The 56,827-nt window shown below is 50.6% G+C and carries 57 protein-coding genes and 2 pseudogenes (1 of these 59 cut by a window edge); 40 read left to right on the top strand and 19 right to left on the bottom strand.

Annotated elements, in window-relative coordinates:
- From urtB to D6029_RS07915, 6 genes are all read left to right on the top strand, one after another.
- Positions 1-652: the 3' portion of an urea ABC transporter permease subunit UrtB gene (gene urtB, locus D6029_RS07945; protein ID WP_120064257.1), read on the top strand. The gene continues 839 nt to the left of window position 1, outside the view; only the last 652 of its 1,491 coding nucleotides appear in the window; the start codon falls outside the window, past its left edge; its stop codon occupies positions 650-652.
- Positions 652-1,725 (top strand): urea ABC transporter permease subunit UrtC, encoded by a 1,074-nt coding sequence (gene urtC / locus D6029_RS07940; RefSeq protein ID WP_120064256.1) that lies wholly within the window; start codon positions 652-654, stop codon positions 1,723-1,725. Before urtB ends, urtC begins: the two co-directional genes overlap by 1 nt.
- Positions 1,725-2,522: an urea ABC transporter ATP-binding protein UrtD gene (urtD, locus tag D6029_RS07935; RefSeq protein WP_120064270.1), complete on the top strand. Its 798-nt coding sequence runs from the start codon at positions 1,725-1,727 to the stop codon at positions 2,520-2,522. Before urtC ends, urtD begins: the two co-directional genes overlap by 1 nt.
- Before the next feature lie 106 nt (positions 2,523-2,628).
- A complete protein-coding gene (urtE, locus tag D6029_RS07930) occupies positions 2,629-3,327 on the top strand; it encodes an urea ABC transporter ATP-binding subunit UrtE (protein WP_120064255.1) in 699 nt (232 codons plus the stop codon).
- 118 nt (positions 3,328-3,445) lie between these two features.
- Positions 3,446-4,249: a hypothetical protein gene (locus tag D6029_RS07925; RefSeq protein WP_120064254.1), complete on the top strand. Its 804-nt coding sequence runs from the start codon at positions 3,446-3,448 to the stop codon at positions 4,247-4,249.
- A gap of 489 nt (positions 4,250-4,738) precedes the next feature.
- Positions 4,739-5,908, top strand: coding sequence for a GNAT family N-acetyltransferase (locus D6029_RS07915; protein ID WP_208642674.1), 1,170 nt, complete (start codon positions 4,739-4,741; stop codon positions 5,906-5,908).
- Between the two features lie 77 nt (positions 5,909-5,985).
- Here the strand turns inward: D6029_RS07915 and D6029_RS07910 are convergent, their stop codons facing one another.
- Positions 5,986-7,185 carry an MFS transporter gene (locus D6029_RS07910; protein WP_120064251.1) on the bottom strand — a complete coding sequence of 400 codons (1,200 nt, stop codon included), beginning with the start codon at positions 7,183-7,185 and terminating at the stop codon, positions 5,986-5,988.
- A gap of 186 nt (positions 7,186-7,371) precedes the next feature.
- Here D6029_RS07910 and eamA point away from each other — a divergent pair, with 186 nt between their 5' ends.
- Positions 7,372-8,265 (top strand): O-acetylserine/cysteine exporter, encoded by an 894-nt coding sequence (eamA, locus tag D6029_RS07905; protein WP_120064250.1) that lies wholly within the window; start codon positions 7,372-7,374, stop codon positions 8,263-8,265.
- Positions 8,266-8,301: 36 nt separating this feature from the next.
- On the opposite strand, the gene marB is transcribed toward eamA, so the two are convergent.
- The 3 genes from marB to marR are packed head-to-tail and all read right to left on the bottom strand — an operon-like array spanning position 8,302 to position 9,392.
- Positions 8,302-8,511, bottom strand: a complete 210-nt coding sequence (gene marB, locus D6029_RS07900) for a multiple antibiotic resistance regulatory protein MarB (RefSeq protein WP_120064249.1) — start codon at positions 8,509-8,511, stop codon at positions 8,302-8,304.
- Positions 8,512-8,562: 51 nt separating this feature from the next.
- Positions 8,563-8,937, bottom strand: coding sequence for an MDR efflux pump AcrAB transcriptional activator MarA (gene marA / locus D6029_RS07895; RefSeq protein WP_120064248.1), 375 nt, complete (start codon positions 8,935-8,937; stop codon positions 8,563-8,565).
- A 20-nt stretch (positions 8,938-8,957) separates the two neighbouring features.
- The gene (marR, locus tag D6029_RS07890) at positions 8,958-9,392 is read right to left on the bottom strand and encodes a multiple antibiotic resistance transcriptional regulator MarR (protein WP_120064247.1); all 435 of its coding nucleotides are present in this window, start codon (positions 9,390-9,392) and stop codon (positions 8,958-8,960) included.
- Positions 9,393-9,592: 200 nt separating this feature from the next.
- Between marR and D6029_RS07885 the strand changes: the two are divergent.
- Positions 9,593-9,685: pseudogene (locus D6029_RS07885) on the top strand (stress protection protein MarC); the annotation flags it as partial.
- 204 nt (positions 9,686-9,889) lie between these two features.
- Positions 9,890-10,198, top strand: a complete 309-nt coding sequence (locus D6029_RS07880) for a hypothetical protein (RefSeq protein WP_120064246.1) — start codon at positions 9,890-9,892, stop codon at positions 10,196-10,198.
- On the opposite strand, the gene D6029_RS07875 is transcribed toward D6029_RS07880, so the two are convergent.
- Complete coding sequence (locus D6029_RS07875; RefSeq protein WP_120064245.1) at positions 10,168-11,106, bottom strand: DUF2971 domain-containing protein; 939 nt, start codon at positions 11,104-11,106, stop codon at positions 10,168-10,170. The genes D6029_RS07880 and D6029_RS07875 overlap by 31 nt on opposite strands.
- Positions 11,107-11,479: 373 nt before the next feature.
- Between D6029_RS07875 and D6029_RS07870 the strand changes: the two genes are divergently transcribed.
- The 5 genes from D6029_RS07870 to D6029_RS07850 all read left to right on the top strand — a co-directional run bounded on the left by D6029_RS07870 (position 11,480) and on the right by D6029_RS07850 (position 13,908).
- Positions 11,480-11,680, top strand: a complete 201-nt coding sequence (locus tag D6029_RS07870; protein ID WP_120064244.1) for a hypothetical protein — start codon at positions 11,480-11,482, stop codon at positions 11,678-11,680.
- Positions 11,681-11,943: 263 nt separating this feature from the next.
- The gene (locus tag D6029_RS07865) at positions 11,944-12,426 is read left to right on the top strand and encodes an Hcp family type VI secretion system effector (RefSeq protein WP_120064243.1); all 483 of its coding nucleotides are present in this window, start codon (positions 11,944-11,946) and stop codon (positions 12,424-12,426) included.
- Complete coding sequence (locus D6029_RS07860; RefSeq protein ID WP_120064242.1) at positions 12,423-12,902, top strand: DUF2778 domain-containing protein; 480 nt, start codon at positions 12,423-12,425, stop codon at positions 12,900-12,902. The genes D6029_RS07865 and D6029_RS07860 overlap by 4 nt, the downstream gene beginning before the upstream one ends.
- Entirely contained in the window at positions 12,902-13,156 is a 255-nt protein-coding gene (locus tag D6029_RS07855; RefSeq protein ID WP_120064241.1) for a hypothetical protein, read from the top strand. The genes D6029_RS07860 and D6029_RS07855 overlap by 1 nt, the downstream gene beginning before the upstream one ends.
- Before the next feature lie 80 nt (positions 13,157-13,236).
- Positions 13,237-13,908: a MarC family NAAT transporter gene (locus D6029_RS07850; RefSeq protein WP_120064240.1), complete on the top strand. Its 672-nt coding sequence runs from the start codon at positions 13,237-13,239 to the stop codon at positions 13,906-13,908.
- Positions 13,909-13,950: 42 nt separating this feature from the next.
- Here the strand turns inward: D6029_RS07850 and D6029_RS07845 are convergent, their stop codons facing one another.
- Entirely contained in the window at positions 13,951-15,144 is a 1,194-nt protein-coding gene (locus tag D6029_RS07845; protein WP_120064239.1) for a sugar transporter, read from the bottom strand.
- Positions 15,145-15,310: 166 nt separating this feature from the next.
- Between D6029_RS07845 and D6029_RS07840 the strand changes: the two genes are divergently transcribed.
- Complete coding sequence (locus D6029_RS07840; protein ID WP_120064238.1) at positions 15,311-16,120, top strand: PhzF family phenazine biosynthesis protein; 810 nt, start codon at positions 15,311-15,313, stop codon at positions 16,118-16,120.
- On the opposite strand, the gene ptrR is transcribed toward D6029_RS07840, so the two are convergent.
- Positions 16,117-16,977, bottom strand: a complete 861-nt coding sequence (gene ptrR / locus D6029_RS07835) for a putrescine utilization regulator PtrR (protein ID WP_120064237.1) — start codon at positions 16,975-16,977, stop codon at positions 16,117-16,119. The genes D6029_RS07840 and ptrR overlap by 4 nt on opposite strands.
- A 101-nt stretch (positions 16,978-17,078) precedes the next feature.
- Between ptrR and sad the strand changes: the two genes are divergently transcribed.
- The 6 genes from sad (at position 17,079) to D6029_RS07805 (ending at position 24,826) form a co-directional block, all read left to right on the top strand.
- Positions 17,079-18,455 carry a succinate-semialdehyde dehydrogenase gene (gene sad / locus D6029_RS07830; RefSeq protein ID WP_120064236.1) on the top strand — a complete coding sequence of 459 codons (1,377 nt, stop codon included), beginning with the start codon at positions 17,079-17,081 and terminating at the stop codon, positions 18,453-18,455.
- A 48-nt stretch (positions 18,456-18,503) separates the two neighbouring features.
- Positions 18,504-19,430 carry a glutaminase B gene (gene glsB / locus D6029_RS07825; RefSeq protein WP_120064235.1) on the top strand — a complete coding sequence of 309 codons (927 nt, stop codon included), beginning with the start codon at positions 18,504-18,506 and terminating at the stop codon, positions 19,428-19,430.
- 134 nt (positions 19,431-19,564) lie between these two features.
- A complete protein-coding gene (locus tag D6029_RS07820; protein ID WP_120064269.1) occupies positions 19,565-21,010 on the top strand; it encodes a GGDEF domain-containing protein in 1,446 nt (481 codons plus the stop codon).
- Positions 21,011-21,175: 165 nt separating this feature from the next.
- The gene (locus tag D6029_RS07815) at positions 21,176-22,105 is read left to right on the top strand and encodes a VirK/YbjX family protein (protein WP_120064234.1); all 930 of its coding nucleotides are present in this window, start codon (positions 21,176-21,178) and stop codon (positions 22,103-22,105) included.
- A 223-nt stretch (positions 22,106-22,328) separates the two neighbouring features.
- A complete protein-coding gene (locus tag D6029_RS07810; RefSeq protein ID WP_120064233.1) occupies positions 22,329-23,780 on the top strand; it encodes a tagaturonate reductase in 1,452 nt (483 codons plus the stop codon).
- A gap of 110 nt (positions 23,781-23,890) precedes the next feature.
- A complete protein-coding gene (locus D6029_RS07805) occupies positions 23,891-24,826 on the top strand; it encodes a zinc-dependent alcohol dehydrogenase family protein (protein ID WP_120064232.1) in 936 nt (311 codons plus the stop codon).
- Positions 24,827-24,850: 24 nt separating this feature from the next.
- Here D6029_RS07805 and dsbG read toward each other — a convergent pair whose 3' ends face one another.
- Positions 24,851-25,615 carry a thiol:disulfide interchange protein DsbG gene (gene dsbG / locus D6029_RS07800; protein WP_120064231.1) on the bottom strand — a complete coding sequence of 255 codons (765 nt, stop codon included), beginning with the start codon at positions 25,613-25,615 and terminating at the stop codon, positions 24,851-24,853.
- Positions 25,616-25,750: 135 nt separating this feature from the next.
- Between dsbG and D6029_RS07795 the strand changes: the two genes are divergently transcribed.
- Positions 25,751-26,038, top strand: a complete 288-nt coding sequence (locus tag D6029_RS07795; RefSeq protein ID WP_120064230.1) for a VF530 family protein — start codon at positions 25,751-25,753, stop codon at positions 26,036-26,038.
- A gap of 20 nt (positions 26,039-26,058) precedes the next feature.
- Entirely contained in the window at positions 26,059-26,847 is a 789-nt protein-coding gene (locus tag D6029_RS07790; protein ID WP_120064229.1) for a phosphotransferase family protein, read from the top strand.
- On the opposite strand, the gene D6029_RS07785 is transcribed toward D6029_RS07790, so the two are convergent.
- Positions 26,844-28,037, bottom strand: coding sequence for an NAD(P)/FAD-dependent oxidoreductase (locus D6029_RS07785; RefSeq protein ID WP_120064228.1), 1,194 nt, complete (start codon positions 28,035-28,037; stop codon positions 26,844-26,846). The genes D6029_RS07790 and D6029_RS07785 overlap by 4 nt on opposite strands.
- Before the next feature lie 224 nt (positions 28,038-28,261).
- Here D6029_RS07785 and D6029_RS07780 point away from each other — a divergent pair, with 224 nt between their 5' ends.
- Positions 28,262-28,771 carry an RrF2 family transcriptional regulator gene (locus D6029_RS07780; protein WP_120064227.1) on the top strand — a complete coding sequence of 170 codons (510 nt, stop codon included), beginning with the start codon at positions 28,262-28,264 and terminating at the stop codon, positions 28,769-28,771.
- Between the two features lie 3 nt (positions 28,772-28,774).
- Here D6029_RS07780 and D6029_RS07775 read toward each other — a convergent pair whose 3' ends face one another.
- The 3 genes from D6029_RS07775 to D6029_RS07765 all read right to left on the bottom strand — a co-directional run bounded on the left by D6029_RS07775 (position 28,775) and on the right by D6029_RS07765 (position 31,641).
- Positions 28,775-29,770, bottom strand: a complete 996-nt coding sequence (locus D6029_RS07775; RefSeq protein ID WP_120064226.1) for a FecCD family ABC transporter permease — start codon at positions 29,768-29,770, stop codon at positions 28,775-28,777.
- Positions 29,770-30,726 carry an ABC transporter substrate-binding protein gene (locus D6029_RS07770; RefSeq protein WP_418230251.1) on the bottom strand — a complete coding sequence of 319 codons (957 nt, stop codon included), beginning with the start codon at positions 30,724-30,726 and terminating at the stop codon, positions 29,770-29,772. The genes D6029_RS07775 and D6029_RS07770 overlap by 1 nt, the downstream gene beginning before the upstream one ends.
- A gap of 117 nt (positions 30,727-30,843) precedes the next feature.
- Positions 30,844-31,641, bottom strand: a complete 798-nt coding sequence (locus D6029_RS07765; protein ID WP_120064224.1) for an ABC transporter ATP-binding protein — start codon at positions 31,639-31,641, stop codon at positions 30,844-30,846.
- 145 nt (positions 31,642-31,786) lie between these two features.
- Here D6029_RS07765 and D6029_RS07760 point away from each other — a divergent pair, with 145 nt between their 5' ends.
- The 3 genes from D6029_RS07760 to D6029_RS07750 are packed head-to-tail and all read left to right on the top strand — an operon-like array spanning position 31,787 to position 34,582.
- Entirely contained in the window at positions 31,787-32,842 is a 1,056-nt protein-coding gene (locus tag D6029_RS07760) for an ABC transporter substrate-binding protein (protein WP_120064223.1), read from the top strand.
- Positions 32,829-33,833, top strand: a complete 1,005-nt coding sequence (locus tag D6029_RS07755) for a FecCD family ABC transporter permease (RefSeq protein ID WP_120064222.1) — start codon at positions 32,829-32,831, stop codon at positions 33,831-33,833. Before D6029_RS07760 ends, D6029_RS07755 begins: the two co-directional genes overlap by 14 nt.
- A complete protein-coding gene (locus tag D6029_RS07750; RefSeq protein WP_120064221.1) occupies positions 33,830-34,582 on the top strand; it encodes an ABC transporter ATP-binding protein in 753 nt (250 codons plus the stop codon). Before D6029_RS07755 ends, D6029_RS07750 begins: the two co-directional genes overlap by 4 nt.
- Here the strand turns inward: D6029_RS07750 and D6029_RS07745 are convergent.
- Positions 34,566-35,291: a substrate-binding domain-containing protein gene (locus D6029_RS07745; RefSeq protein ID WP_120064220.1), complete on the bottom strand. Its 726-nt coding sequence runs from the start codon at positions 35,289-35,291 to the stop codon at positions 34,566-34,568. The genes D6029_RS07750 and D6029_RS07745 overlap by 17 nt on opposite strands.
- A 142-nt stretch (positions 35,292-35,433) precedes the next feature.
- On the opposite strand from D6029_RS07745, the gene D6029_RS07740 reads away from it, so the two are divergent.
- The 3 genes from D6029_RS07740 (at position 35,434) to D6029_RS07730 (ending at position 37,856) form a co-directional block, all read left to right on the top strand.
- Complete coding sequence (locus D6029_RS07740; protein WP_120064219.1) at positions 35,434-35,709, top strand: hypothetical protein; 276 nt, start codon at positions 35,434-35,436, stop codon at positions 35,707-35,709.
- Between the two features lie 177 nt (positions 35,710-35,886).
- Entirely contained in the window at positions 35,887-36,477 is a 591-nt protein-coding gene (locus D6029_RS07735) for a lipid-binding SYLF domain-containing protein (RefSeq protein ID WP_120064218.1), read from the top strand.
- A 212-nt stretch (positions 36,478-36,689) separates the two neighbouring features.
- Entirely contained in the window at positions 36,690-37,856 is a 1,167-nt protein-coding gene (locus D6029_RS07730; RefSeq protein WP_120064217.1) for a methyl-accepting chemotaxis protein, read from the top strand.
- 40 nt (positions 37,857-37,896) lie between these two features.
- Here the strand turns inward: D6029_RS07730 and D6029_RS07725 are convergent, their stop codons facing one another.
- Positions 37,897-38,448 (bottom strand): ATP-binding cassette domain-containing protein, encoded by a 552-nt coding sequence (locus tag D6029_RS07725; RefSeq protein ID WP_244212385.1) that lies wholly within the window; start codon positions 38,446-38,448, stop codon positions 37,897-37,899.
- A gap of 217 nt (positions 38,449-38,665) precedes the next feature.
- On the opposite strand from D6029_RS07725, the gene D6029_RS07720 reads away from it, so the two are divergent.
- From D6029_RS07720 to D6029_RS07710, 3 genes are read left to right on the top strand one after another with little or no spacing between them, the layout of a single operon-like run.
- Positions 38,666-39,133: an NUDIX hydrolase gene (locus tag D6029_RS07720; protein ID WP_120064216.1), complete on the top strand. Its 468-nt coding sequence runs from the start codon at positions 38,666-38,668 to the stop codon at positions 39,131-39,133.
- Positions 39,117-39,479, top strand: coding sequence for a VOC family protein (locus tag D6029_RS07715; protein ID WP_120064215.1), 363 nt, complete (start codon positions 39,117-39,119; stop codon positions 39,477-39,479). Before D6029_RS07720 ends, D6029_RS07715 begins: the two co-directional genes overlap by 17 nt.
- A 6-nt stretch (positions 39,480-39,485) precedes the next feature.
- On the top strand, positions 39,486-40,208 hold the full coding sequence (locus D6029_RS07710; RefSeq protein WP_120064214.1) for a GNAT family N-acetyltransferase: 723 nt from the start codon (positions 39,486-39,488) through the stop codon (positions 40,206-40,208).
- A gap of 139 nt (positions 40,209-40,347) precedes the next feature.
- Here D6029_RS07710 and D6029_RS07705 read toward each other — a convergent pair whose 3' ends face one another.
- On the bottom strand, positions 40,348-41,253 hold the full coding sequence (locus D6029_RS07705) for a LysR family transcriptional regulator (RefSeq protein ID WP_244212384.1): 906 nt from the start codon (positions 41,251-41,253) through the stop codon (positions 40,348-40,350).
- A 136-nt stretch (positions 41,254-41,389) separates the two neighbouring features.
- Between D6029_RS07705 and D6029_RS07700 the strand changes: the two genes are divergently transcribed.
- On the top strand, positions 41,390-42,241 hold the full coding sequence (locus tag D6029_RS07700) for an MBL fold metallo-hydrolase (RefSeq protein ID WP_120064213.1): 852 nt from the start codon (positions 41,390-41,392) through the stop codon (positions 42,239-42,241).
- Positions 42,242-42,541: 300 nt separating this feature from the next.
- Positions 42,542-42,877, top strand: a complete 336-nt coding sequence (locus D6029_RS07695; RefSeq protein WP_120064212.1) for a hypothetical protein — start codon at positions 42,542-42,544, stop codon at positions 42,875-42,877.
- A gap of 10 nt (positions 42,878-42,887) precedes the next feature.
- On the opposite strand, the gene D6029_RS07690 is transcribed toward D6029_RS07695, so the two are convergent.
- Positions 42,888-43,391: a peptidase M14 gene (locus D6029_RS07690; protein ID WP_120064211.1), complete on the bottom strand. Its 504-nt coding sequence runs from the start codon at positions 43,389-43,391 to the stop codon at positions 42,888-42,890.
- Between the two features lie 457 nt (positions 43,392-43,848).
- Here D6029_RS07690 and D6029_RS07685 point away from each other — a divergent pair, with 457 nt between their 5' ends.
- The 3 genes and pseudogenes from D6029_RS07685 to D6029_RS22655 all read left to right on the top strand — a co-directional run.
- Positions 43,849-44,397, top strand: a complete 549-nt coding sequence (locus tag D6029_RS07685; RefSeq protein WP_120064210.1) for a GNAT family N-acetyltransferase — start codon at positions 43,849-43,851, stop codon at positions 44,395-44,397.
- An 87-nt stretch (positions 44,398-44,484) separates the two neighbouring features.
- On the top strand, positions 44,485-44,955 hold the full coding sequence (locus D6029_RS07680) for a GNAT family N-acetyltransferase (protein WP_120064209.1): 471 nt from the start codon (positions 44,485-44,487) through the stop codon (positions 44,953-44,955).
- Positions 44,956-45,001: 46 nt separating this feature from the next.
- Positions 45,002-45,136, top strand: a pseudogene (locus D6029_RS22655) (DUF4440 domain-containing protein); the annotation flags it as partial.
- Between the two features lie 12 nt (positions 45,137-45,148).
- On the opposite strand, the gene D6029_RS07670 reads toward D6029_RS22655, so the two are convergent.
- Both D6029_RS07670 and D6029_RS07665 read right to left on the bottom strand, forming a co-directional pair.
- A complete protein-coding gene (locus tag D6029_RS07670) occupies positions 45,149-45,622 on the bottom strand; it encodes a DMT family transporter (protein WP_120064266.1) in 474 nt (157 codons plus the stop codon).
- Between the two features lie 9 nt (positions 45,623-45,631).
- Positions 45,632-46,066: a DMT family transporter gene (locus D6029_RS07665; protein ID WP_120064208.1), complete on the bottom strand. Its 435-nt coding sequence runs from the start codon at positions 46,064-46,066 to the stop codon at positions 45,632-45,634.
- Between the two features lie 95 nt (positions 46,067-46,161).
- On the opposite strand from D6029_RS07665, the gene D6029_RS07660 reads away from it, so the two are divergent.
- Positions 46,162-47,097 (top strand): LysR family transcriptional regulator, encoded by a 936-nt coding sequence (locus tag D6029_RS07660; protein WP_120064207.1) that lies wholly within the window; start codon positions 46,162-46,164, stop codon positions 47,095-47,097.
- A gap of 11 nt (positions 47,098-47,108) precedes the next feature.
- Here the strand turns inward: D6029_RS07660 and D6029_RS07655 are convergent, their stop codons facing one another.
- Entirely contained in the window at positions 47,109-47,900 is a 792-nt protein-coding gene (locus tag D6029_RS07655; RefSeq protein ID WP_120064206.1) for an MBL fold metallo-hydrolase, read from the bottom strand.
- 313 nt (positions 47,901-48,213) lie between these two features.
- Between D6029_RS07655 and D6029_RS07650 the strand changes: the two genes are divergently transcribed.
- Positions 48,214-56,790 (top strand): glycoside hydrolase family 94 protein, encoded by an 8,577-nt coding sequence (locus D6029_RS07650; protein ID WP_120064205.1) that lies wholly within the window; start codon positions 48,214-48,216, stop codon positions 56,788-56,790.
- The last annotated feature ends 37 nt before the right edge of the window (positions 56,791-56,827 follow it).

Raw genomic sequence — 56,827 nt, 5'->3', positions numbered from 1 at the left:
CATGGCGCTGGAGCGCACGGTGATTCGCCATTTATATGGTCGCCCGCTCGAAACACTGCTCGCAACCTGGGGTATCAGCCTGATGCTGATTCAAATTGTGCGCATGGTGTTTGGCGCACAGAACATGGAAGTGGCGAATCCGGCGTGGCTTTCAGGTGGCGTTCAAGTGTTGCCAAACCTGATTCTGCCGTGGAACCGCCTGGTGGTGATTGGTTTTGTGATGTTGGTTTTGCTGTTTACCTGGCTGCTGCTGAACAAAACGCGATTAGGCATGAATGTGCGAGCTGTGACGCAAAACCGTGCGATGGCGGCCTGTTGCGGCGTGCCAACCGGGCGCGTGGATATGCTGGCGTTTGGCCTGGGTTCGGGCATCGCGGGTTTGGGTGGCGTGGCGCTTTCGCAACTGGGTAACGTCGGGCCGGAACTGGGGCAAGGCTACATCATCGATTCATTCTTAGTGGTGGTGCTCGGTGGCGTCGGACAACTGGCAGGCACCGTTGCTGCGGCATTTGGGCTGGGGATTTTCAACAAAATACTCGAGCCGCAAATTGGCGCGGTACTGGGCAAAATCCTCATCCTCGTGCTGATTATTTTGTTTATCCAAAAACGCCCGCAAGGCCTGTTCGCCCTGAAAGGGAGGGTTATTGACTGATGAGCCAGCCGCTGACGTTAACGTTAACCCGTAAAGCGCCGCGCATTTCTATGGCGCTGGGTTCGCTGCTTGTGGTGTTGATGCTGACACTGCCATTTTTGACGCTTTTGCCCGCCAGCCATCCGCTGAGCCTTTCCACTTACACGCTCACGCTGGTCGGCAAAATCCTGTGTTACGCGACGGTTGCCGTGGCGCTGGATTTGGTGTGGGGCTATGCGGGTTTGCTGTCGCTCGGCCATGGGATTTTCTTCGCCCTCGGCGGTTACGCGATGGGCATGTATCTGATGCGCCAGGCCGCTGGTGACGGGCTTCCTGCGTTTATGTCGTTTCTTTCCTGGGATGAACTGCCGTGGTTCTGGTGGGGAACGCAGCACTTTGCCTGGGCGCTGGCGCTGATTGTGCTGGTGCCGGGGTTACTGGCGCTGGTGTTTGGCTTCTTTGCCTTCCGCTCAAAAATCAAAGGCGTGTACTTTTCGATTATGACCCAGGCGCTGACCTACGCGGGTATGTTGCTGTTTTTCCGCAATGAAACGGGGTTTGGCGGCAACAACGGCTTCACCGGATTTACCACCATTTTAGGGATGCCAATTACCGCAACCGGCACGCGCATCGCGCTGTTTATCGCCACGGTTTTACTGCTGCTGGCGAGTCTGGGAATCGGTTTTGCATTAGCACGTAGCAAATTTGGCCGCGTGCTAACGGCGGTGCGTGATGCGGAAAACCGCCTGGTGTTCTGCGGCTATGACCCGAAAGGTTTCAAACTGCTGGTGTGGACGCTTTCCGCCGTGTTGTGCGGGCTGGCGGGGGCGTTGTATGTGCCACAAGTCGGCATTATTAACCCCGGCGAAATGTCGCCGACTAACTCCATCGAAGCCGCCATTTGGGTAGCACTCGGCGGGCGTGGGACGCTGATCGGCCCGATCCTCGGCGCGGGTTTAGTCAACGGCGCGAAAAGCTATTTCACCATGGCGGTGCCGGAATACTGGCAACTGTTCCTCGGCCTGATTTTCATCGTCGTGACGCTATTTTTACCGCGCGGCGTGATTGGCCTGCTGCGTAAGGGAGAGAAATGATGCAACCTGGTGAACCGCTATTTACCCGTCAGCACGAAGCCGACCGTTTTCGCGACCAGACCGACCCGGTGCTGATGCTGGAAAATATCAACGTCAGTTTTGATGGTTTCAAAGCGCTGACAGATTTGTCGCTCAATATCGGTGTGGGCGAGCTGCGCTGCGTGATTGGCCCAAACGGTGCCGGGAAAACCACGCTAATGGACGTGATTACCGGCAAAACTAAACCGCAAAGCGGTAGGGCGTTTTATGATCAATCCACGGATTTAATGCGCTTAGAGCCGGCGGATATCGCTAAATGCGGCATTGGTCGCAAGTTCCAGAAACCAACGGTGTTTGAAGCGCTGACAGTATTTGAAAACCTGGAAATTGCGCAGAAAGCGGATAAATCGGTGTGGGCGAGTTTGCGGGCGAAGCTTAATTCCGAACAGCGCGACCGTATTGACGAAATGCTCACGACTTTGCGCTTAGGCGCGGAGCGCAACCGTAAGGCCGGGCTGCTGTCCCACGGGCAAAAGCAGTTTCTGGAAATCGGCATGTTGCTGGTGCAGGAACCGCATTTGCTGTTGCTCGATGAACCCGCCGCAGGCATGACCGACGCCGAAACCGAATACACCGCCGAGCTGTTTCGTGGGCTGGCGGGCAAGCATTCGTTGATGGTGGTGGAGCACGATATGGGCTTTGTGGAAACCATCGCCGACCATGTGACGGTACTGCATCAGGGGCAAGTGCTGGCGGAAGGGTCGCTGCGTGAAGTGCAGGCCAACGAGCAGGTGATTGAAGTGTATTTGGGGCGATAAAAGGATGGGGGATATTACGCCCTCACCCTAACCCTCTCCCCCTGGAGAGGGGATCGTATGGTTTTCTCCTTCTCCCTCAGGGAGAAGGTTGGGATGAGGGTGGTTTATGCTACAAGTCAACGAGTTAAACCAATATTACGGCGGCAGCCATATTCTGCGCGGCGTCTCGTTTGAAGCCAAAATCGGCGAAGTCACCTGCTTGCTCGGGCGTAATGGCGTAGGCAAAAGCACACTGCTGAAATGCTTGATGGGGCTGATTCCGGCGAAATCTGGTTCCATAAACTGGCAGCAAAACAACATTACGGCGCGTAAACCGCATCAACGTGTACAGGCAGGGATTGCCTATGTGCCGCAAGGGCGCGAGATTTTCCCGCGTCTGACGGTAGAAGAAAACTTGCTGATGGGGCTTTCGCGCTTTGCCGGGCGCGATGCTAAACAGGTGCCAGAAGAAATTTATCAGCTCTTTCCGGTACTAAAAGAGATGAAGCAGCGGCGTGGCGGTGACCTTTCCGGCGGGCAACAGCAACAACTGGCGATTGGCCGCGCGTTGGCCTGCAAGCCGCAGCTATTAATTCTCGATGAACCGACCGAAGGCATTCAGCCCTCAGTGATTAAGGAGATCGGTCAGGTTATTAGCAGCCTCGCCGCCAAAGGAGATATGGCGATTTTGCTGGTTGAACAGTTTTATGATTTCGCGGCGGAACTTGCCGATAATTATTTAGTGATGTCGCGCGGCTCAATTATTCAGCGTGGCGCGGGGGGAGATATGGAAACGGATGGGGTCAGGGGGCTGGTGGCGATTTAGACACATTCTCTTAAGATAATTAATCCCGGAAGTTAATTTTAATGAAGGATAAATGTTCTCTCTGAATTAATATCGTCCCGATATTTTATTGGGATTAATATTAACAGGGAGAAATATTTTGAAGGAATTCATTCACGAAATAAATGGTAAGGGGTATACCTTTACAACCGAAGCGAATAAAACTTATCTGACATTCAAAGCAAAGAGTCGCCCCGCAGCAGAGAACCATGTCGAAACTTGTACCATTCCCGGCTGTAAGATCATTACCCGAAGCAATGGCGATATTCTGTTTGCGCTAACCCTAAAGAAAGGGACTGACGAGAAGTTTGAAATTCTTACTGCACAAGAGCTTTATGACAATTATGCCTGGCAGTGGTTTGAACCCCTGGCTGATAACTATCATGAGTTGATTTATTTGAACGATGCTCCTGAAACTTATCCGGCTTATAGGCATTTTAGCTGGCAGGATATCGTAGATTTTTCTTCAATTGATCGTTTGTCAGCTTCGTATTACCAATACATGCCTGGAGACTGGAAATCTAGTGCAGAAGGTGGTGATGGATACTTAATGGTTATGATCAATGGGGTTCCATATTGGACAGATGCAGTTGGGCAGATTCCTTTTGCGGTAGATACCTATAGGTCAAATCGAGACATTAAATATGTTGTTCGCACAGGGATAAAGTGGGCTGGGGGATCGGTAAGCAGCGTCTCTGATGTCAGCAATTGTTATGATAATTTTTTTGTGCTGAGAGGGGCTTTATTTGCAAGTAAAAAATACAGTTACTATTTCTCAACTTCCGCTGGAAACTACTCTAACACGCAAGTCAATGAAGTAATTAATGATATCGATAGCAATAGTATTTCACAACCCATTACAGAATCTGAATTGATGACTTATGGGGAGTGGAATGAAAAATAAAAGATTGCTATTTCTTATTAAAATTAGCGCTGCTACGTTTGCTGTGTTTATTATGATAGTTATTCACGACTGTGGGCGCTATTTTTATACTCAAAATTACAAGTCAGTAAGCCATGGGGTGACACTTGGGTTTGTTGCTTTCTATATTTTATATATTATGACGCCATCCTTATTTATTATGAGTGTTGTCACAAAGTGGTTGTTTCTGGTTATATATTTTGCTGTTTCAATTTTACTCATTTTTTTATGGTATGCCGGGAATCCATTGAGAGTATCTCTAATGTTGCTGTCTTACACTGTAGCCTCCATATGTTTGTTTTTTACGACCCGTTATCTGGACAAAAAAACCATCAAGGTTGTAAAACACAAGTAGCCCTGAATCATGGCCTACCAAATCACAAAAATTATGGTCCTTTTTGTTATGCCATAACTTGTTTATATTCAGGTAACTTATCGTTATTGCGCCCGTGGAGGCCTGAATTGACTGGCATGACAAATGAATATCAGCAACCTGTGGGCAACTCTCTTTGCGAATGGAAAACATGCCCTCGCCCGGAGCGGATTACGCTGGAAGGGCGCTATTGCCGCCTTGAGCCTTTATCTCGTATTCACACCGCTGATTTATGGGCGGCGTGGAGTACCGCGAAAGATGACCGAGGGTGGACGTATCTGAGCGTTGGCCCGTTCCGTGAGCAGCAGCAATTCGCGGAGTTTATCGAAGGCGCGACGCAGAGCAACGACCCGCTGCATTATGCGGTTGTCGATTCCCAAAGTGGCAGCGCAGTTGGCACACTGTCGCTGATGCGCATCGACCCGGCGAACGGCGTGGTGGAGGTCGGTTTTGTGATGTATACGCCGCTGTTACAGCGCACCGTACAGGCCTCCGAAGCCCATTTTCTGCTGATGAAATATGCTTTTGAGCTGGGATATCGCCGTTACGAGTGGAAGTGCGACAGTCTAAACGGCCCGTCGCGCCATGCGGCAATACGCCTTGGTTTCCGTTATGAAGGGCTGTTCCGCCAGGCGGTGGTGTATAAACAGCGCACGCGCGATACCGCGTGGTTCTCAATTATTGATAGCGAATGGCCAGAGATTAAACAGGCATTTGAAATATGGCTCTCGGATGAGAATATGCCGGGCGGCGTGCAGACTCAGGGATTAGCGCAGATCCGAGCAAGTCTAAAAATCCCTCGACCAACAGCGAGTAGAACGGTGGTAAACGTCAGGCCACTAGATGCCAGCGATCATGCTGCATGGCTGCCGTTATGGCAGGGTTATTTAACGTTCTACAATTCGCAACTGAGCGAAGAAATCAGCGAGCTCACCTGGCAACGAATGCTGGATGCGTCTGAGCCAATGTTTGCCCTGGGCGCGTTCGATGAGCAGGGGAAAATGCTCGGGTTCAGCCACATAATTTACCACCGTGGCACCTGGTCGGCAGAGGATCATTGTTATCTGGAGGATCTGTTTACCGCGCCAGAATCACGCGGAAAAGGCGTGGGGCGGGCGCTGATTGAAGGTGTTTACCAGCATGCGCAGGCGAAAGGCTGCGGGCGCGTGTACTGGCATACTCATGAAACCAATGCGGCGGGCCAGGCGTTATACGACAAAATGGCGGATAAGCCTGGGTTTATTCAGTACCGGAAATTTCTGAAGTAGTTCTATCGGATGACGCTTCGTTTATCCGACCTACGATTCGGTTTGTAGTCTGGATAAACGCTAGCGTCATGCACCATTTAATTCAAAGCCAACTGCGATTTCACCGCCATCCCTTTCACAACCATCCAGTACGCCAGCATAATCGCCACCATCAGTGCGACAAATAATATTGATGGTGGGAACCATGTCAGCATCAGGCCGGTGAATAGCGGGTTACACGCACCACCTAACCAGCCGAGCTGCTGGGCAGAAAAGTAGCTCGCTTTCAGTCCCGCCGGGGCGATGTTATCCACCAGCATGTATTCGCCCGGTGCGAAGATAAGTTCTCCGATGGTGAACACCGCCGCAGAAATCCCCCACAGCAGCAGGTTATCGCCCGAAACCATAAAGCCCGCCAGCCCTGCCATAAAGAATAACGTGCCGTAGGCCATCAGCTTTTTGATATTGTCCGGGCGAATGCTTTTGCCGACCATATACTGAAAAACCACTACCACAAACGCATTCACGGGCAACACGACGCCGACGACTTTTTGCGCCAGATCCGAGTCTGAAACTGCGATCGCATATTGGGATAAACAAGCGGCAAAAGACCCAAACACCAGCGATCCGAGGAAAGACGAGAAGGTGAAATACATCAACGCCTTATCTTTAAGCATTTGAACCGGCGAGAGTCTGACGCTACTTTCCTGCGTTTCGCTCACCGGCACGCTGTGCACGTAACGGCTAATCACAATAAACGGAATGATCGCGGTTAAGCCGGATAACCAGAACGGTAAGTTGGTGCTGTAAAGCACCGCCAGCGTGCCAATCGGTGGGCCGACCGTCCAGCCGATATTGGCGAAGGTGTAATTGAGCGAGAAGATTTTCGGTTTCTGGTGAATTTCCAGCACATCGGAAAAATAGCCTTTCAACACCGTGGCAAAGACCGAGTAAGCGCAGTTTATCAACGAGTAAAACACCACGACCAACACGGCACTATTCACCAGCGGAATGGCAACGAACCCGCCGAGGAAAATAATGATCGACAGCAGCATGTACATCTTTTTGTCGAATTTATCGGCCAGTATCCCAAACCACAGGCTAAACACGACTCCCGCTGTCAGGGCGATAGTCAGCGCCATACCGATTTCTTGTAGCGGCATGGCGTACTGCTCGGAGAGATAAATAGTCATGAACGGCAGTGTTAAACCGCGCCCGACTGTGAGAAGCAGAGAAGAGAGCAGTAAAACGCTGATGGAAAGTTGCTTGCCAGAAAAACGTCTTGTCAGGGAAACCATTTTATCGTTTTTTTAGAATGAATTTGTTTGGGGGGATCAGATTTATCATGAAGGATCAACAAAGTATAGGTTGTGCTTATGTTAATTTTTTCTCTGTACTGACAGAGAAAAGTGCGATCTGTATCTATTTATTATGTGGATGAATACGTAGATTTTAACAAAATCGCAATAACACAGGGGCAGGGTATGACGCGCAAAGATGGGCTGCTGGCAATGCTGGTGGTTGTGGTGTGGGGACTGAATTTTGTGGTGATTAAGATGGGGCTGCACAATATGCCGCCGCTGTTGTTGGCCGGACTGCGTTTTTTGCTGGTGGCCTTCCCCGCATTGCTGTTTGTCGCGCGCCCTAAAATTCCCTTTCGTCTGCTGGCCGCGTACGCACTGACGATTAGCTTCGGGCAGTTTGCGTTTCTCTTTAGTGCGATTAAATTCGGGATGCCCGCCGGACTTGCGTCGCTGGTTCTCCAGGCGCAGGCATTTTTCACCATTATTCTCGGTGCATGCGTGTTTGGTGAACGCCTACAAGGCAAGCAACTGGCGGGGATATCGCTTGCGGTTATCGGTGTGCTGGTGTTGATTGAAGGGAGTCTCGGCGGGCAGCAGGTCGCTTTACTGGGTTTTATGCTCACACTGGCGGCGGCTTTTAGCTGGGCTTGTGGCAACATCTTCAATAAAAAGATCATGCAGTTGGAAGCACGCCCGCCGATTATGTCGCTGGTGGTCTGGAGCGCATTGATTCCGGTCATTCCATTTTTTGTCGCCAGTTTCCTGCTTGATGGCCCGGCGCTGATGTGGCAAAGCCTGATAACCATTGATATGACAACGGTGCTTTCGCTGGTTTACCTGGCGTTTGTGGCAACGATTGTGGGTTACGGGATTTGGGGGAGCTTGCTGGGGCGCTACGAAACCTGGCGTGTCGCTCCGTTATCATTACTGGTGCCGGTCGTCGGAATGGGCAGTGCGGCATGGTTGTTGGATGAAACGCTGTCGATGACACAATTGATCGGTGCCGCGCTGATTATGGGCGGGCTGTATATCAACGTGTTTGGCTTGCGAGTGAGACGGGCGGCGGTGAATTAAAAGGGGCGGGCAAAATAGAGGCCCGCCCAATCCGAATTACAGTGTGTTTTCCTGGTAGTACGGCGTACCCAGGAATTCTGACTTATCGCCAATGGTGTTGCTGTTCTGTGCGCGGCTATCAGACGGTGGAATGATCATGCTGCCGTGATTCGCCTGAGTGGTGCTGAAATTGCCTGATTGCTCCGCCATAACGTTTGCGGAAGCCAGAATCAGTAGCAGGCTCGCTGCGGAGATAAAACGTTTCATAAATCCTCGGTGTCTGGTTAACCAGACGGTTGCATAGCGTTTTTAACTGTTTTAATGATTTAGCGGGTGAATGTACTTTCCTTCGCCACCTGAACATGCAACGCGGAATCTGTGAGGTGGCACAGAGAAGTAATTCTTGAACGTGCGGGTGAGTGTCTGTTGCGACTCAAACCCATAGCGCTCCGCCAAATAAAGAATCGGCTCGTTACTTTCTTTCAACTTGAGCGCGATTTCGGTCAGTTTTCGATTACGGATGTATTGGCCTAATGAATGCCCGGTCTCTTTTTTAAACATCCTTTGCAGGTGCCACTTCGAGTAGCCAGAACGCTGCGAAACCTTCTCAAGGGAGAGCGGGGTTTCCAGGTTCTCTTCAATCCAGTCCAAAATGCTTTGTATTGTTATTGAATCATTGTTCCGTCTGGACATCGTTTCACCTCATTCCAGGTTTACGGTAATACCTTTGCTAACAAGTGATAAAGCGTGTCGGCTTCGTCGGCTGTCAGGTTTTTAATCAGTTCTTGGTGCATGCTTTTCCCCAAGAGGCTGCGGCATTTCTCGCAAAGTTTGGCTCCATCAGGAGTCAGTCTTATCAGCACACCCCGTTTGTCGTTGGGATTCGGTAAGCGCGCGACCCATCCTTTGCAAATCAGGCGGTCTAACATGCGGGTTAACGCACCGAGGTCCACAGAAAGCGATTTCTTCAACTCCATGGGGGTAATGCATTCTTCGCGATAGATAGTGCAGAGCACTTTAAATTGTGACGAAGTGACATCCAGTGGGGAAAGATGTTCGTTAAGCAGGCGTTCCTTGTACTGGTTAACCATATAGATCAGTTGCCCGAGAGGGATCATTTCGTTAAACAGATCGTTTTTGTCTTTCACTATGGTTGCCCAGGCAAGTATATTTAATCACGGCAGATATTATTGCTCAGGCAACCATAAGTCAACGTTATGAGTCGGTGATGACACGAATAGCTAAAACGGTTCAGTTTTTAACATTGATACAATTCTGCTAACCCATGTAGAGCATGCAGACTGCTATACTCGAGAGCGCAAAAAGACACCGAAATAAAGGACAGCAGATGATGGAATTGGTAAAGGCTATTGGGCTTGGGTTGGTGGTGTTATTACCGCTGGCTAACCCTTTGACTACAGTAGCATTGTTCCTCGGGCTTCCCAGGCGTCAACTATAAACACTTTGACTTATTGACGTACATCGCAAAAAACCTCTCGTTTCCTTCTTATCTGGTCACACCATAAACAAGCGGTTAGGTTTTTACGTTGTACTGTTTAAATATACAGCGTGGATTAAGCGTAACTATATAGAGGGATAAATAAAGGGGAAGGGCAGAACGCCCACGACAGACAAGAGAGAAATCATGAACTACGTATTCGAACTACTGAAAGCAGAACAGCACATTCACCAACAAGATGAACACATAGCCTATCTGGAAGCACTCACCCGCCAGCAACGCGCATCAATCCAGGGTATCAACGCAAGACTGTACAAACTGGAACAGCGCCCCGTAACGGTACACAACACTGTTAACACGGTGAACATCGTTAACGCCCCACGTAATGTACGAAAAGAAGCGCTAACCTTTGCTGAATCAATGGAACACTTCATTGATGGTAAGGCAGAGCGCGAACGCCGATATCAGGACCGACTCAAAGCCAACCATTCTTGATAGTCCATTATCTCAATGGTGCTTAGGTCGGGGTATGCTTGCTTAAATTTAGTGTTTGGTGGCATATGCTCGATGATGTAATTTTTTATTTCTACTGGCATTCTCCAACCGAATATAATTGACTCAACAAAGTCAGGCGTGTAATCGTAGTTCATCCACAGAGCGCCTTTTATTAATCGTGGTGCCATATCGTTAGACAGTTGGAATCTATATTCTGATTCATATTCCCATTCTACAAGTTTTGTGCGTAATGCTTGCCAAATAAGAACACCCATATGCTCATTGCTTTCAAGATTCAAATACATTTTACATAGATCAATTAGGTTCAATTTGGGAATTTCTTTTTCATAAGTAACTTCGGTAGCCGCAATATATTCACCCTTAAATTCAATGCAAAACCCTTTGTGAGAATCGGCATAATGTGACCACATTAAATTACTATTTTTGTTACTTGATAGTGATATAAACGCATAACTATCAATCAGGTCATTAAATGTCTGCCTGAATCTATGAAGGTATTTGATGCCTGAATTTGTGAACTTACCGTTATCCACGCTGCTGGTAATGTCATGCACACGGGAACCTAGCATAGACTTCTTTAATTCCTCAAGTTTCTCAGGAGTTTCCGCAATGTATTGAACGTCTTTACGAAGATATGTTTCATCCTTTACACTTTTCAACAAAAGGGGTATTAAACTTTCGAACTCTTGCGGAGTAGGTTCGACAAGTTCTATTTTAGAATCAAACAAATCATTGAAGTTTAGGCGGCTTGAAAATGTTGCTTTATTATCTAATAGATTCTGAACTGAATAATCATTCTTTAAACGTTCTTCTACGGATAAAGTTGCATCACTGATTAAGTTGATAGACCGATATTTATATAAAAACTCGGGATGTTTGTCGGTCACACGCTGTACCCGTATGTGTAGGATTAAAAGGCAGCGAATGTTAAATAATATCGCTAAGTAATTGAAGTTAATGATATCTCGAATGAATAACTACATCAATTAGGGTTCTCATATATTTAATTTAGGTTCTTTCCAACTCATTGAATTTTGGGAAGTTTCAAGAGCGCATTCTTTCAGTCATGTGTGATTTTTTAAAGTTGGTTCAGTTCATCAGTCTACGCCTATCAATCCCGAAAAATCCCTCGTATTTTTTCCAATCATTGCTACTTCCATGTTACTGTTTTATTTACAATTGATCGGATTCTGCTCTAGCGCAAACCACACCATAAATACATAAAAATATGCAGCGTTATAACCAGAGAGAATATTACGCATGAAATCAGAAAATTTTATCACCGTGTCGGAAATCGGGCGGCGGTATGACTACACACCGCAAGCCGTCAAGAAATGGATTCAGCGCGGTCTACCGTACAACACCAACCAGAGAAAGATTTCAGAAAAAGAGGGTACTGAATGGATTATCAAAAATATCCTGAAACAAGCATCAAGACGATGGACGCAAGCGAAGAATTGAACTAATCATTATTATTTTCTGGGTTTATGATTATTTGTTGCATCTGTTGATCTGATATTATTTATCGTTCATTTCAATATTCTCTGTTAAGTCGAATGACTCCCCTTAATGCAGTTATTTATGAGCTAAACTTATCCATGTTATGTATATTGGAATCTTTATCATTGTTTTGGTGAATGCATTAAAAATTAATTATTTACGGTTTCTCGCTGGCTGTCATAGTGCTAACATAATTAATCTCAAAGACCGTAAAGGGAATTAAAATGGCTATTCCAGCTTATCTGTGGCTTAAAGACGATGGCGGGGCTGATATTAAAGGTTCAGTTAATGTGAAAGACCGTGAACACAGTATCGAGATTTTGGGATTTGGACATGGTCTGCATTTACCTACTGACAACAATACAGGAAAAATAACCGGAACTCGCGTTCATTCTGCGCTTTCCTTTGAAAAGGAATTTGATTCATCTAGCCCATATTTATATAAAGCAGTAGCGAAAGGCCAAACGCTAAAATCTGCTGAAATTAAGTGGTATAAAATTGATGATGCCGGACAAGAAGTTGAATACTTTAACATGTTACTCGAAAACGTAAAAATAGTATCAGTTTGCCCGATGATGCACGATATTAAAAACCCTGCTACTGAGAAGCATAATCACCTTGAAGGTGTTTCATTACGTTACGAAAAAATCACATGGAAACACTGCGATGGAAATATCCTTTTCACTGATTCCTGGAATGACCGATGATCCGTTGCACTTTTCATTTAAACGGTGGGGCACTTTCAACGTTAAGCTGCCCGGGTATTGGTTTTTTTCCTGCGTATTCAAGCAATGCAGGGCCGATGAGAAATAATCCAGATTCAATTAAGGTCAAAGATGTTGGCCCACTTCCACCTGGTCAATATTATATAGTTAGCCGTGGCCGTGGTGGAATAGGCACAATGGTGAAAGATATTATTTCTTCTGAATATTCAGGGTCAGATCGCGCTATATGGTTCGCGTTATACCGCAATGATAGCCAAATTGATGATCACACGTTCATTGAAGAAGTGCAGCGGGGGAATTTTCGGTTGCATCCTGCGGGGTATGAAGGGCGAAGCAATGGATGTATCACATTACCGCGAAATTCTGATTTTACCATTCTGCGTGAAAGTCTGCTCAAAACAGCAGCTTTTAAGGTTACGGCCTTATTAACTGCTTTTGGAACGGTACAGGTATATTAATGAAACCTCATCAATTCGTACTTTGCTGGCTGGCGGCTTTTGGCTCTTATTTAATCATTGTTTTTTCAAGCTACGCCTTCTTACCTGAAGGTATTCTGCTGGAACTTGTCACAAAATATACAGGTGATATAAGCGCTGATCGCTGGGATAACTTTGTGGGTTATTTGATGTTCATAGGTTCAGCATTAGTGAATGCCGTCCTTATATGGATTGTAGTCAGTATTTATCAGCGATTGCAGTCGAAAGCCGATTGATACAATTCTGCTAACCCATGTAGAGCAAGCAGGCTGCTATACTCGAGAGCGCAAAAAGACACCGAAATTAAGGACAGCAGATGATGGAATTGGTAAAGGCTATTGGGCTTGGGTTGGTGGTGTTATTACCGTTGGCTAACCCTTTGACTACAGTAGCATTGTTCCTCGGGCTTGCCGGAGATATGAACAAAAAGGCCCGCGACAAAACCGCATTGATGGCGTCGATTAATGTATTCATCATCATGATGGTTGCTTATTACGCCGGGCAGGTGGTGATGAATACCTTTGGTATTTCCATTCCCGGTTTGCGGATTGCGGGCGGGTTGATTGTTGCATTTATTGGTTTCCGCATGCTTTTCCCGCAACAAAAAGCCCACGAGTCGCCAGAGGCGCACTCCAAAGCTGAAGAGCTTGAACAAGAACCGGATACCAATATCGCCTTTGTGCCGCTCGCCATGCCAAGCACGGCGGGGCCGGGGACGATTGCGATGATCATCAGTTCGTCGTCAACCGTTGAGCACGGCGTGAACTTTTCCAATTGGGTTGTGCTGGTGGCACCACCGCTTATTTTTGCGTTAGTGGGTTTGATTTTGTGGGGCAGTTTGCGCAGTTCAGGGGCAATTATGCGCCTGGTGGGCAAGAGCGGAATTGAAGCGATTTCTCGCCTGATGGGCTTCTTATTAGTCTGTATGGGCGTGCAGTTTATTATTAACGGCATCCTGGAAATAGTGACTCATTTCCCGGCAAATTAAACAAAAGGGCAACGGCAAAACACCGTTGCCCTTTCAATTCAATTAATGGCCAGGTTGTTCTTCAAGCGATACCGGCCAGCGTCGGAAAATTAATACCGAACCTACCAGTGCAATCAGTGCCGGAACCGCACCCACCATCCCGATACTCGACATTTCAAAATGCAGGCTCACCTGGTTTCCGACTAACGCGCCTGCGCCAATCCCGATATTGAAAATCCCTGAGAATAACGCCATCGACACATCAGTCGCATCCGATGCCTGCGCCAGAACTTTCACCTGCACTCCCAGCGTGATCACCATAATCGCGATGCCCCAGAACAGGCACAGAATGGTGAGGTTCACGGTGCTTTGTGCCGCAGGTAACAACAAGGCGAGGCACAGCACCAGCAATCCGATTGAGCAGCTAACCAGCGTTGACGAGTGGCGGTTGCCCAATTTACCGAACATCACGCTGCCAATAATCCCGGCACCGCCAAGCACTAACAGCAGGAACGTCGCCATATTGGCGCTCAATCCCGCGACGTTTTGCACGAACGGTTCAATGTAGCTGTAGGCGGTGTAATGCGCGGTCACGACCACGGCGACAAGCACATATAAGCTGACTAACGCCGGGCGTTTAAATAGCTCAGGCACGCTTTTCAGCGAACCCGAATGCTCGCTTGGCAATTTTGGCAGCAGCTTGATGACGTAGAACAGCGTCAGGGCGGCGATGACGCCGATTCCCAAAAAGGTGGTGCGCCAGCCGAAATATTGCCCGACCATGCGCCCGAGCGGTAAACCTAAGACCATCGCCAGCGCCGTACCCGTGGCAATCAGGCTCATCGCCTGGGCTTTTTTACCCGCCGGAGCCATACGAATCGCCAGCGAAACGGTAATCGACCAGAAAATAGCGTGGGCAAATGCAATACCGATGCGGCTAATCACCAGCACCGTGAAGTTCCAGGCGGCGAAAGAGACAATGTGGCTGGCGATAAACAGCGCAAAAATGCAGATTAACAACCGCTTACGCTCAACCTTATTGGTGAGCAACATAAACGGCAGCGACATCAGCGCTACGACCCATGCGTAAATCGTCAGCATGATCCCGACTTGCGCGGTTTGCATGCCAAAACTGTCGGCGATGTCAGACAGCAAACCGACCGGAACAAATTCCGTAGTGTTAAAAATAAAGGCGGCGACCGCGAGAGTAACGACGCGTAACCACGCCGTTTTGCGTGATACGTTGCTTGTTGTCATAAATGGGTTTCGCGCTGATAAATGAAAGGTTTGGTGAGGGGGCGATCATAAAACCATCAACTCACCCATACAACCGATTTGTGATTTATCTCTCATTTTATTGTTCTGATAAATACATCAGCCGTGGCATGTTAGAAGTCATAGATTCATAAAGAGGGATAATGCGATGCAGCAAATTGATTTTTATATGGTGGATGCGTTCACCGATACGACTTTCGGCGGCAACGCAGCGGCGGTTTGTCCACTCACCGAATGGCTGCCGGATGAAACCTTGCTGTCGATGACGCGTCAGCATAATCAGTCGGAAACGGCGTTTTTTATCACTACTGACAGCGGTTTTGAATTGCGCTGGTTCACCACGGAAGGGGAAATCAATCTGTGCGGTCACGCGACGCTGGCAACCGCTCATGTGATTTTCGAATATCTGAATTACCCGGAAGCGACGATTCATTTTGATACGTGCTTCGTTGGCCCTTTAACGGTGACGCGCAACGGCGACTGGTTAACGCTCGATTTCCCGGCATCAGGCAGCGAACCGGTTGAACCGCCACAACTTTTGCTCGATTGCCTCGGTATCAGCGAGTGTCAGGAAGTTCGGCTGGGGCGCACTTATACCGTGCTGCTCGAAAGCCAGGCGCAGGTTGAAGCTATCAATCCGGATTTCGAACTGATGCGCAAGCTTGACCAAAAAGTGTGTGTCACCGCCCCGGCGCAGATTGAAGGCTATGATTTTGTCAGCCGCTTCTTTTCACCGAAGGCCGCATTGAATGAAGATCCGGTGACCGGTTCGTCGCACACCATGTTGATCCCATACTGGGGCGAAAAGCTGGGGAAAACGCAGATGCTGGCGCGCCAGGTTTCTCAACGTGGCGGCGATATTCGTTGCCAACTGCTGGGCGACAGAGTGCTAATGTCCGGCCAGGCGACCACCTATTTAATCGGCAAGATACTGCTGCGAAAAGAAATTTTGCGCTAAGGCGTTTGTTCGAGTAAGCCGATAAAGGCATCGAGTTGTCGGGTTTTCGCCCCGCGCCGCCAGATAAGCCAGGTGTTGAGGTATCGCCACTCTTCTGGCAGCGGCGATATCGACACCTGATGGCTGCCGGGCATGCTTTCGAGCATGCTGCGCGGCATCAAGGCAATTCCCGCTCCGGCAATCACACACGCCAACATGCCGTGATACGACTCCATTTCATGAATTTTACCCGGAACCGAGTGCTGGGCGTGGAACCAGCTTTCAAAATGTCGGCGGTAGGAACAATTGGCGCGAAAAGCATAAATACTGGTGCCGCTGACCTGTTTCGCGTCGGTAATCACCGCCGTCTCCGCCGGGGCGACAATCACCATCTCTTCTTTGTAAACCGCTATTCCCTCGAGAGACGGATGCAATATCGGGCCGTCCACAAAGGCGGCGGATAAACGCCCGTCCAGTACGCCATCAATTTGATCGCCTGAAGGCCCGGTGGCTAGGGAGAGCTGAATTTTTGGGAAGCGCTGGTTAAACATCGCCAGCAGGCCAGGAATACGCACCGCTGCGGTGCTTTCCAGCGAACCTAACGGCAGCGTGCCCTGCGGTTCGTCGCCGGAAACCGCCATCCGCGCTTCATCGACTAAAGCCAGAATCCGTTTGCTGTAGCTAAGAAAACTATGCCCGGCGGGGGCCAGGCGCAAGCGCTGGTTTTCGCGAATAAACAATTCCACACCGAGATCCGCCTCCAGTTGTTTGATGCGCGTGGTGAGATTTGACGGCACACGGTGCACCTTCACCGCGGCGGCGCTGATGCTGCCGGTTTCTGCCACCGCATTAAACATTTCAAGCTGCGTGAGATCCATAAACCTTTCTCGTTACGTGAATGACTCGCTCATTATTATTCATTTTTCATGATTGTCACGGGCGTTTAAGGTAAAGGCATAAATCGAACGCAGGAGAAATCATGAACGATCACGCTATTTCAATTAATCCAGCCACCGGCGAGCAACTTTCAGCGCAGCCGTTTGCAACGCGGGAACAACTCGATGCGATGCTGGCGGGGAATCATTCTGCGTTTAAAACCTGGCGAAATGTGCCTGTGGCTCAACGTGCGGTTAAATTACGCAATCTGGGTACAGCGTTGCGAAATCACGCCGAAGCACTGGCACAAATGATCACCGCAGAAATGGGTAAGCCAATTGCGCAGGCGCGTGGCGAAGTGGCGAAAACTGCCAATCTCTGCGACTGGTATGCCGAACACGGCCCGGCGATGCTCGCCACCGAAGCCACTCTGGTGGAAAACCAACAGGCGGTGATTGAGTATCGTCCTTTGGGCGCAATTCTGGCGGTGATGCCGTGGAACTTCCCGCTCTGGCAAGTACTGCGCGGCGCGGTACCGATTCTGCTGGCTGGGAACAGCTACGTTCTAAAGCATGCGCCAAACGTGATGGGCACTGCGTTATTCATCAAGCAGATGTTTGCCGAAGCGGGATTCCCGCAAGGCGTGTTTGACGTGATTAACGTCACGCCGGAAGGTGTGAGTCATGCCATTAACGATGCACGAATTGCGGCGATCACAGTCACCGGGAGCGGGCGTGCAGGTGCGGCGATTGGCGCACAGACGGGTCGTGCTTTGAAAAAGTGTGTGCTTGAGTTAGGCGGTTCCGATCCGTTTATTGTGCTCAATGACGCGAACCTGGATGAAGCCGTAAAGGCGGCAGTCGCAGGGCGTTTTCAGAACACCGGGCAGGTTTGTGCGGCAGCGAAACGCTTTATTGTCGAAGAAGGGATTGGCGAGACTTTCACAGAGAAATTCGTGGCGGCGGTTCAGGCGCTGCAAACTGGCGACCCGACAATTGATGCGACTTATATCGGCCCGATGGCGCGTTACGACCTGCGTGATGAATTACACCATCAAGTGACAACGTCACTTGAGCAGGGCGCAAAGTTGTTACTTGGCGGTGAAAAAATCGCCGGAAAAGGGAATTATTATGCGCCGACCGTTTTAGGTAATGTCACGCCGGAGATGGTGGCATTTCGTGAAGAGCTGTTTGGCCCGGTCGCGGCAATCACCGTCGCCCGGGATGCAGAACATGCGCTGGAATTGGCAAACGACAGCGATTTTGGCCTTTCTGCCACGCTATTCACTGCAAATACTCAGCTTGCGGACGACTTTGCTGTGCGTCTTGAATGCGGCGGTGTGTTTATCAACGGCTATAGCGCCAGCGACCCGCGAGTCGCATTTGGTGGCGTGAAGAAAAGTGGTTTTGGGCGCGAGCTTTCACATTTTGGGCTGCATGAGTTTTGTAATGTGCAGACAGTCTGGAAAGACCGCCACTAGCTTCTGATATACTCATGCCCTCAAAATTCACCAGCCAGGGAGTTTACGTTGGCAGGTTTACTGAATAATCAATTGCTGGAAGATATTCTTGCGCAGGTTCGGCCACTTATTGGGCGTGGCAAAGTGGCCGATTACATTCCGGCTCTGGCTGAAATTCCCGGTGATAAGCTCGGGATTTCGGTGTGTACCGTCGATGGCGAAATGTTTAGCGCAGGCGATGCAAGCGAGCGTTTCTCGATTCAGTCTATTTCGAAGGTGCTGAGTCTGACGCTGGCGATGGGGCGCTACGATGAGCATGAAATCTGGCAGCGCGTGGGTAAAGAGCCTTCCGGGCAGCCGTTTAACTCGTTGCTGCAACTGGAGCTTGAGCAAGGCAAACCGCGCAACCCGTTTATCAATGCGGGCGCGTTGGTGGTGTGCGATATGCTGCAAACCCGCCTGAGTGCGCCGAAGCAGCGCATGCTGGAAGTGGTGCGCGCGATGGCGGAGCAACCCGACCTGGCTTACGACGCAAGAGTGGCGAAATCAGAGTTTGAGCATTCGGCACGCAACGCCGCCATCGCCTGGCTGATGAAATCATTCGGTAATTTTGATAACGATGTGATTACCGTATTGCACAATTACTTCCATTACTGTGCGTTGAAAATGAGCTGCCTGGAGCTGGCGAAAACGTTTCTGTTTCTGGCAAACCAGGGGCGGGCGTTGCATCTTGATGAGCCGATTATTACTGCGCAGCAGGCCCGGCAGATAAATGCGTTGATGGTGACCAGCGGCATGTACGACGGTGCCGGTGAATTTGCCTATCGAGTCGGGATGCCGGGGAAATCTGGCGTCGGCGGCGGGATCATTGCGATTGTGCCCAATGAAATGTCTATTGCGGTCTGGTGCCCGGAACTGGATGCCTCGGGTAACTCGCTGGCCGGAACCGCAGCGCTTGAGATTTTAGCTCAGCGCATCGGCCGTTCCATCTTCTGATACTGCTGCGTGGCATATCTGGTGGGCAACAGGTCACACCAGATAAAATATGCTAAGCTAAAAATTATTTTTTGCACTCATGCAGTTGTATTAAACCATTCCGAAGTGCATGCATAAATATGAGTCAAATTAGCATGGCTAATCTCGCTAGAATGATGTTTTTTTCGCCTGAAAAACGGCTGGCTAACGCCATTAATATTTTTGTTATTACTACACTGTTTTACTTTTTCGGCGCATCGCTTCGCCTGATTGATGAGCTGTCGCTTTTCTGGCCGTTGAATGCGGTGCTGGCGGCGATTTTTGTGCGCTCGCCGTTCCTCAATCGGCCGATTTATTACTTCCTCTGTTATAGCGCAATGATTCTTTACGATGCCTTTACCACGCATTGGGGATGGCAGTCGGCGATAATAAACTTATCAAATATGATGTTTATTATTATTGTCGCGCGACTATTGCTGCGTTATTCCAGAACGCAGGATGAAAGTAATTGGGCGCTGAATGCCTTTAATCTTTTCTATGCCTGCCTGATTGGTGCCGTTCTCAGCTCATTATTAGGCTCGGTGGGATCAACGGGGCCGTCGTCGGATTACCGCCAGTTCCTCTCGCTGTTCGCCGACTGGTTCAGTGAACAGTTTTCGACGGGCGTATTAATGATGCCTTTCTTGCTGATGGCAAAATGGCCGCAGTGGGATAAGTTGCCTGCGTTTCAATTGTCGAAAATCTACCCGCTGGTCGCCGTGATCGTTTCTGTTATGGCTTCCGTGGTGATTGGTGGAGCGGGGAGCCTGGCGTTTCCGCTACCCGCGCTAATCTGGTGCGCGATTCGTTATCCGCTGCCGATTACGGCTCTGATAACATTTTTAACCGGCGGCACGGAAATCATTCTGGTGGCCAACTCGATTGTCGTGATTCATCAGAACCAACCGCTGATGGTGACGGAGATGTTTTCCGCACGCCTTGGCATCGCCACCATGGCGATTTGCCCGCTGATTGTTTCGGTGAGCGTGGATGCGATTAACCGATTGATTCAACAAACTTCTTTGCGAGCAGATTACGATTATCTCACCGGCGTTTATTCCCGTTCCGGTTTGTATGAAGCGCTCAAAACTAAAATCCCGCTCAAGCATTTGCCCAAGCAAAAGCTGTGCGTGATGCTGCTGGATATCGATTATTTCAAGCGTATCAATGACAGCTTTGGTCATGAGTGTGGCGATGTGGTTCTGGCCTCATTTGCCGCTCAAGTGCGTAAAGTGGTTGGGGAAGACGGGCTGGTGGCGCGTCTGGGCGGCGAAGAATTTGTGGTCGCTTGCAGCACTTGCAGCGAAGAAAAAGGCCTGGCGATCGCCGAGAAAATTCGCCAGACCATCGAGCTTACGGCGTTTCGTTATCAGCAACAGTCGCTTTTCATCACCGTCAGTATTGGCCTGGCAACGGCCACGCCTGAAAAGCAAACCCTGCATGATGCGTTTAACTCGCTGTTGGCGGAAGCGGATAAATATCTCTATTTGTCCAAGCGTAATGGTCGCAATCAGACCAGTACGTCGCGCATCACCCAGCAAGATATGGCGGCTTCGATTTAACGCTCGCCTTGAATCCAGATTATTCGCGGTTTGAAGCACTTATTCTGAAAAGTGCTCAAGCCGGAATTTTTATAAAGTTGTTGTAAAAGCGTATAGGTTCCAGCGAATAAACTTTGCCTGAGGAATTCACTTCGAGTGAAGCAGAGTTTACCGCCTGGAGGCAAAATGACTATTCTGGACCAACATCCATCACTGCAAAAAAATAATGCAGGGGTTTCCACTATCATGGCTTTGGTGAGCGGGGAATTAACGCCCTGTGATATCTGGCATGAAAAGTCATACCGGGCGAAATTCCTGCTGCGCACTCTTCTTGCTCCCCGCCAGACATTGCGTTTCTTTAATTCTATGGCGCAGCAGAGCTATTTTTCGACATTGCTAAAAGCTCAAAAAACACTGCCAAGTAAAATCCATCGCCATTATTTGCATTTGGGCATGAATGCTTGCGCACGTGTCGATGCCATTCTCAATCATTATCAGTTTGTTGAAAACCTGAGCGGTAAAACGCTGGCATATGGCTTGATGTCACCCGAGCAAATCGAACTGCTGGCGCTGGACGGCAAAGACGGTGAAAAAATACAAATCAACGTCAGTACCGCTCTGGGCGCGGAACGGGAAGGTGAGAGCACGCTTTGGCTAAACATGGATGGCGTCCGACTTGCGGCGTTAACCTTCTGCGTGGCCGGTGACAAAATATTCATTGGCGGGTTACAAGGTGCTCATCGCAGTGTGCCGCATGACGCCATAAAAGCGGCAACCAAAGCCTGTCACGGTTTATTCCCTAAACGTCTGCTGATGGAGGTTTTGTGGCTATTAGCGGCGCAACAAGGAATTAAAGGAATTTATGGCGTCAGCAATGACGGCCATGTATTCCGTGGGCTGCGTTATCGCCTCAGTAAAGGGAAGCATTTTCACGCCAGTTATAATGAATTCTGGGAATCAACGGGAGGCGAAAAATACAATAAGCATCTTTACCGCCTGCCGTTGTCATTACCGCAAAAATATCTGAATGAAATTGCCAGCAAAAAACGTTCGGAATACCGCAAACGTTATGCCTTGCTTGAAGCGTTACAAACCCAGTTCGCTGAGTTGAGTTAGCAACATCACTCAGTAGATGTTATACCAAATTCACTGGTGGTTTTCAGTGGTGCGGGGCGATGGCATGACAATTGTGACTGGTGTCGCACCCATGACCAGAGATGCTTAAGAAAATTGGTATAATAACTTTAGTTTGATCAAAACGGGGTTTCACATTGTTAAGTTCTGATAGTTTGGAGAGGATTTTTATTCGCCCATCCTGTACTCACCAAGGAACAACATAGTGAAAACACTTAATCGTCAAGACTTCCCTGGCGCTCAATATCCTGAACGTATTATCCAGTTTGGTGAAGGTAACTTTTTGCGTGCTTTCATTGACTGGCAAGTCGATTTGCTTAACGAACACACCGACCTGAACGCGGGTGTTGTTATCGTACGTCCTATCGACAGCGCATTCCCGCCGTCGTTGTCGACTCAGGATGGGCTTTATACCACGATTATTCGCGGCCTGAACGAGCAGGGTGAAGCGGTCAGCGACGCGCGCCTGATTCGCTCCGTGAACCGTGAAATCAATGTATATCAAGAATATGAAACCTTCCTGAAACTGGCTCATAACCCAGACATGCGCTTCGTGTTCTCTAACACCACCGAAGCGGGTATCAGCTACCACGCGGGCGACAAGTTTGAAGATGCGCCAGCGGTAAGCTACCCGGCGAAACTGACGCGTTTGCTGTTCGAGCGTTTCACCCACTTCAACGGCGCTGCGGATAAAGGTTGGATCATCATTCCTTGCGAACTGATTGATTACAACGGTGACGCACTGCAAGAACTGGTGCTGCGTTACGCACAAGAGTGGGAACTGCCAGCGGCATTTACCCAGTGGCTGAACGACGCCAATACTTTCTGTTCTACGCTGGTTGACCGCATCGTGACCGGTTATCCGCGCGATGAAGCATCTGCCATTGAAGAATCTTTGGGTTACAAAGACAGCTTCCTGGCGGCGGCAGAGCACTTCTATCTGTTCGTGATTCAGGGGCCAGCGTCTTTGGCGCAAGAACTGCGTCTGGATAAACTCTCTCTGAACGTGCTGATTGTTGACGACATCAAACCGTATAAAGAACGTAAAGTGGCGATCCTGAACGGTGCGCACACCGCGCTGGTGCCGGTTGCTTACCTGGCGGGTCTGAACACCGTTGGCGAGTCCATGAACGATGCGGAAGTTTGCGCATTCGTCGAAAAAACTATCGCGGAAGAGATCATTCCAGTGCTGGATTTGCCACGCGATGAGCTGCAATCCTTTGCACAAGCCGTGACCAGCCGTTTCCAGAACCCGTACATTCAGCACCAGTTGCTGTCTATCGCGCTCAATGGCATGACCAAGTTCCGCACCCGTATTCTGCCGCAATTGCTGGCTGGCCAGCAGGCGAACGGCACTTTGCCACCACGTCTGACTTTCGCACTGGCGGCGCTGATTGCTTTCTATAAAGGCGAGCGTGGCGAAGAAACTTATCCGCTGCAGGATGACGAGCACTGGCTGGTGCGTTATCAGCAACTGTGGGCGGCGCTGGGCGACAAACAAATCAACGAGCAGCAGCTGGTTGAAGCGGTGCTGAGCGACAGCGTTCACTGGGATCAAGACCTGACTAAAGTTCCGGGTCTGGTGGCTAAAGTGAGCGAAGATTTACAGGCGATTCAAAACCTCGGCATGCGTGCTGCGGTGGCGCGTTACTGCTAATTCGGCTGTAAAATAATATTGTCGCTCGGATAAGCGCAGCGTTATGCGATTGAATCTGAGCGACAAAACCTTGATATAGTGCCTGTAACGTTGCTTACAGGCATTTTTTTATGCATAACTCCGCACTTTGGTTTCGCCAGTTCGGCCAGCCTGAACAGGTTATTTCGCTCGAACACTCAACAATCTCACCGCGCCCCTGCGGCATGCTTCGCGTGCAAATGCGTTATGCGCCGATTAATCCTTCCGATTTAATTCCCGTTACCGGTGCTTATCGTCATCGCGTGATGCCGCCTCGTGTCGTGGGTTATGAAGGCGTGGGCGTGATAATAGACGCCGACAGTCCCGAAATGATTGGCCAGCGAGTCTTGCCGTTGCGAGGCGATGGAACCTGGCAACGCTGGCTGGATTGTTCAGCGCTTTGGGCGGTTCCGGTGCCTGATTTTATTCCCGATCTTCTGGCTGCTCGCGGGTACATCAATCCGCTGGCGGCATTGGTGATGTTAAAAAAATGGCCGGTGAACGGGAAAACGGTGTTACTGACTGCGGCGAGCTCATCTTGCGCAGCGCTGCTGGCGCAATGGGCGCTGATGCAGGGCGCGGCGCAGGTGTTCGGCGTTTGCCGTAGTGAAGGGCAAATAGCGGAGTTGCAGAAAAATGGCATAACGCCCGTGTTGATTGATGACCATGCGGCTTTGCGTGCGTTCGCCCGGCAGGTTGATGTGCTGTTCGATGCGGTCGGTGATTCGCTTGCCACATTGTTGCTGGCGCAGTTAAACGCGGATGCTGATTTTGTCTCCTACGGTTTGTTGAGCGGGCAGCCTTATGACGCTCGCGGCGCTCAGGCTAAACCCCAGCGTTTCCACCTACGGGATACGTTAGCCGTGACTGAATCGCACGAATGGCAGCAGTGGTTTGTGGAATTCTGGCCGCTGCTGGCAAAAAGCCAGTTACCGGAAGTGAAAGTGTTTGCACTGGAAAACTGGCGCGAAGCCTTACGGGAATTTGCAGTAGAAGGGCGACGTTGCAAGCCAGTCCTGGCAATGTGACGTGACAACGTCACCTTTAAACTGCTATTTATCGCTGCCCATGATCGCTTTCATGGCTTCTTCATCAGGCAAGCCCTGATTTTGTTGCAGTCGGCCTTCTTTATTCAGGTAATAAATAGAAGGCGTCGCCGTTCCCCCTAATTCATCCATCAACGCGAGATTGTCTTCCAGCGCTTTGGTGATTTCAGGTTTGATGGTGGCAGGAATTTTCAGCTCCATTTTCCCTTTGGAATTTTCGTAATCTGCGAGTGTTTTCGCCGGATCTTTCGCCATCATAATTGCCGCGGCTTTCTGGCCGCTGTCGGGGCGCAACATGCCAACCATCAACACGCGCAGCTGAACTTTGCCGGATTTCACCCACGGCTGCGCATTGTTCCAGAACTGTGTGCAGTACGGGCAATACGGGTCGGCAAAGGCGTAAACGACCTGCGGCGCGTCTGCTTTACCTACGGCTATCCAGTGGTTTTTCTCAAGCTTTTGCCACATCTCTTTTGCCATCGGCGCATAAACCCATTTCTCGACTTGCTCATCGCTGAGGTTTTTCCCCGTAGCATCCACCAGATTCCCCATGATGGCGTGCTGTTTGTCGGGCGTCAGAAACACGGTGGTGCCTTGCCCCTGGATTTGCATCACGTAACCGGGCATATCGCCGGGGCCTTTAAATTCACCTTTCAGCTCAAAGCCTTGCTTCTGTAGTGCGGTGATCGGGGCCGGGAGTTTTACTTCTTCCGCCAGCACCGAAGCGCTGACGAGCAGGGCAAGTGAAAGAGTCCATACTGTTTTTTTCATTATGCCGTCCTTATCATTCTCTAGATGAATATATCGCCCGGCTAGGCTACAGGTCGTTGGCACGGAAGGAAAGAAAGATGAATCTGCGTTATTTTGTTATGGTATGCGCAATTTTTTAGAATCACTGGACTCAATATGACCAACCCTTCAAAAGACCCTCTACACGGCATGACGCTTGAAGCCATCGTTAATGCGCTGGTTGCCCGTTTCGGCTGGGAAGAACTCGGCAAACGCATCAACATTAATTGTTTTAAAAGCGACCCGAGCGTCAAATCCAGCCTTAAGTTTTTGCGCCGCACGCCGTGGGCACGCAAAGAAGTCGAAGAGTTGTATGTCGATTCTTTAGAAACCAATGAGATTGAAGATGATATTCCGGCTGATAGCCCGTGGGCGAACTGGCAGAGTAAGAAAGGGCAGGAATAATTGAAGGCGAGGTCATCAATATGAATGAGGATTTGGCAAAAATGGGCGCTGCACGCGTTCGCCTCGCCTCACTTCATGGCTTTGACTGCATCATTAAACAGCCCGTTTCGGCCGTTGAATTTCAGTTTTATCATCAGGTCGCTCCTGAATTTCGCGCAGCAGGCATCGCTGTTCCAGAGCTTTTATCCCGCGATGCTGCAACGCAAACCTTATGCCTGGAATATATCCCGCAGTCCATTAGCCAGCATGAGCTAGCCGAGCGCGATGATATTCTGGCAATGATTGCGCGTATTCATCGTTACCCTGTGAATCAAAGCTGGAGCCTTAAGCACCACCGATGGTGTGAAGATAAAACCCTTAACGCGCTGGAGTTGCTGAAATTACCTGAAAGTGCGGCTGCGATTGTTCTCGATATTGCGAAATTAAGTGCCTGCCTGTTCAACCCGACAATGTTGATCTCCGGTGACACTAACGCCGGGAATTGGGGAATCAGGCAGAAAGGGGATGCGGTGTTATTTGACTGGGAACGCTTTGGCACCGGCAGCCCGGCGATAGACCTGGCTCCCTTAATTAAAGGGATGGGAAACATCTCGGATTTCATTCATTTTGCAGAACGCTACCAAGATGTTTCACCCCAGGTTATTTCATCCACGCTGGCTCAGGAGATCGCTATTTGCAAATTATGGATAGTGACAGAAGTTATCGATATTCTGCACACCAACCATAAAGCTGAGCTTGACCATTATCTGAACTGGTATCGCAGCCATTTACCCTCGTGGTTGAAAGAAGTACAACGCTTTATCGGTTAAACAAACGGTGCCAACGGATCGGCTGCCGCAAAGGCAATTTCTTTCTCCGCTTTCGGCGGGTAAATCAATTCATTAGTAATCGCGACTTTGATTTTCTTCGCCTCGGCACGTGTGGATTTCACCACCTGATCCCAGCCTTCGGTGTACACCGCGCCAAAACCGCCTAAATCCAGGCACGTCACGTAATTCACCTGGCGATAGGGATGCGGAGCCACGCCAAGCATGTCGGCGGCTACGTTATTACCGACGAAACGGCCGAGCATAATCGCGTGCTGGCAGGTCATTAGCGCGGTGTTGCCTTTGTCATCGGTGCGGGCAAATGCCACGTCGCCGGTGGCGTAAATATCTTCCTGTCCCACCACTTTTAAGTTTTCATCAACATGCAAACGGCCTTGCGCATCGCGTGTAGCGGGGATTTGCGCAGTCAGCGGGCTGGCCTGCACACCCATGGTCATCACCACGGTATTTGATTCGATAAAATCGCCATTCTTGAATTTAACGCCGCGTTCGCTGATTTCTGCGATTTCCGCATTCAGCTTCCATTCAACACCTAATTCACCGCTGGCCTGGGTAATCACATCGCTCAAATCTTCGCTGTAACGCCCGCCAACTACCGGGCTACGGTCGGCGATAACGACGCGAATCGATGCGCCATCGCCCAGAATGGTGCGTAAGCGGGAAGGCAATTCCGTCGCCAGTTCGATACCTGTAAACCCGCCGCCACAAACCACGACGGTATTACGCGCAATGCTTTCTGGCTGCTGCGCCAGTTGATTTAAATGCTGCTCAAAGCGTGCCGCACTTTCCAGTTGATCGACATCGAATGCGTGCTCTTTCGCACCTGGGAAAATCGGATTGATTTGGCTGCCGGTCGCCACCACCAGACGGTCGTAATGCAGCGCCGCAAGCTGCTCTTGCGCGGTGTGATACCAGACTTGCTTGCTCGCCACATCAATTTCACTGGCCGAACCGGCAATAAACTTCACGCCCGTCGCGGCAAATAACGGCAACAGCGGGGCGGCAAAGTTTTGCACGCCATCTTCATAAAAACGCGGGCGAATACGCAGTTCAGGCTGCGGAGCCAGCACGGTGATTTCAATATCATCACGATCGTCGGTCAAGCGCGCGGCACTCAGAGCGGCCCACATACCTGCAAAACCGGCACCCAAAATGAGAATTTGTTGTTTCATGATTTATCCCTGGTCTATCAATGGTCATTGGATTTCTTAACTGCGATCATATTTGTCGTAGTTAATGTTTTCAAGGCTTTTACGTGCTCATCTGTAAGGTTTGAATTTAACTGGATGAATTTATTTAATATTTAAAACTTAACTGAGATTTGGTAGCGCGAGGAATTGCGTCAGTACAAGGAAGGATTTATTATCTAACTAAGAATCAATTGGGCGGAGAAGTTATGGCATTTTACAGTTCAGGCGTGGAATATGGCATCCACAGCCTCATGTGTCTGGTAGACAGCAAAGGCGACGGGCGTGAGATGAGCGTGCGTGAAATCGCTGAGTTGCAAAATGTCCCGTACGATTACCTGGCTAAAATTTTCACCAAGCTCTCCAAAGCCCAACTGGTTGAAAGCACAGAAGGAAAAGGCGGGGGATTTCGCCTGGCGAAACCGGCTGACCAGATAACGGTGCTGGATATTGTTGCCGCCATCGACGGTGAAAAATCTATTTTCGACTGTAAGGAAATCCGCCAGCGCATGGCGATATTTGATGAACCCGCGCCCGCCTGGGCTTGTGAAGGAATTTGCGGTGTGCGCCATGTAATGCAGGTGGCGCAGCAGCGAATGGAAGAAGCGTTGGCGCAACATACGGTGTTAGATCTCGCACGCCGCATGTTCAGAAAAGCGCCGGAAGCCTTGCCGATTCAGATTGAAGAGTGGATTGGCAACCGCCGCAAAGATGCGTGAAGGTTAACTGGTGCGGCGTAATAAAATCACCAACACAAACACGCCGCCGACACCCGCGGTGATAATCCCAATCGGCAATTCCTGAGGGGCGGTGAGGGTGCGGCTAAGCACGTCGCCTGCGGAAAGTAATATCGCTCCCATCATCCCCACCAGCGGCAATAAACGCCGGTGGCGCACACCCGAAAAGGGCCGCGCCAAATGCGGCACCATCAATCCGACAAAACCAATCACCCCGGTCAGGGAAACGAGAATGGCGGTAGCCATCGAACAGCAGATAAACACTTCTGTTCTGAGGCGATTAACGTTAATTCCCAATGACCATGCCGTTTGTTCCCCCGCCAGTAATGCATCCAGCGCCTGCCAGCGTCGGTAAATCAAAACTATTAGTATGACCAGCGCGACGGCGGCAAATCCGAGGTTTTCCCAACGGGCAAAGCCTAATCCTCCCAACGCCCAAAATAGCGCATTGCTTGCGGCACGTTGATCGCCGGAAAAAATCAGGAAGTTGGTTAATGCGCCAAATAAAAACGACACCGCCAACCCGCAAATAATGAGCTTTTCAGTGCCTTTGTGTGATTGCGACATAAAGATGATGATCACCGCCACGGCGGATAACATGCCGCCGACGAAAGCGGCGATGGGCAGCGTCCAGGTGCCAAAGCTGTCGCCAAAACGGGTGATCACCAGCACCACGCCCGCCGAGGCACCGGAAGATAAGCCGAACAAAAACGGGTCGGCAAGGTCATTGCGCGTGGTGGTTTGTAGCAGTGCGCCAACCAAAGCCAGGCCGGAACCGGCAATCACCCCCAGCAAGGTGCGCGGTAGACGCAGTTCCAGCACGATGCTTTTCACCATTTCCGGGACGCCGCCGTGCATTAAATCCAGCGCTTTTAATACGTCTGAAAACGACAGCGGCACGCTGCCGGTCGCCACGCTAAGCAGGATAAACCCCGCCAGCAACAGCGAGGCGAAAATCCACGCCAGACAGTAACGCGTCATTAGTTAAATGCAGCGGGATAGAGTGCGCGGGCGAGCTTATTAATGGCGGTGATGTTCGCTGGCCCCGGCGTCAGCTCCTGGTATTTCAATTTGAGATAACGGTGGTAACGCACCGCAGGCGTGTTTTTCATCAGCGGATGTTGTTCGAGGAAGCGCCGCAGCCCGTCAGCACCGCCGTTATAATCAGACTGATAATCCATCAGGATAATAAATTCTGGCTCGCTGGCGGCCACGCTTTCCCAGTTGGTCGTCGCCCAGCTTTTATTGAGCGTATCCATGACGTTTTTCCCGCCAGCCGCTTCAATAATTGCCGTTGGCATGGCGTATGCGCCGCTGGTAAAGGGTTTATCTTCGCCAGAATCGTAAAGGAAAACGCGCATCGGCTTCAGCCCGGCGGTTTTGGTTTTGATATCGGCAACTTGTTTTTTCCAGCTTTTTACCAGTTTCAGCGCGGCTTCTTCTTTGCCAAACACTTTCCCCAGGCGCAACATGTCGCCGTACAACAAATCCATGCTGGCGCGCGGGCGATGGTTATCAACACGAATACAGCTTTCAGTCAGGACCAGGGTTTTGATATTGAATTTTGCCAGCGCCTGAGGCGTGACATCGCCACGTAAACCGTAGTTCCAGCCGGCAAAGAACAGGTCGGGTTTCACCGCCAGCAGCGTTTCCATGGAAGGATCTTTTGGGGCGATTTCAGGAATCGAGCCCTGGAGGCGAGTAAATGCCGGGATGTTTTTATACCAGCCAGAAATCCCACTCACGCCAACCATTTGCGGTTGCAGATGCAGGTCGAACGCCATTTCTGCCATGTTGATATCATGAACCACCATGCGTTTTGGCGCTTTGGTGAACGTCATTGATTGCCCGCAGTTATCAATGGTCACCGGGAAACCGGAAGCGCCCGCATAACCGGAAATCATGACCAGTAACGCCATGATAGTAAATCTGTTCACATAGACTCCTGATTTATGAGGAATTGCACCTCACTTAACAAGCGGAATAAATCCAGCCGCTGCACCATACAGGAATTGATTGGGTGAATAGATCTGCTCAGATCAAATTATGATGAGTTACTTCATTTCAGAAGGCAGTGCTTCGAAGATACGTAGCGTTTTACCGCTTGTCGGATGGGTAACGTGCAAACTTTGCATGCCGAAAACCTGCTCAAGCCAGGCGGAGTCGAGAACTTGCGCTGGCGTGCCACGACAAACCATTTCCCCTTGATTCATCATCAAAACCCGGTCAGAAAAAGGTTGGATCAATTCCAGGTCATGCAGCACCGCAAGCGTCGTCATATTTTTATGTTTGATCAGGCTCAGCAGTTGGTGGCGGGCGAGCGGGTCGAGATGGTTTGTCGGCTCGTCCAGCAATAACAACGCGGGTTGCTGGGCTAAAACCCGCGCAAAACCCGCTCGCTGGCGTTCACCGCCGGATAATTTCCCTAAAGAAACCGCCTTCAAATGCGCAATGCCAACGTCGTTAATCGCATCGGTAATGATTTTTTCATGCTCGGCGCGGGAATATTCGACCTGCCAGGGAATACGCCCCAGCGCCACATACTCACTCACCGTCAGGCGCAGATCGGCGTTGTCATGTTGTGTCAGAAAAGCCACGGAACGGGCGCGTTCCTGCGGTTTCATGCTGCGCAACGATTTGCCCTGAATCACAATCTCACCGCTGGCGGGTTGCAGCTCGCTAATAATCAGCCGCAAGACAGTCGACTTACCGCTGCCATTTGGCCCGATGATCGACACAAACTCGCCCGCATTAATATCGAAAGAGACCCCGTTTACCTGCGGCGTTTTGCCGGAAAAACAGTGCGTCAGATTGCGGACGGAGAGCAAACATTCGGGCGTTGGCGATTTCATAAGACATGTCTTTAGCTGAAAAACTGGCGCGTAGGATAACAGCCATGCCGCAATGGACAAGCAACAAGGCGCGATAATCGGTTGCCAGAGCCATCGTTATATAATTTAATATATATCGAAATCATTCCTTATCCAGATGGCACTTATGTTAACTCTTCGTCATATCACGCTGGTTTGTGCCAGCGCGTTCTTCGCAACTTCCGCTCACGCCGACAGAATTATCACCGACCAGCTTGGTCGCCAGGTCACAATTCCAGATCACGTCAACAAGGTGGTTGTTCTCCAGCACCAGACGCTGAATCTTCTGGTGCAACTCGATGCGCAAAAGGATATTGCAGGCGTGATGACCAGCTGGAAAAAGCAGCTCGGCCCTGAATTCGCCCGTTTTATGCCATCCATTACCTCATTGCCAACGCCTGGCGATCTTACCGAGGTGAATATCGAGAGCCTGCTGGCGATTCATCCGCAGGTGGTGTTCGTCGCTAACTATGCGCCTGCGGCGATGATTCAGCAGATTCAGAATGCCGGTATTCCGGTGGTGGCGGTGTCCCTGAGAAAAGACGCCCAAGGTCAGCAAGACAAAATGAACCCCACCATGGCCGATGAAGAGCAGGCGTATAACGAAGGGCTGAAGCAGGGGATTCGTTTAATCGCCGATGTGGTGGAGCGCAAACCGCAAGGCGAAGCCCTGATCAAATATACCTTTGATGCTCGCGCCAAATTTAATGCGCCGGTGGCGAATATTCCTGAAGCCAACAAAGTGCGTGTTTATATGGCGAACCCGAATTTGATGACCTACGGTTCCGGTAAATATACCGGCTTGATGATGAAACACGCCGGAGCGCAAAATGTGGCCGCCGCAACGGTGAAAGGGGCGCGTCAGGTTTCTCTTGAGCAGGTGTTGCAGTGGGATCCGCAGGTGATTTTTGTCCAGGATCGTTACCCGCAGGTGGTGACAGAAATCCTGAATGATCCAAACTGGCAGGGTATTGATGCGGTGAAAAATCATCGCGTCTGGCTGATGCCGGAATATGTGAAAGCCTGGGGCTACCCGATGCCGGAAGCGCTGGCTATCGGTGAGTTGTGGATGGCGAAAAAGCTTTACCCTGATGCTTATAAAAATGTCGATGTCGATGCTCAAGCCCAGGATTATTACCAACGTTTTTACCGCGTGAACTGGCAGCCAAATGCTCAGCAGTAATGCGTTTATTACCCGGCAGCTGGCACTCGCTATATCTGTGCTGGCGCTGGGTATTGGCTCGCTGAGTCTGGGGCATTATCCCTTGCCGTTAAGCGAAGTTCTCCATCAACTCACTCATTATTCGCAAACATCGGGCATCGCAAACCAGGTGATATGGTCTGTCCGTTTGCCGCGCGTTTTAATGGCGCTGCTGGCAGGCGGTGCGCTGGGGTTGTGCGGCGCGACCTTGCAAGGGGTGTTTCATAATTCGTTGGTTGACCCACATATTATCGGCGTCACATCGGGTTCCGCATTTGGCGGCACACTGGCGATTTTGCTCGGCCTTGACCCGTTGTTAATGATGGGATCAACGTTCTTTTTCGGGCTGAGTGCGTTGATTCTGGTGTATGCCATTGCGGCGTTGCAGGGGCGGGAAAATGCGCTGATTCTTATCCTCTCGGGGATCATTATGAGTGGTTTCTTTGCCGCCCTGGTGAGCTTGATTCAGTACCAGGCCGATACCGAAGAGGTTTTGCCTAATATCGTGTTCTGGCTTTTGGGCAGTTTTGCCACAGCGAACTGGCACAAAGTCTGGTTGCTGGCGGTTCCGGTGACGATTGCCGCAGGGGTTTTGTTCAAGCTCCGCTGGCGCATTAATTTGTTATCGCTCAGTGATAAAGAGGCGCAAGCGCAGTGCGTTTCCGTGGTTCCGCTGCGGCGCTGCGTTCTGCTTTGCTGTGCTTTGTTGGTCGCCGCACAGGTGGCGGTGAGCGGCAGCATCGCCTGGGTTGGGCTGGTTATTCCGCATCTGACGCGTCTATTGGTCGGCGTTGATCATCGCCGTTTGCTGCCCACGGCGTTTTTGCTCGGCGGCGGTTTTATGATCCTCGTCGACGATATTGCCCGCACGCTGATGCAGGCGGAAATCCCGCTGGGGATTATCACGGCTTTAGTCGGCGCACCGCTGTTTACGGTGCTGTTAGTTCACTCAAGCCGCAGGGGGCGTCGATGAAACACGGGGATTTACGCGTTCAGCAGTTGTTATACGGCTACGATTCACCGCTATTTGAGGCGATGAGTTTTCATTGTCAGCGTGGAGAAATTTGGGCGGTACTCGGGCGCAACGGGTTGGGTAAAAGCACGCTGCTCGATACACTCACGGGGTTTCTTAAGCCGCTGGGCGGGAAGGTTGAACAGCAGGGCGGCGTGGGCATTGTGGCGCAACATTCTCACCTGCCGTTCCCGTATTCGGTGAGCGATGTGGTGCTGATGGGGCGCGCTCAATATGTGAAGCTGTTTGCGCAACCGGGGCGCAAAGATAAACAGGCCGTCATCGAGGCGCTGGAGCAGCTAAACATTGCACATCTGGCCGCCAGCACGTTTAGTTCGCTTTCCGGCGGCCAGCAACAACTGGTGATGATCGCCCGGGCGCTGGTGACGGCGAGTCAAACGCTGCTGCTTGATGAACCGTGTTCGGCCCTGGATTTAGCCAATCAACAAGTGGTGTTGCAGTTGATCAGCGATTTGGCGCACCGCCAGCAGCGCGGCATTATTTTCACCACACACGATCCGGTTCATGCGTTGCAGGTGGCGACTCACACGCTGCTGCTTTTACCCGCAGGAAAATGGCTGGCTGGCCCAACCGACGCCATTGTGACCGAGGAAAATATGCATCAGGCCTATGGTTTAGTGTTGCGAAAAATCCACATCGAGAATAACGCCACCCCGTTTATTGCCCCGCTGTTCAAGATTGAGAAGTGACGGGAGAAAAGCCCGCCGTCGCCAAAATTGCTTGCCCTTCATGACTCAGAATAAAATCGACTAGCCGATTCACTTCACGGGAGTTTTCGAGCGTCGCCAACTGATACTCACACAAAATGTTGTGTTCAGCAGGGATCGTAACGCAGCGAATATCAGTTTGTCCCATCAGCGCATTGGCGTAATGAGCGTAGCCGATAAACACATCAGCGAATCCCTGGCGCAATATCCACGCGCTTGCGAGTTCACCCGCTGGTATTTGCAGCGTATCGCGACCGCCCACCAGGGGAATCGCGCGTTCGCGCAGTTGATGACCGAGGCCTGGCTGGTATTTATCGAGCTCATCGAACAACGCCCACGTGTAATCGCCTGATGGGTCGCAACCCGGCGTGGAAGTCCCGATGCGCAAGGCCGGCGCGCTCAACAACTCCATCCAGTCACCATCTTGTAGTGTGGTTAACGCCAGTTGATTCCAGCAGAAAGTGTGGGTTTGTGAGGCTTTGCCGTTTGCCAGTAAATGCTGCGGGTGTTCACGATTAGCCGATGCAAAAAGCGCGCAGCGTTCACCTGCTTCTATACGTTCACGCAGCAAGCCCGCCGGGCCATACTGAACTGCGACTTCGATGCCGGTCGCCTGAGTGAATTGCGCAAGTAAGGGTGTGAAGGCCAGACGTAAACTGCCTGCGGCGAATAGGGTAAATGGGGACGTCATGAAAATGGATCCTTTGAATAAACTCGCTCAGGTTTATCTGAGCCATTTTACTGATTATAAACGTGTTGAAACTTTGACTGAGTTAAATTTTTTCACAGTAAAATGACCTTATTCTTGATAGCAGTTTAAGGGGGAGAACAGCATGGAAAAGTATGTATTTTATTTTAAAGAAGGCACTTCAAAAGTGTTCGCTGAAAGCACACTGGATAAGGATGACATCAAAAAGCTAAAACAAGAGGGTTTTAAAAAGCATCACCTGGATTTTTTTGCAGAAAGTAAACAGGATGCTATCACCAAATTGAACGCTGGCAATCAAGAAAACCTCGACGCTTTACGTGAGTTTTCAGGAAACCATATGGTGATGGTCGTCATATTACTCATCACGCTCGTTGTGACCCTTCTCAATTGGAATTGGTGACGAGTCTCAAAACTAACTCATAAAATCCAGCATTCATTTATTCAAAAATAAACAATAAAGATTCAGAACAAGCACGAAAAATTAATAAGTTTACCGGTTCGTTCCTCTACTATGCGCGCTCTTTTCGGCATGCTTACTGATTAAGCATGCCGACTGTCTATTTGATTTAGGGTGCACATGCATTACAAAAAATTGATTCTTATTGCTGTTTTGGCAATCGCAGGTTGTAGCGCGAAAGGTGATACCGCCAGCCAGCAACGAAATACCATCCAACAAATGCGTATTGATACGTTATCGAAACTGTATAAGGTTCATCCTGAAGCCCGAAGTGAAATTCTTAAAGCCAAAGGTTATGCCGTCTTCTCCAATAACAGCAGCAAGATTTTGGTATTTGGATTTGGCAGCGGTTATGGCGTGGTTAAAGATCTCAAGACGGGTAAAGACACTTATATGAAAATGGCTCAGGCCGGGGCAGGCGTCGGCGTGGGCGTGAAGCAATTGCGCACCGTTCTGGTGTTCAATGACAGCAACGCCCTGAGCGATTTCGTCAAGAATGGTTATATCGTCGGCGCGGATGCAAATGCGGCGGCAAAATACGACGACAAAGGTTTGCCAGCGGTTGGCGCATCCGCCAGCGCCGTGGCACCGGGCACTATTTCCGCACCAAAACCAGTTGATGTTTATGAGATCACTGAGAAAGGTCTTGCCGCCCAGGCGATGATTAACGGCTACAAATACTGGCCTGATGAAGATTTAAACGCGAAATAACAGGTGTCGGATGGCATGCGTTTTTGTACGGTGGATAAGCGTAATCGTTATCCACCGTTTTTTAATTTGCCGAAACCGCATGTGTAAACAAGTGTAAAAAACTTCTTGATTTGCTTATGTCAGGAGATAGCTTCGATTTCATTTCAGGACTGGAATTCCTGGCAATACCCGCAATAAATAAAGTACACACAAAATACTCTCCCGAGTAAAACATGCTTAACAATTACAGCGTCAGAACCGTAATTATTGTTTTTACCGCAGCTTCACTGGCGACACTTGATGTCATGGCGTATTTATTATCAGCCAGTCTGACTTTCTTACTCCTGCTCAATGTGGTCGGGTTGATATTGCTTTCATTCCTCTGGCTTTACATGACTCAATACCTTGTAAAACCGATTAATGAGGTAAAAAGAAACATTGATGAAATCAACTCCGGGAATTTATCCATTTCCATTCGCGAATTTGGTAATAACTGCGCGGGTAAATTAATTCCCGGCATCAACAGCCTCTCAAACGAAATTTCTAATCTGGTCAAAGATATTAGAAAATCTTCTCATTCAGCAAGCGCATTATCCGGGACGCTGGCTAACCAAAGTGCCGAACTTTCCGTTAAAACAGAACAGCAATCAGCGATGTTGATGCAAACCGCATCGAGCATGGAAGAAATCTCGGCTGGAACTAAAAGCAATGCGGAAAACATGCGTCAGTTGAACACCATCACCAGCGATGCCCATAAATCAGCAGGCCACGGCAGCGAATTAATGCAAAAGCTGACAGAGAATATGGTGTCGATTACTCATTGCTCGAAGAAAATGACCGAGATTATCAGCATCATTGACGGCATTGCGTTTCAGACCAATATCCTGGCCCTGAATGCGGCGGTGGAAGCCGCCAGAGCAGGGGAACACGGTAAAGGATTTGCGGTGGTCGCAGGCGAGGTCAGAGTTTTGGCGCAGAAGAGTTCTGAGTCTGCGAAAAACATTAAATCGCTCATTGAAACAACAAACACCAATGTGATGCAGGGGGCAAAACTGGTGTCCGAAGCCGAAAAAAATATGCAGGCCATTGTTGGCGGTTCAGAAGATCTTAATCTGCTGATGGAGCATATTTTTATTTCGACAAACGAGCAGGAAAAAGGAATACAACAAATCACGATTGCTTTGTCGGAGCTGGAAAAGGTCACATTGAGTAATGCCGCGGTGGTGGATGAACTCGCGCAGTCCTCCGATGTTCTCAAAAACCAGGTCGTGGCATTGCAAGAAAGAACCAGTAATTTGCGTTTGGCTGATGATCAAAAGGGCGCTACGGCTGCCAGTTCGCAACCGGCGCTGGCTAAACTGATTAAAAATACCCCGGAAGGAAACTGGCAAACTTTTTAACTGCGACCGTCGGATGACGCTGCGCTTATCCGACCTACGACTACCACGCGGCAAAACGCCAGTTCCCTGCCGAAAGTGATAAACGTTCCGTTAAATTCAGATGGTTAAGAAAGACTTCATCATGGGAAACCACGATCAACGCCCCCTGATAATGGCTGAGCATAGCGAGATGTTGATCCAGCCAGACGTGCTGCTCAACAACATGGCAGCTTCCTTCTAATGGCTCGACTTTCCCTGACAGAACTTTCAACAACGTAGATTTCCCGCAGCCATTATTCCCGACAACGCCGATGCGTTGCTGGGCGGTTAGGGTCAGATTCAGCGGAAAATCAAAGCGCGTAACGAAGGGCAGTTGCACATCTTTTAGCTCAGCAATCTGGCGGCGGGAAGGGGAGTTTACCGCCAGCGAATGCATGACTATGTCAGCGTTTTCATCAACCTGAATTTGCGAAAGCACGCTTTTTCCCACGCCATTGCGCCCGACGAGGCCAGTGCGACGAGAGTCAAAAGTTTCGTTAAGTTGTGAGAACAGCGGGGTGCCGTCAGGTAAAGTAAAAGCGACGCTTTCCAGCGCGATAGATATATTCGTCATAATTACTACTCCACAGATGCCAGAAACTGACCCGAAGAATCGGGGCAACAACGTTGGCCGTCAGACAGACGGCAGCATCAATGGCGCATTGGACGAATACCTCTGGAGAAGAAATGAAGGGGATTATTTTAGGCCAGGTGTCAGGAAAGTAAAGTATCGACTACATTTTGTGCAGATCTTCTGCCGATAAACGGGCAGGGGATAAAGGAGAACAGAAGTGAGACAACGACCCGCGGCCAGATTGTTGATTATCGATAAAAACGGACGAGTATTACTGTTCAAATATACCCACAAGGACGACGCCCTGGCGGGGAAAGCCTATTGGGCAACGCCGGGCGGCGGCGTCGAGGAAGGGGAATCATTCGAACAAGCCGCCATCCGCGAACTGCATGAAGAAACCGGCATTTTATGCAGTGATATCGGGCAGCCCGTCGCCAAAAGAAATTTCATTATGAAACTCCCCAGCGGCGAAACGGTTGAAGCACTGGAAAAGTATTACGTGGTGCGTGTCAGTGGAAATGAAATCAACACTGAACGCTGGAGCAACAATGAAATCAACATTATCAGCGAGCATCATTGGTGGAGTATCAACGAATTACACCTAACGCAGGATCTGGTTTACCCAAAGAATCTGGCTGACATGATTGAATCCCATCAGGAGACACTTTATGAACGCAGAAATTAACGGTGGAATTGATATCGCCATCAAAGTCCCGCCGCACCAGTTTCAACAGACCATCGAATTCTATCGTAACGTTCTCGGGCTTCCTGAGATTACCGATAAAGCCCCGGCAACCGGGTTTATCCTTGGCCCAAATCGGCTATGGATAGACGAAGCGCCCGCACTAAGCCAGGCCGAAGTCTGGCTTGAACTGTTTACCCCGGATTTCAAGCTGGCAGAAAAGCAGCTTGCGGATGCGGGCGTGGTTCGCTGCGATGCGGTCGAACCGCTCCCGGAAGGATTTAAAGGCGGGTGGGTGATGAGCCCGTGTAATATTGTCCATATGCTTAGAGAACCTGAGGCCTGGTAAGAACTTATGTCGAATACCAATAGATACGGTCAGCCCGTTGGCTTTGCTTTACCCGACTGGCAGCCGGTAACTTTTCCGGATAACTGCCTGATTAATGGTCAGCATTGTAATGTGGAACCGCTAGAAATCAGCCATAGCGAAGCGCTGTTCGATGCATTTTCGCAGGCAAAGGATGACCGGGACTGGACTTGGCTCGGTGCAGAAATGCCCGTAAATCTGCAAGAAATGATGGATTGGGTGCAGCATAAAATCGAAGATAGTCAGCTAGTTGCATGGGCGGTGGCAGATGCAAAAAATGGACAGGCTGTTGGCGTGGTCTGCTTTAGCAATATTGATCCCGTCAATGGTGCGCTGGAAATCGGGCATGTCACCTGGTCGCCGCTAATGCAAAGAACGGCGATGGGTACAGAAGCCATTTATCTGCTGCTGAAGAACGCTTTTTCTTTGGGATATCGCCGTGTGGTGTGGCGCTGTGACTCGCTGAATCTGGCCTCACGGAATGCGGCAGAGCGAGTCGGATTCACCTTTGAGGGAAGATTCCGCCAGGCTATGACCCGTAAACAGCGCAACCGCGACACAGACTGGCTTTCGATTATCGACGGCGAATGGCCGAAGATAGAAGACTCGCTGGCGAAATGGCTTTCGCCGGGTAATTTCAATGATGACGGTGTGCAGAAATGCAGGCTGGAAATGTTTTTTGACGATTCCAATACAGAGGTTAAAAGATAACTTCTCTCGTTATGCCCACCCCAGCGTGAGTAACTCTGTTTAAGAGAAAGATGTCACTCTGCGATGGGGCTATTACATATTCAGGAACATAAAAACTGTCATTCGATGCATTTATGAGTCCGGAAATCACCTTCTTGCTTCAGTGCAGTCCCAGAGTAGCCAGAAAACGTTTTGTCAGCGGTCTTGTTTCCTCTTTCCGCCACACGGCAAAAAGGGTGATTTCAAGCGGTAGCCAGGGTAGTGATACTAGAGCAACATTATCCGGAACAATCCGCGCAAGGCTTTTCTGTATGAAAGTAAAACCCAACCCAGCCTCCACGCAGGCCAGCGCGGCCAGTGGCCCATTGACTTCCAGACAGATATTGGGTCGAAAACCGCCTTTCTGACATGCGGCGAGCAGTCGCGCCCGCGCCGTAGGATTCAGGTTTTCCTGATCTGCTATCCACGACTGGCCATTGAGATCATCAGGGCTGGGAGCAGCGAGTCTTCTTTCTTTTGGCATAGCCAATAATAGATGTTCTGTCAGGACTTTCTCCTGACAGAACATGCCATTAGCTTCAGGTGGCGTATGCAGCAGGGCCAGATCAATGGCTCTTTCCTTTAGATGTTCAATCTGTTGCTTTGAACGCATAGCATGTAGGCGGATATCTGCTTCATGTCCCATCCCAAGCTGTGCAATTGCCTCAGGAAGAAGCCGGGAATGGAGTGCCGCTTCTACATAACCAATATCCAGTCGCCCTGCATAATCATGCGAAAGATGCCGACCGTAATCTTTCAGGCGATCATGATGTTGTAAAAAAGGCGTTACTTCATTCAGAAATTTTCTTCCCTCTTCAGTCAGCCGTAATCGCTTTTTATCACGATGAAAAAGCGTAATACCTAATTCACTTTCAAGCTGCTGGATCTGTCTGCTGAGTGGGGATTGAGAAATATGAAGCCTTTCAGCTGCCTGTCCGACATGTTCGAATAAGGCAACGGTGGCAAAAGAACGCAGTAATTTTATGTCCACAACAATTTTGGTCTCAACTGAGTCGAAAATTATCATAGTCTCATCAGGCGTTTAACTTCAATATCTTTAAACCGTGACACTGACTTGCCAGCGACTGTTACTAGTTGGTCTAAATATCACGGACCGAATGAAGCTGAAGATTATAATTTTATTTTCATCAAGTGAGGACACTATGGAGACATCGCTTTTTCTTTCACAAAAAATTGGTCATTACGCGGTAACCGCAATAAGCGACGGGCGAATGAATGCCAGCCTGGGTTTACTATCAGGAATTGATTTAACCGAGGCAGGAAAAATTCAGGAGAAGTCAGGCGTAACAGCTCCCAATGATATTAATATTTACTTCTACCTCATTCGCGGACAGGGACGCGTCATACTGGTTGATTCAGGTAGGGGAGGACTGAATTCTGCCGGAGGCGAATTAAAAAAAAACCTATTCTCGGCAGGCGTTAACCCAGACGATATAGATACCGTTCTACTCACTCACGGACATCCAGACCACATCGGCGGTCTGCTGAATGAGCATGGCCAGCCAACATACAAAAACGCTAAAATTTTCCTGAGTCGTGATGAAGCAGCATTCTGGCAGGATGAAAACAAGCTGAAACTCATGAGTGAACGCGTACAGCTGGCCGGTTCGCTGGTTCGTCGCACGTTGGAAGCTTATGGCCCTGTGCTGAATTTTATTAATGAAGCAGAAATTAGTGAGGGGATTAAGGCTGTAAGCCTGCCGGGACATACGCCTGGACACACCGGCTTTCTGATCAGTTCCTGCGACGAAAGCCTGCTCATCTGGGGTGACATTGTCCATTATCCGCATATTCAGTCAGCCCGTCCGGAAGTTTCAATTTCTTTTGACTATGATCCTGCCCAGGCAGCGAAAACTAGAAAAACCATTCTTGAACAGGCCGCTCGTCAACATTTACTTGTTGCCGGCATGCACTTCGGTGAACCCGGGTTCGCATATGTTTCCGGTTCTACTGAAAGAGGGTATGTTCTGACATCATGTTCAGAACAGCAGTAAGTCGTCCACGGTATAACAACCTGCAACCGAATGCGGGCTGAAGGAATTAACCTGGCCGTTTGCCATCAAAACCTAGACGTAAGGCGCGGAACGTATCTTTTCGCGGTCCGGCGGATTTTCCAAGCTTTGCCCGGTTAGCGCATTAGAGAGGATACTAATGCTGACGTCCGCTCTGTGCCAGGAGCGGACTTTCAGGTGTTTAATTTTTGGCATAAAACTGCGCGCTTTTGGTTGGTCAGGTGTTTCTGACCAATAGTTGCATCTGGTAAAATTCCTAACCCTTAAAAGACAGGATTCACAATGAAAGTTATTACTACTCTCATTATTGTTGGCTGCATGTATGTCAGTGCAGCTGGAGCGGCAGAGCGATGCGAGTCCATCGCTTCATCTTTAATCCGTGCAGCAATGATTACACCAAGCAGTGCCTACGATTTTCGGTCTTCGGAAAAGCAGCTGATCTCCATGTGCAATATTGGAAGTGATGCAGCTGCAAAGGGCGAAAACATAAACGATGCCATTATTTCCAATCTTAAGTACCGTAATGATATGGCAAGGAAAATTCCAGATGGAAATAAGGCTGTACTTGAGCTGGCTGACCTAGCATTTCAGTTAGGCTTTGATACCTACAACAAATAACTGTTCTGCCTTATCTCTGCCAGAACGCCCACCATGCATGTGGTTTGTCCTGAAGCGCAGCATTATCCTGAAGCAATTCGGCACTCACTACGCCCTGAAGCACAGAAACGGAATTTCTCGCGGCATCACGGCAGGAGTCAATAAGATCACTGGGTTTTCTGAGCAGGATAACTTGCGATACTTTTGCTTGAGTATCAAAAGCATAGACTCGCAATTCTGACGTGGATGTGAGACTCACAATATTATGCAACCGCATATAATCGGTGTAATCCTCACTGCCTGGGTCGCATGAATCATAAAGATATTTTTGCATCAGCAATTGCGATGAAGAAAGGAAATCTATATAGCGGTCTGTTTTTTTCTCTATATCTCGCAGTCGTTGAGCCACTGCATCTTTCCTGATTTCATGGCGGTGTGTTAATTTTAATGTAATCCAACCGCCAACAATGGTGATTAACGCACCCAGCCCGATTTTAACAGCACTATCAGCTACACCCACCCATTCAACAGACATCTGCAATCCCATATCTTTCTGTGATGATCATGGCTGTCAGTATAAATCCCCGGCAGATTCGACAGACAGCACTTTCTGTCCATTACCCATGTGCTTATCCCCCGTTTCTGTGGATAAACAATTGTGGTGCCTCTGTGCCAGTCTCTGCCGTGTTGATTGCACTCGCTCCGTGCAAATCGTACTTTTCAGTCAGGACGAAAGAGCACATGCGGAAATAATGTCCAGTGATGAGGCCAGTCAGATCGAAATTAACCATCTTTACTTTATTGCGTAACTGCAAATCGCGCAGTTTCTAAACATCATAGGTCCGTTCCTCACTCATCTCTGTCCTTTCATTCGACCGATGCTGACTAAACCTCCTATTGCATGGATGTTTTCTGTCCATTCAGATAAATTGAAGTAACTATCGAACTGGCAAAACAGAAATAGATATCTTGCTCGGAAAGGAAAAGCGCGTATGCAAATACCACAACTCCATACAGAACGCTTGCTGTTAAAGCCATTAGCAGCCGAAGATGCCTCACAGATTCAGGTGCTTTATCCACGCTGGGAGATAGTTCGCTATATGGTCTCCTCAGTACCATGGCCTTATCCTGATAACGGTGCTGAGAATTACGTCAATAACGTTGCCCTACCTGATATTGAAAAAGGTATTGCCTGGTTCTGGACTATCAGACACCGAGAGGCCCCTGACGAACTCATGGGTTTAATCTGCCTTTATGACGTAGAGGATAATAACCGTGGATTTTGGTTAGCCCCGGAATATCAGGGGCAGGGTTATATGCGTGAGGCCAGTAATGTAGCTACGGATTACTGGTTTAATACGTTAAATAAGACAGTATTGCGTGCGCCGAAAGCGTCTCTCAATAGCCGTTCCAGACGTATTTCAGACAGTAGCGGCATGCGGCTTATCAGGACTGAAAAGAGAGAATATGTCAGCGGTCTGCTGGACTCCGAACTTTGGGAAATCACGCGCGACGAATGGAACGCTCATCAGGTTGTCTAATGTAAATTATGGAATTTCTGCTTATCGCTCAAAACCGCCCCGATGGTAAACATAAATTACTGCCCGCTATCACTGAGAAGGAAAACCATGAACATCAGACTCGCTGCACCCGATGAAGCAGAGGAATGTTGGAATGTCAGAAACCTGGCTATTCGGCATGGATGTGCGCAAAGCTATGAATCAAGCGTCATTCAAGCCTGGACGCCTGACGAGATGCCTGAAAGTTTCAGATCGGTCATTCTAGAAAACCCTTTCTTCGTGATTGAAGGGCCAGACGCTAAACCTGTGGCAACGGGCTATCTTGATCTTGCTACGGGGAGTGTGGAGGCGATTTTCACGTCGCCAGATCACATTGGAAAAGGCCTCGCCAGTCAGGTCCTCGAGGCAATAAAAGGTGAGGCTCGTAAACAAGGTTTTGCCCGATTAACCTTGTCCTCGACACCCAACGCGCAAGTGTTTTATGAAAAGCATGGCTTTATATTTCTTCAGGAAAGTTACTATTCATCCAGGCTTGCTCAGGCAAATCTGCGCTGCATGGAAATGGCGATTGAACTGTAGTCTTAATTCCTCTTACTCATTTGGCTAAAACCCAGGAGACATGAACATGCACCCTCATCCGCTACGTCAAATAATTGAATCGTGTGACAGAGCTATTTCAGCAAAAGACTTCGAGTCGCTGATGGAACACTATTCGCAAGACGCTGCGCTGGTGGTTAAGCCGGGTATGGTTGTCACGGGCATTCATCATCACTTAACCCAAACTTTTCTCTGCGAGCCTGGCGCTGGTTTTACTGCTTGAGTAAATAAAGAACAGCGCGATGCCGAGGCAAATCACCGCGCCCAGGCGGGTCGCCGAGAAGTGAATCACCTCATTGCCTAACCAGCCAAAATGATCAATGAGCATGCTCATTGCCAGCTGTCCAAAGATGACCGCAACCGTAGCTACCGCCGCGCCGATTCGCTGCACGGCCAGAACCATAATCACAATGTAGGGAACACCACAAAACGCGCCAAGCAACTGCCATTTCGGCACGTCCAGCAAGGTCAGCGCATGCTTTTCCTCGAAGAAGAAAATCAGCAGGGCGGTGAGCAGTGCGCCAACTGAGAACGTCAGAAATGCGCTGCGGAACACGCCAACGTGGCTGCCTAATTTTCCGTTTATGGCAGCTTGCATACTCAGGAACGCGCCGCCAATAACCGCAAGAATAATCATTAAAATAGTCATCATTTCATCTCAGCCTTTTGCCACAAGAAGCAGGGCGGCAATTATAAAAATCAAAGCAATAATACGTTTACCGTCAATTTTCCGATGAGCCGTTCCGAAAAGGCCGTAGTGGTCAATCACCAGACTTTTAAAGACTTGCCCGGCCAGCACGCCAATCATCGTCATCGCAATGCCGATTGTGGGAACGGCGACGGTCAGAATGACGACATATACCGGCCCCAGAATCCCGCCCAGTAAAGTCCATGCGGGCTGAGAAAAGAACGACGGGCTGTTACGGGGGCTAAAGAACAGCATCAGCAGAAATGTCAGCGCTGCGCCGACGCCGAAAATGCTGAACGTTGCCCATAAGTCACCGACTTCATTGCCCAGCGGGCCTAATAATCCGGCTTCAACGGACAACCCCATTCCGCCTGCTACGACGAGTAAAACTAATAAAAGCTGCATAACGTTCTCCAGTGATTCAGGCGGAGCATGCTATAGCAGCTAGTCATCATGAAAAACGGTATAATTCAGGAAACACTATTGCAGGAATCAGGATAATGTACGATCCGGGCACCATTAATTTTCGCACGCTGATATTTTTCATTGGTGTTTTTGACGAGCAGAGTTTTTCAGCCGTCGCCCGGCGTGAAGGGGTTTCTGCGTCGATGATTTCCCGCGTGATCCTGCAACTTGAGGACACGCTTGGGCAGCAGCTTTTTTACCGCAATACCCGGGCGGTGATTCCCACCGAGGCGGGAAGGTTATTTATTGAATACGCCCGCACCATGACTGAACAATTGAGTGAAGCCCGTCGAGAGATGCAGGACAGGTCCCTGGAACCGGCAGGGCTGGTAAGGATTAATGCCCCGGTATTTTTCGGTCAGCGCCATATCGCGCCGTGGCTGTCTGAACTCTCATCCCGCTATCCCCGGCTTTTGATTGAACTGACGCAAACCGATGATTATATCGACCCGCACAAGGATGCTTCTGACCTGATTTTCAGGATTGGCACGCTGACGGACTCCTCTTTCCACGCTCGCGTATTTGGGACTCAGCATTATCATCTGGCTGCCTCGCCAGGCTACATTGCAAAATATGGTATGCCAGAATTACCCGCTGAACTGAGCCAACATAAATGTCTGGTTTATAAAGGATCGTCGGGGGCTAATCGCTGGTTATTCAGGGAGCGCGGTGGCAGTTGGTCGCATTACCCGCTGACCGGTTTATTGACGTCTAATAATGCAGAAACATTATTTACCTGTGCGCTGGGCGGCATGGGATTAGTGCTATTTCCCGACTGGCTGATAGGTGACAGCCTTAAAAAAGGCGACCTCGTCAAAGTGATGGGGGAATTTGAGGCCGCGATTAAAACAGAACCACAGCATATAGCCGCTATCTATCCTAACGCGCGCCATCCCCCGTTAAATGTCCGGGCAGTGATTGATTATTTCGTGGAAGTTTACGGCACGCCGCTATATTGGCAGTTTGAGTGACGCAATAATCACTACCCCAAACAAGCAATATACTTTTCACCTGAACGCCGCACGATTTCATCCGCGTTTGCCGGGATGTCTTTTCCAGCAAATGCGCCGTAGAGCTTGTTGAATTTCACGGTGCTCAGGCGGTGGGTCATATCGCTGACCGTCGCAGCGGGCAGCGGCAGCATATTCGGGTAGCTCCACATAAATGAAACCGCATCGGCACCGGGCGTGACCTGCACTATATCCCCGGTAAGCAGAACGCCTTCGCCGTTCGCCCAATGCAGAACGGTGCCGCCCGCGAAATGCCCGCCGAGACGAATCAAACTGACATCTTCGCTGAGCTTATGAGAGTCACCTTCCCAAAGCGCAATGTGCGGGCTGTCGCGCATAATCCACTCGCTATCGCTGGCGTGAAGGTAAATCGGGGCGTCAAATTCGGCGGCCCAATCCTGCATAGTGGTGTAGTAATGAGGATGTGAAATGGCGATAGCGCTCAGCCCGCCGATAGCGGCAATCAGCGTTTTGGTGGCGTCGTCGAGAGTGGCGATGCAGTCCCACAGAATATTGCCTTCCGGCGTTCTCAAAATAAAAGCACGCTGACCAATCGCAAAATCAGGTTCCGTCTGGATGCTGAAAAGATTGCTCTCGTACTGTTTCCATTTATTAGAATGTGAAGCGCAAACATCTTCCAGAGTCACCCATTTTTGCCCGGCCACCGGCACATACTGGCGCTCGTCTTCGCAAATTTTGCAATGTTCTGGATGGGAGTCGGCAATCTCGTAGGACGTGCCGCAGGTTTTGCATAATGTGATCATCACTGCTCCATTATCCGATAAAAAACACCATCAGCATGGCACAGAGGCGTAGTGGGATGTGTCGGTTAGTGCTGCCGTTTTATCGCCCAAAGTCCTTATTTGTGAAGTGATAATTTGTTGTGATTCATAACTGTGCGTTATTTATCCAGGGCGTGCTACAGTGCACCTCACTCCCTGAAAGCCTAACTATACTTATTAGCAACACTCTTGCAGCTGTTAGATCCCTGATGCCTGACACCCCATCCTGAGAGAACGTTTCTGATCTGATTCAACAACTGCTCCTGCGCGTTCATATCGCCCGATGAGCAAATTCATGAAATTTAATCTTAAACAGTGGCTTACGACGAGTAAGCCACTGGAAGTGCATCCCGAAATTACGGACTGGCTAGGTACTCAACCTGCCAATGAAAGCCCTATTAAAGCCGAGCTATTTTCAGGTGCCCAGATGGAGCGCTATGGACAGAAACTGGCGCGTTCCCATAAATTAGCCACCGCGAAGCTGCCTTACTATTTGCTTAAGCGCCTGGAAGATAACGAAGCCATCATTACCCGCAATTGTTACTTGCTGAATGCGGGTGAGAAATCCGGGATTACGCCTGCGGGCGAATGGCTGCTCGATAACTATTATCTGATCGAAGAACAGATCCGCGTGGTTCGCCATCACTTGCCGAAGAACTTTGGTAAAGGGTTGCCGCCGCTCGCCGCTCCGCATAACTGCCCACGAATTTATGATATTGCCTCGGAAGCCATTGCCCATGCCGATGGGCGTTGGGACGCCGCCAGTCTGACAAGTTATATCGCCGCGTATCAGCAGGTGACGCCGCTCACGCTCGGGGAGCTTTGGGCGCTGCCGGGCATGTTGCGTCTGGCGCTGATTGAGAATTTACGCCGCGTTAGCATCGAAGTGGCCGAAGCGCAGAAAGAGCGCAACCTGGCGGATGTGTGGGTGACGCGCATATTTGAATGTGCCGAAAACACGCCCGCAGATTTGATCATGGTGATTGCCGATATGGCCCGTTCGCGACCACCATTAAGCAGCGCTTTTGTGGCGGAGCTGGTGCGCCGTTTGCAGGGGCGCGGCAATATGCTCTCTTTGCCGCTGACCTGGGTCGAGCAGCGGCTGGCGGAAACGGGCGTCACTACCGATTTCCTGATTCATCGCTTTAACCAGCAACTTGCCGCGAGCCAGCTTTCTGTCAGCAACAGCATCGCCGGTTTACGTCTGCTGAGTGAAACCAACTGGGCCGATTTTGCCGAAGCCATGAGCCTGGTGGAACAAACGCTGCGCCAGGATCCTTCAGGGATTTACCCAGCGATGCATTTTGATACCCGCGACCACTATCGCCACATTATTGAAATCCTCGCCCGGCACAGCCATCACAGCGAACCGGAAGTCGCCGCGCATATTCTGGAAATGGCACAAGCCACCGATGCCGCAACGCCCGCGCATCACGTCGGCTTTTACTTAATCGGTGAGGGGCGCGCAGCTCTTGAAGAACAGCTTGGGGCGAATACGTCCTGGGTGGTGCGGCTGCGCCACAGTTTCAACCAAATTCCGTTGCTATCCTGGCTGGGTAGTTTGAGCCTGATAACGACCGCGTTCACCGCCGACATTTTATCTCACACTCATCAACAAGGTATGAACTGGCCGCTGGCGCTTCTGGCGTTACCGCTGGTGGTTCTGATTAGCCAGCTTGCGGTCAATTTACTCAGTGAAGCCACCACGCGCTTTCGCTCGCCGCTGCCGTTGCCACGCATGGATTTCTCAACCGGCATTCCGGCGGAGTTTTGCACCATGGTGGTCATCCCTTGTTTGCTCACCAGCCGGGCAGGGATCGACAAGCTGCTTAACAGCCTGGAAGTGTGTTATCTCGGTAACAACACGCCAAACCTGTACTTTGCCTTGCTGACCGATTTTGCCGATTCACCCGATGAAAATGCCCCGGAAAACGCCGATTTATTGCACTGGGCCGAAGCGCAGATGCAGAATCTCAATCGCCGCTATGCGTCGGTTCCTCAGCCACTTTTCTTCCTGCTGCATCGTTCAGCGCAATGGAACGAACAACAAAGCGTGTGGATGGGGTACGAGCGAAAACGCGGCAAACTGTCGATGTTAAACAGTTGGTTACGCGAAGCCGCCAATCAGTTTTCCGAAGTCCACAGCAATGTGATTAGCCCTCCGTCCGGGGTGAAGTACGTCATCACGCTGGATAGTGACACCGTGTTGCCGCGCGATACGGCGCATAAACTGGTCGCTACGATGGCGCATCCGCTCAATCACCCAGTTTTTGACCCCGTAAAACAGCGGGTGGTGAAAGGGTACGGGATTTTGCAGCCGGGGCTGGCAGAAGAGATCCCGCGAAACGGGCAGGGGCGTTATGCCGCGATGTGCAGTAACGTGCCGGGTAACGATCCTTATTCCATGATGTCGTCAGATATTTATCAGGACTTATTTGCTGAAGGCTCGTTTGTGGGTAAGGGCATTTACGACGTCGATACGTTTGCCCAGGCGACGCACAATACCTGCCCGGAAAACTTAGTGCTGAGCCATGATTTGCTCGAAGGATGTTACGCCCGCTCGGGTTTGCTCAGTGAAGTGCTGCTTTACGAGCAGTATCCCAATAATTACCTCACCGATGTTTCACGGCGCACCCGCTGGATCCGCGGCGACTGGCAACTGCTGAACTGGCTTAAATTGCGCGTCAGGAAAGCCGATGGCTCGCGGGAGAAAAACCCGCTGAACACACTTTCACGCTGGAAGCTGCTTGATAATTTACGCCGCAGCCTGGTGGCACCGTCATTTCTGATCCTGCTGTTTTGCGCCATGTTGCTGGTGCCGAATCCTGTTTACTGGCTGACTGTGCTGGCAGTGGTATTACTGCTGCCCACCGCGCTGGTTATCGCCCAGGATATTCTCAACAAACCCGCGCGTCGGCCTTTCCTGCAACACCTCAAACTGGTTTCTACGGGCGGGGTTAAACGCCTGATGCGCATTGGCCTCGGGTTTATCACGCTGCCTCATGAGGCGGGGTATTCCATTCAGGCGATTGTCGTCACGCTATGGCGGCTGGGGATTAGCCATCACAACCTGAATCAGTGGGCCAGTTTTGACCAAAGTACGCAGGGGGCAAAAACCTCACCGCTGCGTTTTTATCGCGCCATGTGGCTCAATGTGGTTACTGGTACTGCGCTGATTTCGCTGACGGTGGTTCTCGCGCCGATGCTGCTGTTTTTTGCCGTGCCGATCGGCGTGCTGTGGTGCCTGGCTCCGTTGTTGTTGAGCTGGCTAAGCCGCGAACCGATTCGCCAGAACATCTCCTTTAATGCAGAAAATACCCGTCTGCTGCGCCAGAGCAGCCGTGAGATTTGGGCCTTTTTTGAAACCTTTGCTACCGAGAAGGAAAACTGGCTGCCGCCGGATAACTATCAGGAAATCCCGCAACCGGTGATTGCTCACCGCACCTCGCCTACCAACATCGGTTTGTCGCTGATGGCGAACCTGACGGCCTGGGATTTTGGCTATATTCCGCAAGGGGAAATGCTGCAACGCATCACGCTGACGCTCGACACGCTGGATAAAATGGAGCATTACCGCGGCCATTTATATAACTGGTACGACACCCGCACTTTAGTGCCGCTCAATCCGCGTTATATCTCCAGCGTAGACAGCGGCAATATGGCCGGGCATTTGCTCACCCTCAGCGCGGGGTTAACAGGGCTGCGTAACCAGCCCATCCTCAACGCGAAGCAATTGCTGATGGGGCTGGATGACACGTTACAAATCCTTGAGAAAACCTGGGGGCAGCATGCGCCCACTTCGCTGCGCCAGTTGCGTAACCATTGCAAAACCGCCGCCACGCTCCATCCGGCATTGCTGTTTCCTGAATTAAAAAACATGCGCGCGCAGAGCAATCGCCTGCATGCGCTTTGTCATCATGAAGACGGGCGCATCCGCCGCTGGGTGGAACATCTTCAGCGTCAACTGGTGCTGATTTGCCATGAATGGACGCATTTTCTCAGTTGGCTGCCCGCCACCTGGGACGGTGATTCACTCCCCACGCTGTCATGGCTGGCGCAGGCAAAACATACCGGCGAAGGGACGCCGCCAGAAGCGGTGATCCGCCAGGCCCGCACGCGTCTGGATATTATTACCGAACTGGAACAGCGGCTGATTGAACACGCGCACATGGATTTCGTCTTTTTGTATAACGAAGTCACCAGCCTGCTCAGCGTCGGTTATAACTGCGATAACAATAAGCTCGACAACAGCCATTACGATTTACTGCCGTCAGAAATTCGCCTGACCAGTTTCCTGGCGATTGCCACGAATCAGTTGCCGCTGAAAAGCTGGTTTGCGCTGGGGCGGCTATTCACCACCATTGATAACGAAACGGCGCTGATGTCGTGGAGTGGCTCAATGTTTGAATACCTGATGCCGAACCTGGTGATGCCGACTTATCCGGGCAGTTTGCTGGAAGAGATGAGCCAGTCGGCGGTGAAACGCCAGATTGACTGGAGCAAGGAGCGGGGCGTGCCGTGGGGGATTTCCGAGTCCGGTTATTACTCCTTCGATGCGCTGCAAAATTACCAGTATCACGCTTTCGGCGTGCCGGGTCTGGGTTTGCGTCGCGGCCTGGCGGATGACATGGTGATCGCGCCATACGCCACGATGATGGCGCTGACAATCTCGCCTCACAAAGCTTGTGAAAATCTGCTGAATCTCGAAAAAAACGGCGCGCGCGGCGAATATGGATTCTACGAAGCGCTGGATTATACGCCGTCACGCCTCGCCAGCGGCCAGATGTATGCCGTGGTGCGTTCGTGGATGGCGCACCATCAGGGCATGGCTTTCCAGGCACTTTCTCATGTGCTGTTAGGTGCGCCAATGGTGGACAGATTTATGACCAGCCCGAGTTTCCAGTCGGCTCGCTTACTCTTGCAGGAACGGGTGCCTGACGCCGTTGAGCTATACAGTCCACGTCGTCATTTCGAGTCCCACGAAGGGGTGTTGCAACCGGTTCAGTATGAAACCCGCGAGTTTACCGACGTAGATAGCCTGATTCCCGAAGTCCAGTTGCTGTCGAATTCCGATTATCATTTGATGGTCAGCCAATCCGGTGGCGGTTATAGCCGCTGGAAAGACTTAGCGTTAACCCGCTGGCGCAGCGATGCGACCTGCGATAACTGGGGCGCATTCTGTTACATCAGTGACCCTGTCACAAAAGAAGTATGGAGCAATACCTGGCAGCCGCTCGGTGAGCCGGTTACTCAGTATGATGCGATATTTACCGACGCGGGAGCCGAGTTCAAGCTGGTGGCGGGAACGGTTAACGTGAAAACGCAGATTGTTGTCTCACCGGAAGATGATATTGAGCTGCGCCGCGTCACGCTGCTGCATCGTGGGCGGCAGCCACGCACCATCGAACTGACGACTTACGCTGAAGTGGTGCTGGCACCGAAAGAGAGCGACCTCGCGCATCCGGCGTTCAGTAATTTGTTTATTCAGACTGAGTTGCTTCCTGAACAACACGCCATTCTCTGCCACCGACGCCCGCGTGCGCCTGATGAACGTTGCCCGTGGATGTTCCACACCATGGTGGTTCATGGCCAGCCACAAAACGAAACCTCCTTTGAAACCGACCGCGCCAAATTCCTTGGGCGAGGGAGAACGCCAGCCAACGCGCTGGCAAATGCGCAAAGCGGCGTGCTGACCAATAGCGTTGGGCCAGTGCTGGACCCCATCCTGGCTATTCGTCAGTCGATCGTTTTACAACCCGGCATTCCGGTGACGGTCGATATCATTTATGGCGTGACGGAAAGCCGTCAGCAAAGCCAGGCGTTAATTGAAAAATATCACGACCATCCGATTGCCGACCGCGTGTTTGAACTGGCGTGGTCGCATAGCCAGATTGTATTGCGCCAGATAAACGCCAACGAAGACGACGCGACGCTGTTTAACCGCCTTGCCAGCGCGGTGCTGTTCCCTGGCCCCGAGCTGCGAGCAGATGCGAAAACGTTGTGCCGTAACCGACGCGGGCAGTCCGGCCTGTGGGGTTGGTCGATTTCCGGCGACCTGCCGATTGTGATCCTGAACGTCACCAGCGACGAAAGTATCTTGCTGATCACCACCCTGATTCAGGCGCACCATTACTGGCGTTTGAAAGGGCTGGCGGTGGATCTGGTGATTCTTAACGATAACCCAGGCGGCTATCAGCAGGAGTTGCAAAATCAAATACTGGAACTGCTGATGGCGGGTTCTGAGGCCAGCCAGATTGATAAACCCGGCGGCATTTTTGTGCGTAATGGCGAGCATATGTCGGCGGAAGATCGACTGCTGTTGCTGAGCGTGGCGCAAATTGTGCTCGACGACCGGGCGGGCGGCCTGAAAGAGCAGCTCAATCAGCGTCTACAGGCGACAATTCCTGCGCAACCGGCGTTTGTTCCTCGCTCGATAATTCCCGCCAATCAACACGATCCGTGGCAGCCTGATACCCGCGCGCTGGTCTATTTCAACGGGCGCGGCGGCTTCTCGGAAGATGGCCGCGAATACCAGATTACCCTCAATGAAAACGATCAGACGCCTGCGCCGTGGGCCAACGTGCTCGCCAATGCCAGTTTTGGTACGGTTATTTCAGAGGCGGGACAAGCATATACCTGGTACGAAAACGCCCATGAATATCGGCTTACGCCGTGGGAAAACGATCCGATCAGCGACCGTTCCGGTGAAGCGTACTATCTGCGCGATGAAGAAAGCGGGGCAGTCTGGTCGCCAACCACGCTTCCGGTACGTGGCAACGGGTATTATCTTTCTCGCCACGGCTTCGGCTATAGCGTTTTTGCTCACCGTGAAACGGGAATCGACACTGAACTGACGGTGCTGGTGGCGGAACGCGCACCGGTAAAAATCGCCATTTTGACGCTCAGCAATACCTCCGGACGCACGCGCAAAATTTCAGTAACGGGTTATGTGGAATGGGCGCTCGGCGAATCGCGCAGCAAATCGGCGATGCACGTTGTGACGCGCAGCTCGACAACCGGGCGCGGCTGCGGCGTGCTGGCGAACAATTTCTACAACAGCAACGGTTCGGAAAGAACGGCTTTCTTTGCAGTCACCGGCGTTCATTGTTCGGTGACGGGCGACCGACGGGAATTCCTCGGGCGCAATGGTTCGCAGCGTGATCCGGCGGCCATGCAACAACGCATGTTGTCTGATAAAACTGGCGCGGGACTCGATCCTTGCGGGGCGGTTCAATCAGCCACAACCTTGATTGACGGCGACCAACGGACGTTTATTTTTGTGCTGGGTATCGGGCAGAATCCGCATGAAGCGGAATCGCTGATTAACCAGTATCTGAGTGAAGACGCTGCCCGCAGCGAGCTGGCGAATGTGCACAGTTACTGGCATCAAATGCTCGACCAAATCGTTGTGACGACGCCCGATCCGTCGGTTAACTTGCTCGCCAACGGCTGGCTGCTGTATCAGACCATCGCTTGTCGCCTGATGGCTCGCAGCGGTTACTATCAGTCCGGCGGGGCGTTCGGGTTCCGCGACCAGCTACAAGACACTCTGGCGCTAAGCCACGCCGCACCGGAATGGCTGCGCGAGCAAATCCTGCTCTGCGCATCACGCCAGTTTGTGGAAGGCGACGTGCAACATTGGTGGCATCCGCCGCTAGGCAATGGTGTGCGCACCCGCTGTTCTGATGATTATCTCTGGCTGCCGTTGGCGATTTGCCACTACGTCGAAACGTCCGGCGATATCGGTTTGCTCGAACATTCTCTGCCATATCTTGAGGGTCGGGAATTGCAGACAGGGGAAGAGTCGGCCTATGAACAACCGGTGATCAGCGCCCTTGAAGAAACGCTCTGGCAACACGGCGTTGCCGCCATTCGCCATGGGCTGCGCTTTGGTCAACACGGTTTGCCACTGATGGGCGCTGGCGACTGGAACGACGGTATGAATCTGGTCGGGCTGAAAGGCAAGGGCGAGAGCGTCTGGCTCGGATTCTTCCTTTACGATGTGTTGCAGCGTTTTGCGATACTTGCCGAGAAAATCAACGATCACGATATGGCTAAAATTTGCCGCGAAGAAGCCGCAAAACTGCAAATCAACCTTGAGAAAGCAGCGTGGGACGGCGCGTGGTATCGCCGGGGCTATTTCGACAGCGGGGAAGCGCTGGGATCGCAAAACGCGAAAGAGTGCCAGATTGATGCGATTGCCCAAAGCTGGGCGGTGCTCTCCGGGGCGGGAAGCGCCGAGCGTTGTGCGCAAGCGATGCAGGCGCTGGACTCGCGTCTCGTGGATAACGAGGCTGGGCTAATCAAACTGCTGACTCCGCCATTTAACGGCAACGGGCCAAATCCTGGCTACATTCAGGGTTATCTTCCGGGTGTGCGAGAAAACGGCGGGCAATATACCCACGGTGCGATTTGGGCGGTGATGGCTTTTGCCCGTAGCGGCAATATAGAGCGAGCGTGGCAACTTTGGTCGCTTATAAGCCCGATAAACCACGGCCTGACGCCCGATGCGGTCGAGCGTTATAAAGTCGAACCGTATGTAATGACGGCGGATATTTACAGCGTTGCGCCGCACACCGGGCGCGGAGGCTGGAGCTGGTACACCGGTTCGGCAGGTTGGGCGTATCGCTTAATTGTCGAAACGCTGCTGGGGATTGAGCGCCACGGTGATGCGATAACCGTTCATCCATTATTGCCAGAGAGCTGGCCATCGGTGAGCCTGGTTTATCGGTTTGGTGGTAGTGAGTATCAGATCAAGGCAATGCGCGGGGAAGGACAATATCGAGTGAAGCTTGATGAGACGTGGCTTGTAGACGATCGCATTCCATTGAAAGATGATGGGTCGCGGCATGAAGTGGAGATTAGTCTGTAGAGTTTTTGTCTGATGAGGTTTTGTAGATACTGTTATG

It is taken from the genome of Buttiauxella izardii, assembly GCF_003601925.1.
Lineage (GTDB): Bacteria > Pseudomonadota > Gammaproteobacteria > Enterobacterales > Enterobacteriaceae > Buttiauxella > Buttiauxella izardii.
Note: the sequence above shows the minus strand (reverse complement) of the source record. Positions and strands in the feature narration are given on the sequence as shown.

Excerpts from the sequence above, each read along its gene's own strand:
- urtC (WP_120064256.1), top strand. The coding sequence starts at position 652 with ATGAGCCAGCCGCTGACGTTAACGTTAACCCGTAAAGCGCCGCGCATT.
- urtD (WP_120064270.1), top strand. The coding sequence starts at position 1,725 with ATGCAACCTGGTGAACCGCTATTTACCCGTCAGCACGAAGCCGACCGT.
- urtE (WP_120064255.1), top strand. The coding sequence starts at position 2,629 with ATGCTACAAGTCAACGAGTTAAACCAATATTACGGCGGCAGCCATATT.
- D6029_RS07915 (WP_208642674.1), top strand. The coding sequence starts at position 4,739 with ATGACAAATGAATATCAGCAACCTGTGGGCAACTCTCTTTGCGAATGG.
- D6029_RS07910 (WP_120064251.1), bottom strand. The coding sequence starts at position 7,185 with ATGGTTTCCCTGACAAGACGTTTTTCTGGCAAGCAACTTTCCATCAGC.
- eamA (WP_120064250.1), top strand. The coding sequence starts at position 7,372 with ATGACGCGCAAAGATGGGCTGCTGGCAATGCTGGTGGTTGTGGTGTGG.
- marB (WP_120064249.1), bottom strand. The coding sequence starts at position 8,511 with ATGAAACGTTTTATCTCCGCAGCGAGCCTGCTACTGATTCTGGCTTCC.
- marA (WP_120064248.1), bottom strand. The coding sequence starts at position 8,937 with ATGTCCAGACGGAACAATGATTCAATAACAATACAAAGCATTTTGGAC.
- D6029_RS07880 (WP_120064246.1), top strand. The coding sequence starts at position 9,890 with ATGAACTACGTATTCGAACTACTGAAAGCAGAACAGCACATTCACCAA.
- D6029_RS07870 (WP_120064244.1), top strand. The coding sequence starts at position 11,480 with ATGAAATCAGAAAATTTTATCACCGTGTCGGAAATCGGGCGGCGGTAT.
- D6029_RS07865 (WP_120064243.1), top strand. The coding sequence starts at position 11,944 with ATGGCTATTCCAGCTTATCTGTGGCTTAAAGACGATGGCGGGGCTGAT.
- D6029_RS07860 (WP_120064242.1), top strand. The coding sequence starts at position 12,423 with ATGATCCGTTGCACTTTTCATTTAAACGGTGGGGCACTTTCAACGTTA.
- D6029_RS07855 (WP_120064241.1), top strand. The coding sequence starts at position 12,902 with ATGAAACCTCATCAATTCGTACTTTGCTGGCTGGCGGCTTTTGGCTCT.
- D6029_RS07850 (WP_120064240.1), top strand. The coding sequence starts at position 13,237 with ATGATGGAATTGGTAAAGGCTATTGGGCTTGGGTTGGTGGTGTTATTA.
- D6029_RS07845 (WP_120064239.1), bottom strand. The coding sequence starts at position 15,144 with ATGACAACAAGCAACGTATCACGCAAAACGGCGTGGTTACGCGTCGTT.
- D6029_RS07840 (WP_120064238.1), top strand. The coding sequence starts at position 15,311 with ATGCAGCAAATTGATTTTTATATGGTGGATGCGTTCACCGATACGACT.
- ptrR (WP_120064237.1), bottom strand. The coding sequence starts at position 16,977 with ATGGATCTCACGCAGCTTGAAATGTTTAATGCGGTGGCAGAAACCGGC.
- sad (WP_120064236.1), top strand. The coding sequence starts at position 17,079 with ATGAACGATCACGCTATTTCAATTAATCCAGCCACCGGCGAGCAACTT.
- D6029_RS07820 (WP_120064269.1), top strand. The coding sequence starts at position 19,565 with ATGGCTAATCTCGCTAGAATGATGTTTTTTTCGCCTGAAAAACGGCTG.
- D6029_RS07815 (WP_120064234.1), top strand. The coding sequence starts at position 21,176 with ATGACTATTCTGGACCAACATCCATCACTGCAAAAAAATAATGCAGGG.
- D6029_RS07805 (WP_120064232.1), top strand. The coding sequence starts at position 23,891 with ATGCATAACTCCGCACTTTGGTTTCGCCAGTTCGGCCAGCCTGAACAG.
- dsbG (WP_120064231.1), bottom strand. The coding sequence starts at position 25,615 with ATGAAAAAAACAGTATGGACTCTTTCACTTGCCCTGCTCGTCAGCGCT.
- D6029_RS07795 (WP_120064230.1), top strand. The coding sequence starts at position 25,751 with ATGACCAACCCTTCAAAAGACCCTCTACACGGCATGACGCTTGAAGCC.
- D6029_RS07790 (WP_120064229.1), top strand. The coding sequence starts at position 26,059 with ATGAATGAGGATTTGGCAAAAATGGGCGCTGCACGCGTTCGCCTCGCC.
- D6029_RS07785 (WP_120064228.1), bottom strand. The coding sequence starts at position 28,037 with ATGAAACAACAAATTCTCATTTTGGGTGCCGGTTTTGCAGGTATGTGG.
- D6029_RS07780 (WP_120064227.1), top strand. The coding sequence starts at position 28,262 with ATGGCATTTTACAGTTCAGGCGTGGAATATGGCATCCACAGCCTCATG.
- D6029_RS07775 (WP_120064226.1), bottom strand. The coding sequence starts at position 29,770 with ATGACGCGTTACTGTCTGGCGTGGATTTTCGCCTCGCTGTTGCTGGCG.
- D6029_RS07765 (WP_120064224.1), bottom strand. The coding sequence starts at position 31,641 with ATGAAATCGCCAACGCCCGAATGTTTGCTCTCCGTCCGCAATCTGACG.
- D6029_RS07760 (WP_120064223.1), top strand. The coding sequence starts at position 31,787 with ATGTTAACTCTTCGTCATATCACGCTGGTTTGTGCCAGCGCGTTCTTC.
- D6029_RS07755 (WP_120064222.1), top strand. The coding sequence starts at position 32,829 with ATGCTCAGCAGTAATGCGTTTATTACCCGGCAGCTGGCACTCGCTATA.
- D6029_RS07750 (WP_120064221.1), top strand. The coding sequence starts at position 33,830 with ATGAAACACGGGGATTTACGCGTTCAGCAGTTGTTATACGGCTACGAT.
- D6029_RS07745 (WP_120064220.1), bottom strand. The coding sequence starts at position 35,291 with ATGACGTCCCCATTTACCCTATTCGCCGCAGGCAGTTTACGTCTGGCC.
- D6029_RS07740 (WP_120064219.1), top strand. The coding sequence starts at position 35,434 with ATGGAAAAGTATGTATTTTATTTTAAAGAAGGCACTTCAAAAGTGTTC.
- D6029_RS07735 (WP_120064218.1), top strand. The coding sequence starts at position 35,887 with ATGCATTACAAAAAATTGATTCTTATTGCTGTTTTGGCAATCGCAGGT.
- D6029_RS07730 (WP_120064217.1), top strand. The coding sequence starts at position 36,690 with ATGCTTAACAATTACAGCGTCAGAACCGTAATTATTGTTTTTACCGCA.
- D6029_RS07725 (WP_244212385.1), bottom strand. The coding sequence starts at position 38,448 with ATGACGAATATATCTATCGCGCTGGAAAGCGTCGCTTTTACTTTACCT.
- D6029_RS07715 (WP_120064215.1), top strand. The coding sequence starts at position 39,117 with ATGAACGCAGAAATTAACGGTGGAATTGATATCGCCATCAAAGTCCCG.
- D6029_RS07710 (WP_120064214.1), top strand. The coding sequence starts at position 39,486 with ATGTCGAATACCAATAGATACGGTCAGCCCGTTGGCTTTGCTTTACCC.
- D6029_RS07705 (WP_244212384.1), bottom strand. The coding sequence starts at position 41,253 with ATGATAATTTTCGACTCAGTTGAGACCAAAATTGTTGTGGACATAAAA.
- D6029_RS07700 (WP_120064213.1), top strand. The coding sequence starts at position 41,390 with ATGGAGACATCGCTTTTTCTTTCACAAAAAATTGGTCATTACGCGGTA.
- D6029_RS07695 (WP_120064212.1), top strand. The coding sequence starts at position 42,542 with ATGAAAGTTATTACTACTCTCATTATTGTTGGCTGCATGTATGTCAGT.
- D6029_RS07690 (WP_120064211.1), bottom strand. The coding sequence starts at position 43,391 with ATGTCTGTTGAATGGGTGGGTGTAGCTGATAGTGCTGTTAAAATCGGG.
- D6029_RS07685 (WP_120064210.1), top strand. The coding sequence starts at position 43,849 with ATGCAAATACCACAACTCCATACAGAACGCTTGCTGTTAAAGCCATTA.
- D6029_RS07680 (WP_120064209.1), top strand. The coding sequence starts at position 44,485 with ATGAACATCAGACTCGCTGCACCCGATGAAGCAGAGGAATGTTGGAAT.
- D6029_RS07670 (WP_120064266.1), bottom strand. The coding sequence starts at position 45,622 with ATGACTATTTTAATGATTATTCTTGCGGTTATTGGCGGCGCGTTCCTG.
- D6029_RS07665 (WP_120064208.1), bottom strand. The coding sequence starts at position 46,066 with ATGCAGCTTTTATTAGTTTTACTCGTCGTAGCAGGCGGAATGGGGTTG.
- D6029_RS07660 (WP_120064207.1), top strand. The coding sequence starts at position 46,162 with ATGTACGATCCGGGCACCATTAATTTTCGCACGCTGATATTTTTCATT.
- D6029_RS07655 (WP_120064206.1), bottom strand. The coding sequence starts at position 47,900 with ATGATCACATTATGCAAAACCTGCGGCACGTCCTACGAGATTGCCGAC.
- D6029_RS07650 (WP_120064205.1), top strand. The coding sequence starts at position 48,214 with ATGAAATTTAATCTTAAACAGTGGCTTACGACGAGTAAGCCACTGGAA.